Consider the following 53696-nt stretch of genomic DNA (forward strand, 5'->3'; position numbering starts at 1 on the left):
TGGGTGCTCTGGGCCAACATCGCTCTTTGTCTAAATCGTATTACCTAATCCCCAACACGCTCTTATACCTTCACCGTAAGCCTTAAGTGGGTGCTTTATTGCCGTCAGGTCTTTGGGGTAAGAGGAGAATAGACTCCAGAGAACAACTGAATCTGGAGGTGGGTCTGCGGCAGTGTAGTCATCCGTGATTGTATGAAAATGCCCGCGGCGCTGCTGAATTGGCAGCGCCGCGGGCAACACCAGGACAGCTACCGCTGCTTAAGGCTTCTTTTTCAGGGGCGCGTTTAGCAGCGGCTGCCGCCGGCCAAGGTACCAGACTACGCCCACGCGTCCTGCCCAGTAAAAATCGTTGTACTTACCCTGGACGACCTGATCCAGCTTATCGGAGAGGTAATAGTGGTTGTCGACGAGTAGCTGCACGCCCAGGCGGTCGGTGGGAAGGTATTCTACGCCGGCACCGGCCAGCACGTGCGGAAACACTTCTCCCCCACCCGCTACGCTGCGGCTGCGGCTGGTAATCCCGCCGCCCGCCAGTACGAAAGGCGTAAGCCGCTCCTGCGGAAACAGCCGCAGGTGCATAGCTGCTTCCGCGTAGTTAAACGTCTCACGGTAAAAATCGCCGGCGGCCAGGGTACTGCGGCCCAGGTTCACGGCGCCGGCCAGGCGGCCGTTGCCCCCGTAGCGCAGCGTCAGTTCGGCGCCGGGCTGCAGCTGCGGGTTACGAAAGTCGCCGCCGTAACGCAGGGCCGCCGCGCTCAGGCCCAGGCCAAAGTTGCTGCGTCGTTCACGCAGGGAGCGTCCTAGTACGTCAGTCGTGGCGTTTTCGTCTTTCTCCGCTAGGTACTGCACCACCGCCCGGCCTTTGCGGTCGGCAGGGTTGCGCGGTACCCACAGGCCGTCCATCATGCCTTCGATGATGAGGGCCTGCACCGATTTTTCGATGGCCTCCTTCACCGCCATTTCGGTGGGTTCATTGTAAGTAAACCCCGTCTCCGTTTCGAGCAGGCGCTTGAAGCTCACGAAGCGGAACAGGCTGGCATCTACCTGCTGCGACAGAATGGTTTTGGTGGTGTACACCGTCTTCAGGATCTGCCCGTTGCTGGTGCTGATGGCCCGCAGGTACACCGTTACCCGGTCTTGGCGGTACTGCCCAGAAGCACCCGCGCCGAAGTACCGCAACCCGGCCCCGCCGGTGAGCATGTTGGCATCGTAGGAAATGATGCCGCCTTCCAGAATCACGCCCGCAAACAGCAGCGGCGGCAGCGGCGGCTCTTTCTGGCCGCTGGCCTCGGAAAATTCGGCCCGGCTGCTGCGGATGATTTTCCGCTCGTTGAGCAGGTTGCCCAAGTTTTCACGCTCAATCGGCTCAAACCAGCGCGAGTCCTCCAAGGCCCGCAGCAGGATGCTGGTGGCGCCCTGGGTAATGGCCGTGGAGAAGCTAGAGCCGTTGGCCGTGGGCTTGTACTGCCCGGTCTGATCCCGAAACTTATACACGGCCACCACCACCGGCTCCTGGGGGGCGGGCAGGCTGCGCAGCGTTTCGCTGGCCCTTACTTCGGCCCCCAGGCGTGCACGCTCGGTGGTGAACGGTTGGTGAAAATACGGCGCACAGCCAGCCGCTGCGCCCAGCAGCAGCCAAGCCGCGGCGCGGGCAATGCAAACGATGATACGCATGGTGGAGAAACGCAAAACCCGACTGAGGAGCCGTGGCGGGCTCCTCAGTCGGGCACGAGGTTAGAAGAAGGGAATGACGATGGTCGTTTGATTGCCGGTGCCCGAGTCGGTGATTTGTACCGAAATGCCCGTGCCGGTAGGCGTCACGTTGAGCTGGTAGGCGCCGATGTTGTAAGTGCCTTCCTTGATGCCGCCTTCGCCGAACTGCGTACTGATGAGCTGCCGCGACAGCTGCCCGAGAATCTGCTGATTCAAGCTTTGCTCAAATTCCTTCAGCGGGTCGCGCTCGAAGCCCGTTTTGGCACCTTCGTCCTCGATGGTGTTCTGGGCCTGCGCCGAGCTCAGCAGCCAGGAATAGTTGAAGGTGTTGCCGCCTCCAAAAGATGGATTTTTGGGTTCGTACACAAGGTCCTGGGCTTTGCCCTGGTGCCGGGCGCCCAGCAGCAACAGGCCCAGCAGCAAGGCCACCCGAATGAGTAGACTGGATTTCATAATGCGTGGAGAAAAAAGGTGGAGAAGGCATCAAAACAGGCCGGTGCCGGACTGGTCCGCGCCGTCGAGCTGGTTTTTCACGGTCTGCGAGCGAATCAGGAAATCCTGCGCAACGGCTACCGCTTCCTGAGCAGCGGCTTCTACCACGTCGAACTTGGGCTGCAGAGGCATTTCCAGCAGTTCCGTATCGTTGACCTCCAGCGCCACCAGCGTGGCCGTACCGCGGGCGGGCCGCTCGCGCAGCACCACCGTGAAGTCAGAAGTGCCCGGCGGAGCTTCCCAGTGAGTGTAGAAGACGTCGTAGAAGTCGTGGCCCACTTTGGTAATGGTCTGGTCCACAATCAGGCCTTCGATTTCGGTCGGCCGCAGCTTGCGCGTTTGCACTGAATCGGGCCGCAAAACCCGCCGCAGAACTTCCTCCAGCTGCTTCGCCGACACGCGCTGCTCTTTGGGAGGGGCCGTTTCATACGACCGGGCCGGTGCAGGCTGAGAAGCCGCGGAGCCAGGTTTGCCAGGCGTTTGCGCCGCCGTATCGAGGTGCAGCAGGAGCAGCAGGAAACACCCGAGCGCAATCATCCAGGGCCGCCACCACAATACCGGTGGTGGCGGGGGAACAGGTTTGGCTGTCCGTCGCATAATGGTGGAAAAAAGGCGCGCGGAGGCTGTGGCGTTGGCTTGAACCGCACGCGTGGAAAGATTGATTCGCAGGGAGCAGCCGCCTAGTTGCCCGGAGCCCCTGTATCAACCAAATGTAATTATATGAAAGTATTATCCAATGAAAATGGAATAAAATATCACACTTCTTTTTAATTATATTGCTTATCCAATAATATTGACCGATGCAGAGTCTCTCACCACTCAGCTTAGCTGTTCAATCAAAACTTTAAGCGGAGCAATAGGCCGTTTCATAATGTCTCTACCAAGCATACCGGACCAAGACGGCCCCAAATCAACCTCTGCCCCTCCTCAGGCCATCTGCCTAGTAGCTATGCGGCCTGCAGCACCGCCCCTACCGGAGCCGGTCCAAGTCCGGCCCCGCACACCACCTAAAGCTTCACGGCACCGGACAGTCCAGCAGCTGAGGCGCTACTCCCAGAGTGGATAATGCTCGAGGTCGACCTCCTGGCCAAAAAAGAGCCGGGTGCTTTCTTCAAACGAGGGCGTAAAATCCGAGACGTAAAAGTGGTGCTGGGGCGCACGCTCCGCAACCGGGGCGGCCAGGCCGTGGGCGGCCAGCTGTTCCCGCAGCGCTTCGGCCACGATGTGCGACGGGTCGAGCACGTCAACCTGCCCCCTGTAATAATCCGCAATCTGCTCCCGGATCAGCGGATAATGGGTGCAGGCCAGTACCAACGCGTCGATGCCGGCCAATGCCGGGTCAGAGAGGTAGGTGTTGATGACGCTCTGGCTCACCTCACCGCGGACGAAGCCTTCTTCTACCATGGGTGCCAGCAAGGGCGTGGCCAGCGCGTGCAGGTTGATGCCGCGGTCCAGCGCGTCGAGCTTCTTGCGGTACACGTTGGAGCCTACTGTCTGCTTGGTGCCAATCAGGCCAACCTCGCGGCCGGCATAATGCTCGCCGACGTGCCGCACAATGGGGTCGATGACGTTGAGCACCCGCGCCTTGGACCCTACGTATTCGCGCACCAGCTCGTAGGCGGCGGCCGAAGCCGAATTGCAGGCAATGAGGATGACCTTGCAGTGCTGGCGCAACAACAGGTCGCAGATTTTCACGGAGTAAGCCTGAATAGCCGCCGTGCTCTTGTCGCCGTAAGGCAGGTGAGCCGTGTCGCCGAAGTACACCAGTCGCTCCTGGGGCAGCAGGTGGTTCACGGCACGGGCCACGGTGAGGCCACCAATACCGCTGTCGAATACGCCGATGGGGCGCGCGTCGGCGGAGGGAACGGGTGCGGATACGGACATGGGGCCGAAGGTACGGCAAGTGGCGAATACCGAATTCGAGCGGGTGGCCGGCCGCGTGCGGTGACGCTGCTCCCATTGCTGAAGCTACTACCCCGCGCCGGTGCCTGCCGGCCAAAAACGAGTGGGTCTGGCGGGCTCATCAATCCCCGCGCTACCGGATTTCGTCTTGATTTAGTAAGTTGCTAAGCCAACCACTTCCGCTGTCTATGCACCGAAGCGTCATTCTGGAAGAAATAGACCAGGCGCTGGCCCATTACGATTCCACCCACGGCCGGCCGGTCGCCATTGAGCTGGGCGAGCGGAAATACACCCAGCTCATCCTCGACGTAGCGGGCCTACACGCCGACGGCGGCGACCTGACCACCAACACCGGCCGGCCGCTGGCCTACCGCGGTCTGGAAATTCTGCGCGACGACGTGCACCGCGACCGGGTGCGGGTGATTTGAGTTCCTGCCTTTACAGGCTTGCCCTGCGGAGACTAAATAACGCTTTAAGTCTGGCCATTCGCTTAAAGTTTGTGAGTGCATAGTAGGGCGAAGGAAAGCCGCCTCGTGTCAGGGTAAACAGGTTGGCAAATAAACCATCCGGTATTATCAAAATGTACAGGCGGTTGCTCCTGGTGTCCGCGGAAATCCATAGCTCGTGCGTTTCCTGGTGCAGGGTCCAATGTGGAATTGCTCCCTGCGCCACAGTAGTAGCGCACGTTTGGTCATGGAATTACCTAGGCGCGTAAGCCGGTGCATTACACGTAAAGTTGCGGCCGCACCAAACCCCAAAGGCTCCCAGTGCTACCACCGTTGCCAGGAGGTTCAGTTTTAGATGCCCCATTGGGATGCGTAGCAGGATTAGGGCTGCCCCCGCAGAAGCAGGATTAGCACAACTGGATACCATAAGTATTCCAGTACCAACCCCAATGACCACCGGCGGAGCAGGGAACCTGGCTTAATGCTTTTGCCGAAATCTATTCGCATTAAGAACGCGGTGGTTCAGAGCCTACGGCTGCTAGTTACGTCAGCCGCTGTATTCTAGCTTTAGGCTGCCGTACCTTTGCAGCTATGAATCTGCTTTCTGGCGAAAATCTCTCTAAAAATTACGCGGACCGCTGGCTGTTCCGCGACCTGGCCTTTGGGCTACAACAAGGGCAGCTCGTGGCGCTGGTTGGTATCAACGGGGCCGGCAAAACTACCCTGCTGCGCATCCTGGCCGGCCTAGAGCAGCCTGATACGGGCCTGGTGAGCGTACGCAAGGGCATTCGGGTGGCTTTCCTGGGCCAGCAGCCGCAGTTCGACGAGGAGCTGACGGTGGAGCAAACCATCTTTGCCTCGCAAAACGACACCCTGGCCGCCATCCGCGACTACGAGCACGTGGTGAACGACCCCGACCACAAGTCCGCGGACTTGCAGCGGGTCATGGAGCAGATGGACGCGCTCAACGCCTGGGACTACGAGGCGCAGGTCAAGCAGATTCTGGGCCGCTTGGGCATTCTGGGGCCGCTGCTGGAGCGGCAGGTGCGGCACCTGTCGGGCGGGCAGCGCAAGCGCGTGGCCCTGGCGCGGGTGCTCATCGAGGAGCCCGAGGTGCTGATTCTGGACGAGCCCACCAACCACTTGGACCTGGACACCATTGAGTGGCTGGAAAACCGGCTGGCCTCCCCCACCCTCACGCTGCTGATGGTTACCCACGACCGGTACTTCCTCGACAAGGTGGCCAACGAAATCGTGGAACTGGACCAGGGCCGCGTGCACCGCTACCAGGGCAACTACTCCTACTTCGTGGAGAAAAAGGCCGAGCGGGAGCAGATGGAAGTGGCCGAAGTGGAAAAAGCCCGCAACCTGCTGCGCAAGGAGCTGGAGTGGATGCGCCGCCAGCCCCAAGCCCGCGGTACCAAGCAGAAGGCCCGCATCGACGCCTTCTACGAAACGCAGGAAAAGGCCAAAACCAAGATTGGTGGCCCGCAGCTGGAGCTATCGGTGAAAACCACCCGGCAGGGCGGCAAAATCATCGAGGTAGAGCACCTGCACAAGCAGTTCGGCGACAAGGTGGTGCTCGACGACTTCAGCTACGTGTTCAAGAAAAAGGACCGCATTGGCCTGATCGGGCCGAACGGGGCCGGCAAGTCCACCTTGCTGAACATGCTCACCGGCAAGCTGCAGCCCGACTCCGGCACCGTGGACGCGGGCCAGACCACCGTGTTCGGCTACTACACGCAGTCGGAGCTGGAGTTCGACGAGTCGCAGCGCGTCATCGACATTGTGAAGGAAGTGGCCGAAGTGGTGGAAATGGCCAACGGCGACGTGGTCACGGCCTCGCAGTTTCTGCAGCACTTCCAGTTTCCGCCGGCCCAGCAGTACACGCTGGTAAGCAAGCTCAGCGGGGGCGAAAAGCGCCGCCTGCAGCTGCTGCGCGTGCTCATCAAGAATCCGAACTTCCTGATCCTCGACGAGCCCACAAATGACCTGGACATCATCACGCTCAACATTCTGGAGGACTTCCTGCTGAATTTCTCCGGCTGCCTGCTCATCGTGTCGCACGACCGGTACTTCATGGATGCGCTGGTAGAGCACGTGTTCGTGCTGGAGCCGGGCGGACAGATCCGGCAGTTCCCCGGCAACTACACCGACTACCGCGAGTGGCAGAAGGAGCACGAATCGGAGGAGTACGCCCGCGAGCAGGCGCGCACGGCCAAAGCCGCGGCCGGCGTGGCCCCTTCGGCCGAAACCAAAGCCGCTCCGGCGGCCCCGGCCGCACCGAAGCGCAAACTCAGCTTCGCGGAGAAAAAGGAGTACGAAACGCTGGAAAAGGACATTGAGCGCCTCGAAGCCCAGAAGCAGCAGTTCATCGAAAAGCTGAATTCGGGCAACGGCTCGCACAAGGAGCTGGCCGATTGGGCCGCCGACCTCAAGCGCACCGACGCCGAGCTGGACAGCAAGAGCGAGCGGTGGCTGGAGCTGGCCGAGTTCATCTAATCTCCACGGCGACTTCGCCAGCGACATTTATGCAGCCCTCGGGCCTCGGTTAGCGTCCGCGCAGGCGAGGTTCGAGGGCTTTTTGCGGGGCAGCGGTGCCGTGACGGCGTGCGGAGCCGTATGGACCCGACCAGAGCTTCGGCAAGCGCAACAACTTGGCCGCAGAACGCTTTTACAGCGTGGAAATGAATCGGCGCATTTTCAGTTACGGAAGCCAGGAGCTCATGCAGCTCCTTTGCTTGGCCCGCGTCCATGGCTGAAGTTCGTGATTCCCTTACCTTTCGCTTGCCGCCTGCGGCATTTCCCAACCCCCTCTTCTTTTCCAAACCCCATGAAAAACACCCGCATCTTCCGTCTATTTCTCGCCCTGCTCGTCGGGGTGCTCTGGTCGGTAGCCAGCCAGGCCCAGGACGCCGCCAAGCCCAGCCCGGCCGCCACTGCCACCGGCAAGGCCGGCAAAGCCAACGTCACCGTGAAGTACAGCAGCCCCGCCGTGAAGGGCCGCAAGATCTGGGGCGAGCTGGTGCCCTACGGCCAAGTGTGGCGCGCCGGCGCCAACGAAGCCACCACGGTTACCTTCGACCAACCGGTGACAGTAGAGGGCAAGGCCCTGCCCGCCGGCACGTACGCGTTCTTCGTCATTCCCACGGAGCAGCAGTGGACGGTGGTATTCAACAAAACGCCCAACCAGTGGGGCGCTTACAAGTACGACGAGAAGCAGGACGCGCTGCGCGTAACGGCTACGCCGCGCAAAGCATCCTCGATGAACGAGCGGCTGACCTACGCCGTGACCAGCCCCGGCCTGGTGCTGCGCTGGGAAAACATGGAACTGCCCGTTGCCATTAAGTAAGGTTCTTGCCCGTATAAAAAAGGCCCGCTGGAATCATCCGGCGGGCCTTTTTTGTAGCGCAACAGCTGCAGTCAGCGGTGCCTAGGAGCCCTGCTTGACAGCTGCGACTTCCGTGCCGGCCGGTCCGGGCATTAGCGCGCAGGGCCGACGGTTTTGGTGGGCGCAGCGGTAGCGGTGGGCAGTTGGCGGCCATCCATGCGGAAGCGCTGCTGGGTAAACTCAGCGGCCAGCTCGCGGCCGGCCACGGGCGTTACCAGCCGCAGCCGCGTAGCTGAATCGGTGTAGCGGCGGAAGCGCACGCGGCCGCGCAGGGCATAGCCCGGATCGAGGGTGGTTTTGCGCAGCAGCTGCTCCTCCAGGGCCTGCGCCTGCTGGCGGGCCGAAACCGCCTGCACGGCGTGGGCAGTTCGCTCCTGCTCGTAGCGGGCCATTTCGGCCTTGTAGTTGGCTTCGCGGGCGTTGCGCTGCTCCTCGGTTTCCTTGCGCTTCTTGCTGCTGAGGTCATCCACCAGGTTGGAAAGCGACGACAGCACTTCCGTGGCCGGCAGGGCCGTGGATTTCTGCTCGTGGTACTGCACCTGCTGCTGCAGGCTCTGGATGTTCTGCTCGGGGTTTTCGGCCTGCACGCGCAAGGGCCCGGCTGCTACGGCTGCCCCGGGCTGCCCGCCGTAGGCATCGAGGTAAAAGGCTTCCGGCGCAACCAGCACCGGCCGGGAGCTGCGGTTGCGGACCGTCACGTCGAACTCCAGCCAGGGCCCGGACGTCGATACCACGCCCAGGCGCACGTCCAGGCTATCGGCCTGGCTGGACACGACTTCCAGCCCATCCTGCCAGCGCCCTTCGCCGCCGGCGGGCTTCACCAGCACGTAGTACGAGGTGGAACAGGCGCCGAGCAGCACCGCGCAGGCACTGGCGCTCAGCAGGCGGGCAACGGAACGAAGGGTAGAAAGCGGCATACGTGACGAAGCTAGGTGGACACGTAAGAAACGATGATTCTTGCCCGGAAACAAGTGCCAGCCAGCCCAGCCAGCTTCTTCTTTCTGCCCGGCGCCTGCCCCCGTCCGGCGGGCTTAGGGCGTGGGCTGCAACGCCGGCGGCAGCGCGAAAGTCCCGTCGGCAGCGGGGGTGAGCGGAAAGGTGCGCGGAATGGCCCGCAGCGGAATCGGCCCGAATACGTGGGCGAAGAACTGCTGCCGGCTGGCGGCCCACTCGCGCTTGACGGGCACCGCGGCGGCTTGCAGCGCCGGCTCGTCGAGCTCCAGCAGCAGCACGTCACGGCGGCCGAGGTAGTAGCGGTTGGCGGTTTCCACCAGTTGGTGCAGCTCGGAAGTATGAATGAAGCCTTCGGCTTGCAGGTCGGCACTGGCAAAAAAGCCGGTTTGTTGGGCCCGTTGCCAGTCGGCTTGCTCAGCTACGCGGTAAAGCATGGGAATAAATGGTTAAATGGCTGCATGGCCAAATGGGTGGTGGTTCTAACACGTCAGAACGACCAACCATTTGGCCATGCAGCCATTTGGCAATTCTCAACGACTTACGCCTTCCAGAGCTCGTGCTGCTGGCCTTTGCTGGTGTTCAGCACGAAGCGGACGGGGTTGGGCAGCAGCACCAGGCGCACTTTGCCCGGGTACTTCTCCGAATCCACCCACACGCCGTCTTCGGCTGTGGGCTGGGGGTTGGCGGGCAGGTAGGCCGTCGGCAGCAGCACGTCGGTATCGGAGCCCAAGTCGCCGTGTACCTTTTCCAGAGCAGCTTCCAGAAACTCGCCGTACTCCTCGTTGAAGTCGTCTTCGAGGTCGTGCAGCTCTTCTTCCACGTCGTCGTAGCGCGCATCACTGTAGGCGAGCTGGTGCAGTTCGTGTTTCTTGGTGAGGAGGGCCGTCAGGGCCTTGTTCAGGGCGTTGGTATCCATAGGAGTCAGTAAGGCGGCCGGGTTGGGGAAGGTGCGGCGTCCGGAGCAAATTTGGGAAAGAATCAAGAAAATGCCCACGGCGGGCACGAATTAGCCTGAAAGAGTATTTTTACGGCATCTTTCCCCGACAGGCCATTCTTCCACCCAAAACCCACCCACTGCGCATGGAAACCCTTACCCCGGCCGCTGCCGCTGCCTCGCAAACCGCCGATTTTCTGCCCCTGAACGGCACCGACCACCTCGAGTTTTACGTCGGCAACGCCAAGCAGTCGGCCTACTTCTACCAGGCCGCGTTCGGCTTTGAGCTGGTGGCCTACGCCGGTCCCGAAACCGGCGTGCGCGACCGGGCCAGCTACGTGCTGCAGCAAAACAAGATCCGCCTGGTGCTGACCACGTCGCTGCTGCCCGACTCGGAAATCACCCAGCACGTGGCCAAGCACGGCGACGGCGTGAAGGTGATGGCGCTGTGGGTGGACGACGCCCGCAAGAGCTTCGAGGAAACCACCAAGCGCGGCGCCAAGCCTGCCTTTGAGCCCTACACGATTTCGGACGCGCACGGCGAGGTAACCCTGGCCGGCATCTACACCTACGGCGAAACCATCCACACCTTCGTGGAGCGCTCCAAGTACTCGGGGCCCTTCCTGCCGGGCTTCGTGGCCAAGAGCAGCAACGTGCCGCAGGGCAACCCCGTGGGCCTGCACTACGTGGACCACTGCGTGGGCAACGTGGGCTGGGGCCAGATGAACCAGTGGGTAAAGTTCTACGAGGACGTGATGGGCTTTAAGCTGCTCATCACCTTCGACGACGACGACATTTCGACCGAGTACTCGGCCCTGATGTCGAAGGTGGTGTCGAACGGCAACGGCTTCGTGAAGTTTCCCATCAACGAGCCGGCCGAGGGCAAGAAAAAGTCGCAGATCGAGGAGTACCTCGACTTCTACCACGACGCGGGCGTGCAGCACATTGCCATCATCACCCACGACATCCGCTCGACGGTAGCCGAGCTGCGCCGCCGCGGCGTGGAGTTCCTCACCGTGCCCGCTACCTACTACGACGACTTGCTGGAACGCGTGGGCCGCATCGACGAGGAGCTGGAGAGCATCAAGGAGCTGAACCTGCTGGTGGACCGCGACGAGGAGGGCTACCTGCTGCAGATCTTCACCAAGCCGGTGGAGGACCGTCCCACGGTGTTCTTCGAAATCATTCAGCGCAAAGGTGCCAAGAGCTTCGGCAAGGGCAACTTCAAGGCCCTGTTCGAAGCCATCGAGCGGGAGCAGGCCCTGCGCGGCAACCTATAAGCCGCCTTCCGCTGCCCCGAACGGCAGCACCGTTTTCTCGCAACGCCCCGGCCGCCTGGCCGGGGCGTTTTCCGTTTGGGGCCCGGGGTAAGCCTCACACGATCATGTTATTGCTGCGGCGGTATTCGGGGCATTGCTTTGTAAGCTGGCTCCGGCATGCCCGCCGGGTCGTCAACGGGCCCTCAGGGAGCCGCCGGGCCAGCCATTCTTGCCCGATTGGATTCACCCTTATACCCCAGCCCGACATGACCCCATTTCTGCGCAAAGCCGGCCTGCTCGCCCTGTTGGGAACCGGCATCAGTTTCAGTAGCTACGCCCAGCGCGGCGGTAATTTCCTCGGCTTTACCACTGCCGAGAACGACCAGGTTTCGGTTAATCTGGCTGCCCCGACCGGGGCGTTTACGCTCGAAGCTTGGGTGTACTTCAACGGCACCGCGTTTGGCAACGCCGGCTCCTACAGCACCGTGCTGGAATTCGGCAACGACGCCGACTGGTTTGGCGTCAACAGCCTCGGCCAGCTGGAAGTGTACGGCGTACTCGAAGGCGGCACCGTACCGGTGCGCACCTGGACGCACGTGGCCTACACCTGGGACGGCACCACCAGCCGCCTTTACGTCAACGGCACGCAGGTGGCTTCGGCGGTGGATGCGCCCCGGCAGTCCGGCACCAGCCTGGGCATCGGCTACAACTCCGGCGACTCGGGCTGGCAGGGCTACATCGATGAGGTAGCCGTGTGGGCCACCGCCCGCGACGCAGCCGGCATTCAGGCCGACATGAACAACGGCCCCAATCCCGTGGCTTCGGGCCTGCGGGCGTACTACAAGTTTGAAAGCGTAACGAACCAGCAGGTGGCCAATTCGGTAGCGGGCGGGCCGGCCGGCGTGCTCGGCTCCACCCCGGCGGCGGAGACCAACGACCCGATCCTGACCAATCAGCTGGTCAACAGCAACCGCCAGGAACGCGCCGCCGCAGTGGCCCAGCTGCAGCCCAACTTCCCCAACCCCTTTGTCGACCACACGACCATTCCCTTCGTGCTGCTGCGCCCCGGTCACGTGCGTCTGAGCGTGCTGGATCTGACGGGCCGCGAAGTAGCCACGCTGCTCGACGAAACCCGGCCGGCCGGCTCCTACGCGGCGCCTTTCCGGGCCGTCCAACTCGCGGCCGGTGTGTACCTCTCGCAGCTCACCATCGACGGGCAGCGCGTGACGCGCCGCATGGTCGTGCAATAGCCCCCGCCAGCCTTCGCACAACAAAGCGCCCCGGCCACTTTAGCCGGGGCGCTTTGTTGTATCAGCCCAGAAGCTCGACACAGCAAGGCCTATTTCGAGCCGACGAGCACACCGCTGACGAAGTAGTTGCCGGTTTCGGTGCGCAGGTTATACACGATCGGGGCAGTGCCGGCGGCCTGCCGGTCGCCCAGGTGGGTGGTTTCCACCGTGGCTTCGGGCTGCAGCTGCAGCACGTCGTCGGAGGGACGCAGCTCGTCGGCCCGCAGCTGCTGGCCGTCGGTGGTTACGATGGGGTGGTTGGGCGTGAGCACCAGCTCGGAAGCCGCGCGGCGCGGCCGGGCCGGCGCGGCGTCGAGGCCGGCGTACACTTCCGGCGTACCGATGGTGAGCTGCACGAGCGGGTAGGCTTTTTCGTCGTGGATATCGAGGCGCACCACGCGGGTGGGCACCACCAGCCCGCGCGCGGCATCGTAGCCTAGCACCAGGTCGCCGGGACGCACTTGGCTGATGTGCACCTGCCGGCCGCCGGGCAGCGTCACGCGGGCGAAGGCGGGAAAGCACACAGCTTGCTCGCACTGGAAGGGCTGGTCGTAGAGTTTCTTCAGCTCGGTGTATTCCTGGTTCAGGTCGTAGATGGCGCTGGCCGCGCTGGCCAGCTGCTGCACCTGCCCAATCATCATCTGCTGCCCGTTGGCCAGCGCGGGCAGGAAATTTTTCTCTTCGGGCCGCTGGATGTCGTCGCCGTAATGGATTTTGGCCAGCTCCTTCTGGAAGGGCGTCACGCGGGCTATGGCCTGGGCTTTCTGAGCCGTCAGCGTGGCGTTGAGCTGGGGCAGGTACTTGCTCATCACGTCCAGGCGGCGCTTCAGGTACTGGCGGTCCAGGTCGTACTGCTGCTGCTGGCCGCGGCAGTCGCCCTCGCGGGCTTCAGGGCCGCGTTTGGCACGGTGCTCCGTGATGACGGCCTCCAGATCTTGCTGCATTTGCTGCTGCTGGCGCGCGAAAGCCGTGCTGCCCATCTCTGCCATCACCGTCTCCGCCAACTTTGAGCTGGCGTCCACCGCGGGCCCGGCCACCAGCGGGGCCAGCTTGGCCGGGGGCTGATTGCCGCCGATGGCCTTCATCTTGGCCTCGTTCAGGCCGTGCTTGCGCATGAGCTGGGCCATGTAGGCGTCCTGCTCCGCTTCCGACTTCTTTTCCCAGGCGGTGCGGAAGGCCGGGCTTTTCATCTGCTGCATGAAGTCGGCCTGCGCGGCCTGAAAGCTCGGGTCCGTGACCATGCGCTGCTGCGCCGAGCCGGCCGGGGCCATCTGCGCCTGCATGAGCTGCGCTTTCTCGGCGTCGCTCATCTTGGCCAGCTTGGCCTGGAAGGCGGGGTCCTGCATCTGCTGGGCCAGCTGCATGGCCTGCGGGTTGTAGCCGGGCATGCTGGCGCCGTGCTGCTGCATGTAAGCCATCTTTTGCTGGTCCGTCATCTTGTCGACGCCGGCGGCCGTGGCCTGTTTGCCGAAAGCTTCGTGGGCCTGCTGCTCGCGGGTTTGCTCAGCGGTACGGCCCGAGGCAATGCCTACGAGCAGCTGTTCCAGCTGCTTGTTCAGCTCGGCGAAGCCCGCCGGGCGCTTGAGGGTGCTGCTGAAGGCCGTGGGCGTGGCGGGCACTTTGTCGAAGTACGGGAGCACGTCGACCTTCACGGGCTTCTGCGCAAACGCCACCGCGAAGGGCAGCACCACGAGCAGGGCCACCAGCAGGAACATCAGCAGGCTGGTCAGGCGGTGAATTGTTTTCATAGCGGGGTAAGCGGAAAAAAGGGAACGGAACGGTGGCGGAGGTGCCTTAGCAGCTGCTTGTTAGGCCCCAACCGGGCCCGGCGCCACGCAGCCGCTAAGACGGCTGCAAGTGCGGAAAAATCCGGGCGCGGTTCAATCGCATGATAATGTGAGCCTTATCCTATTTCAGCTACACCGTGTCCAAACTTCCGTTTTCTTTGGCGTAGAAATACTCCACTCGACATTTCCTCCTGTATGGCTCTGAGCGCTGACGTTCAACAGAAAATCAATACCTGGCTTACCGGCAACTACGATGACGAAACCAAAGCGGAAATCGTCCGGCTGCAGGCCGACGGCGACGAAGAAAGCCTGAACGATGCCTTCTACCGCGACCTGGAATTTGGCACCGGCGGGCTGCGCGGCGTAATGGGCGTCGGCTCGAACCGCATGAACCGCTACACCCTGGGCATGGCCACCCAGGGCCTGTGCAACTACCTGCTGCAGAGCTTCCCCGGCCAGGAAATCAAGGTAGCCGTGGCCCACGATTCGCGCCTGAACTCGCGCGCCTTCGCCCAGACGGCCGCCGGTATCTTCTCGGCCAACGGCATCACCGTGTACCTGTTTGAGGACCTGCGCCCCACGCCCGAGCTGTCGTATACTATCCGCCACCTGGGCTGCCAGAGCGGGGTGGTCATCACCGCCTCGCACAACCCCAAGGAGTACAACGGCTACAAGGTGTACTGGAACGACGGCGCCCAGGTGGTGGCCCCGCACGACAAGAACATCATCCGCGAAGTCAACGCCATCCAGAGCGTGGACGCGGTGAAGTTTGCGGCCGACGAGTCCCGAATCAATATCATCGGCGCCGAGGTGGACGAGGCGTACCTGAGCCAGGTAGCCCAGCTCAGCATCAACCCCGCCGCCATTCAGCGCCAGCACGACCTCAAAATCGTGTACACGCCCATCCACGGCACGGGTATCACCACGGTGCCGCCCGCGCTGAAGCGCTTCGGCTTCACCAACATCCACATCGTGGAGGAGCAGGCCACGCCCGACGGCAACTTCCCCACCGTGAAGTCGCCGAACCCGGAGGAGAAAGTAGCTATGCAGATGGCCCTAGACAAGGCCAAGCAGCTCGACGCGGACATCGTCATTGCCACCGACCCGGACTCCGACCGCGTGGGCATCGGCGTGAAAAACACCCAGGGCGAGTGGGTGCTGGTCAACGGCAACCAGACGGCGGCGCTGCTGACGCACTACCTCGTCTCGGCCCGCCAGCAGGCCGGCAAGCTCAACCCCGAGAAGGACTACATCGTCTACACCATCGTGACCAGCGACGTGCTCGGCGACGTGGCCCGGCGCTACGGCATCCGCTCGTTCCAGACGCTGACGGGCTTCAAGTACATTGCCGGCGTCATCCGCGAGTTTGAGGCCCAGAACGACGGGCACTACTACATCGGCGGCGGCGAGGAAAGCTACGGCTACATGATCGGCGACTTCGTGCGCGACAAGGACGCCGTATCGGCCTGCTGCCTGATTGCCGAAATGGCCGCCGTGGCCAAGGACCAGGGCCGTACACTCTACGAGGAAATGGTGCAGATGTACCGCACCTACGGCCTCTACAAGGAAGACCTCATCTCGCTGACCAAAAAGGGCCAGCGCGGCGCCGAGGAAATCCAGGAAATGATGGCCGAGCTGCGCCAGAACCCGCCCGCCTCGCTCGGCGGCTCGCCCGTGGTGCAGCTGCTCGACTATCAGCAGCAAGTGGCCCGCGACCTGCGCACCGGCGAGCAGACCCCGCTGACGCTAGAGCGCTCCAACGTGCTGCAGTTCCTGACGGAGGACGGCTCCAAGGTATCGGCCCGCCCCTCAGGCACCGAGCCGAAGATCAAGTTCTACTTCAGCCTAAAAAACCCGGCCTTCGGCGCTAACGAGTCGTTCGAGGACGCGCAAGCCCAGCTGGATGGCCGCATCAAGCAGATCATTCAGGAGATGCAGCTGCAGTAAACTGGTTTATAATGCCATCCTGACAGGCTTATTTGGGATGGTAATAGCCTAATTTACTTCTCCATTGAAAGGCCGGGTTTCGCAGCCCGGCCTTCATATTTAGTACCCACTGCAGTTAAGCACGGCCGTTGACCTCCTGATGGAAATTACCACTTCTTCCCGACCAACCCCGTTGACCTGGGCGCAGACAGCAGTTTTTGTAGGCTTAGGCATATACCTCAGGCAACCCGTCCTGAGTGGCATTTGCCTGGTACTGGCCTTAATGCCCTTCGTGCTTTCCAAAGGGATTGAAGTAGATTTGCCCAACTTCCGGCTGCGACATTTCACCAAAATCGGCGGCTGGCGCATCGGCGGCTGGGAGGAGTTGCCGCCCGTCAGCCGGGTAGTGGTCAAATACTTTTCGCAGCTAGGCACCTCCGGCCGGCCCGGCCGCATGCGCACCGATCAAGAAGCCTTTTGGGTGGTAATGCTCTCCGTAACAGGTTCTGCCGAAGGCATTGTGGTGGAGCGCCTGGCCCTGCCTGCCAAAGCCGACGCGCTGCAACTGGCCGAAACCCTAGCCAAGCCCTTCGGAGTCCCGGTGGTATTCATACATCCCCAGGAAGCCCCGCAAGGTGTGATGGTCTGAACAGGCTCTGCCAGGCAGCCCCCTACAGCCGCACCCCAATGCCCGGCCCGAACATCAGAAACGCTTTTTTCTTGGTCAGCAGGTAGCCGCCGCCCAGGTACAGCGGGAAGGTGAGCTTGGCGTCGCGGCGGGTGGGGTACACCGAGCCCAGGATGACCACGCCCAGGTCGCGGTTGGTGTTGGCGTTGTTCAGGTTGAAGGCGTTCAGCGCCACGAAGCCGGCCCCGACCTTGTAGGGCCGCAGGCGGTTGATTTTTTCGGGGTGGTAGAAGCTGAACTGCGCCAGCGTGGCCAGCGAGATGCCGCCGAAATCGGTGTAGCTCGATTCGCCGGCGCGCTTGGTGAGCAGGCCGCCGGGGAAGCTCACGTCGATGTCGAACTTAAAGGTACGCTTGAGCACCAGCTCCACCACCTGCGTGGAGCCCGGCTCCTGGTACTGGCTGGCCTGGTGCTTCACCGTCACGATGATGCGGCTCCAGTCGTCCAGGTCGTAGGTTTTGCGGCCGAGCAGGCTGTTCAGGCTCAGCGGGTCGGTGCGGCACTGCTTGTCCTGGTAAAAGGCGGCGCGGGGCGAGTTGTCGCCGGGGCACACCACCACGTTTTCCACGTTGCGGATTTCCACCAGCTCACCCTTGCTGTTGAGCGTGCGAATCTCGAAGTTCAGAATCTGCTTGCCGTACAGCGCCTTGTCCGAGTCGATGGCGTTGGTGTTGAAGCTGAACACCACGTCGCGAATGGTGCGCGGGTAGAGCACCGGCCCGTTCAGCCGCGTTATCGGCCGCGCCGACTCGCCGTAGGCCACCGACACGAAGTCGAGCGGGTGCGGGCGCTGGAACTCGCGCACGTTCAGGCTGAAGCCCGTGGGCTGCCCGGCGTTCAGGATGGCGCTTTTGCGCTTGTCGAAGGTGATGGGCACCTGCACGCGCAGCACCACCCGCGCGTCGGAGCGCACGGAGGAGTCGGACGGAATGACGGGCAAATCCTCAAAGTGGAAACGGGCCTTCTGCAGCCCCTCCCCTTCCAGGCGCACGTCCACGGTTTCGCCGGGGCTCACGTTGAGCGAGGACGTCCAGTCGCCGCCGCGGTGGAGCACCTGCACGCTGGTGATGGTGGTTTTGGGCGTGATATCCAGGTTGGTGACGTACAGCGCCTGGTCGTTCTGCTTCAGGTAGAGGTAGCCTTCGGTCTGGCGGTGCGTGTTGTAGGGGCGCAGGTAGCAGAGCACCCGGTCGTTGGAGAGGTACTGGCGCGTAAACAGCTCGGCGATGAGCGCTCCGCCGGGCTCTTCCTGATCTTCGAGGCGATAGGTGCGGCGCAGATCAAAGGAGCGGCCGTTGTCGAGGATCAGCTCCACCCCGCGGCGCCGGGCCACGTCATCGAGCGTGACGGTGCGCTTGTCGGGCGACAGAAAGCGCAGCCGCGAGGCTTTCACGGTAAACTCCTGCTTGAGGGCGGGCAACTGGTAGTTTAGGCGGCCGCCGCTGTGCAGCGTGGGCCGCTCGCTCTGCAGCTTCACCGTGAGCGTACGGCGCCCTAGCTGCTTGGGCAGCACGTGCAGGCGCAGGCTCCCGTTGGCCTCGCGCAGCACGCGGTAGTCGAAGTCGTCGGTGCGCACCCACTCGCCGGTGGCGCGCACGTTGCGCGGGTTGGAGCTGTTCAGCTCCAGCACCTTCTCCTCGCCCACGTACAGCTCGTCGTCGGAGGCGCGCAGGCCCACGGAGGTGTAGGCCACGGGCAGCAGCGGCACCACGTCGCGCAGGGTTTCGTCGGCGGTAGCGCCGGGCTGCTCCACCACTAAGCGGATAAATTGGCTGCTGGTCAGGTCCTGAAACTTGATGCGGGTGCGCCAGGCACCGTCCGGCTCGCGCGTAAGCGAGTCGAGCTGCTGAAAATCAGCGGCCTTGCGCAGGCGCAGCGGCTTGTCGCCGGCGATGCGCTCGGGGTACAGGCGCAGCTCTACGGTTTCGTCGTCGCGCCGAAACCAGAAGAACAGGGTCGGCTCGCCCTGCACGATAACCGTGTGCCGGCTGAGTTGGTAGGTGGCCGTGTCGGTGCGCAACGCTACGTCGCGCAGCAAGGGGGCCTGGGCCCGTGAAACGGCAGCAGAAAGCAGCAGAACGCACAACGCGCCCAGCATTCGGTAAGCAACAGAAAATCCCACAGTGCAAAAATAGCCGACGGACGGGGACAGATTTGCCGGCGTGGTTGGTTTTTGTGGGCAACGCCTGAGCGGCGGCCCGCCGTGGTGGCGCCGCCACGACGGGCCGCCCCTCACCTGCTCAGTCATGACGAGTAGCTGGGCCGCCCTGCTACTGCCTTTCCTTTCGCACCGTCAGGATGAACAGCACCAACAGCCAGAAGCCGGTGATGCCCAGCCCCCACCACGTAATGGCGGGTAGGCCGCGGTAGTAGGGCATCTGCGCGGCCGGGTAGCTGCCCAGCAGGCTCAGGCCCGAAAACAGCAAAAACGCCACCGCCAGCAGCGTGATGATGCCGCGCGATACCAGCCGCTCGGCCGTGTTGAGCAGCGGCAGGTAACCGCTGAGCTGGGCCTGCACGCGCAGGTCGCCCTTGGATAGCTTGCGCACGATCTGGCGCATATCCGTGGGCAGCGTGTACATCAGGGCCAGCAGCTGCTGCCCCGTGTACTGCAGCTCGGTGGTCACGTTCGAAACGGAGTACTGCTCCAGCACCAGCCGACGGCCGTAAGGGCGCACGAACTCGAAGGTGTTGAAAGCCGGGTGCAGCACCTTACCGATGCCCTCCAGAATCACCAGGGCCCGCAGTATCAGGAACACCGAGCCGGGCACCTGCAGCTTGTAGCGGTAGATGACATTCTGCAGGCGCTCGGCCAGGGCGCTCATGCTCATTTCCTTCACGTCGAGGCCCGCAAAGTCGTCGATGAGTTGCTGCAGGTCGGCCTCGAAGCTGCGCATGTCGCGGATGTCTGCCGTGAGGGCCAACCGGCGGAAGTTCAGGGCCATGCCGCGCGCGTCCTGCTGGCCCATGCTGATGAACACGCCCGCAAAGGCGTATTTCTGCTGCTTGGTTAGCCGTCCCACCATGCCGAAGTCAATGAGCACGATGGTACCGTCGGGGCGCACGAGCACGTTGCCGGGGTGCGGGTCGGCGTGGAAGACCCCGAACTCGAAGATCTGCGTCAGGTAAATGTCCATGCCCGTTTCGGCCACCGTGGCCGGGTCCAGGCGCCAGCGCAGCAGCTGCTCCTTGTCGGTAATCTTGCACCCGCTGATGTACTCGATGACCAGCACCCGCGCCGTGCTCAGCTCGCGGTAGGGCTTGGGCACGTAAAACGTCTGGTAGTCAGCGTAGAGCTTGCGAAATTGCTCCATGGCCCGCCCCTCGGAGGTGTAGTCCAGCTCCTGCATCATGCTCCGCTCGAAGGCTTCCACGATGTCCTGCGGGTTGCTCAGCCCCTGCTTGCGCAGGTAGCCGCCGGTCAGGCGCACCAGCTCGCGCAGCAGGCTCAGATCGGTGGTGATTTTGTCGCGGGCGTCGGGGCGCTGCACCTTCACCACCACTTCGGTGCCGTCGAGCAACCGGGCCTTGTGCACCTGCCCGATGGAGGCCGACCCGAGCGGCACGTCCTCAAAATCCGTGAACACCTCTCCCAGCGGGCGGCCGAGTTCGGCCTCAATGATGCGCTTGGCCTCCGCCGTGGCAAAAGGCGGCACCGAGCTCTGCAGCTTGGCAAACTCGTCGACCAGCTCCTGCGGCAGCAGGTCGGCGCGGTTGCTGAGCACCTGGGCCAGCTTCACGAACGTCGGCCCGAGCTCCTCGATGACCATGCGCACCCGCTCCCAGCGCGACATCTCAAACACGGGCTTGCCCTCCCCGTGCTGCCAGGTGCGGCGGCGCTGGCGCGGCACCAGCCGCCGCAGCGCCGTGCTCGTCACCGCGTCCTCAAAGCCGTAGCGCAGCAGCACCTCCGCCACTTGGCGGATGCGCCCCAGGTTGGTCATCGTGTTTTTGAACATTGCCGCCAAAGTCGGAAAAAATCAGGCGTGAAGGTCGGGCTTCGCGCGTGCCCACCCGGATTCGGTGCAATAGAAAACCCCGCTGACAACCTGCCAGCGGGGTTCCTGCCCAAGGCAGCTGCCCTGTTAGGCGTTGCTGCCACCCTCCGAGCCGCTGGCCGCAGTGCCCGAGGATTTCTTGGCCGTAGTGGCGCCCTTGCTGCCCGCGGCCGATTTCTTGGCGGCCGTGGAAGCCGCGCCGGCTGCCTTGGTAGCCGTTTTGGCTGCGCCCGAAGCGTTGGAAGCCGCCGTCGTGCTGGCTTTCTTGCTCCCGCTGGCCGAAGCTGCGCCCGAGGCCTTGCTGCTGCCCGAGCCCTTCACGGTACGCTTAAGCTCTTCCACATCGGCGCTGGATGCCACGCCCATGCCCTTCATCACGCGCTTGGCGATGCTGTTGATCTGCGTTTCGAACTCCTTGCGCTTGGTGTCGGTGTTTTTCTGCAGGGCCTGCATGATCTTCTCGCCCTCCGTCTGGGAGAGTTTGTTTTCCTGCACCAGCTGATTGATGGTGTCCTGCACCCGGTCGTTGGTGCGCGAAACGAACCCAACACCGGCGTAAATGAACTTTTTGAACAGATCTTCCATGGCGGGAGAAAGTTGAGAGTGGTGAAAACCGACGCGGCGGGCTTGCAGGCCCAAAGTAGTATGCATGCCGACTACCTGACGCAAACCTACGAAAAGCTAAATATTTCCGAGAGGCTTGACTGCCAATTTTTTGCTGAAAAAAATCATAGCCGGCTGTTTCAGGTTCAAAAGCTTCTAGGCAGCGGGCCGCAGGTGCCGGCGCGCGGGTTTGGGCGCGCGCAGCACCCGGGCCTGCAATGCCGCGGCCGCGAGCTGCGCATCGGCCTGGGCCTGCCAGATGCCCCGCACAAACTCGGCGGCGCGCTGCAGGGCGGTGCGGGCTTCGGGCACGGTCCGCCAGAATAGGTGCCACCAGTGCACCAGCCCGGCAAAGCTTTGGAGCGTGACGGGTACGCCCGCCGCCCGGGCGCGGGCGGCTAGCGCCAGCGTGTCGGGGTACAGCAGCTCGCCATCCGATACCTGCAACAAAAGCGGCGGTAAGCCGTGTAGGGCGGCGTGCAGCGGCGAGAGCAGCGGGTGCGTGAGCGGCGTGGTGCCGGCGTACTGCTGCCCCCAGGCCCGAATTTCCAGGGCCTCGACCAACTTCAGCTCGTCGTGGGGACGCGCAGCGGCCGGTAGGGCCAGGTCGGTCCAGGGCGAGAGGCCCAGGGCCGCGGCGGGCAGCGGTTGGCCGGCGTCGCGCAGGTACAGCAGCAGGGCCAGGGCCAGGCCGCCCCCGGCCGAGTCGCCGGCCACCACGATGTCCTCGGGCCGGTAGCCCTGGGTGAGCAGCCACTGCCAGGCCGTTACGGCATCTTCCAGCGCCGCCGGAAACGGATGCTCCGGTGCTTTGCGGTAGTCGGCCGAGAGGGCGCGCAGGCCGCAGCGCTGGGCCAGCGCCCCGATAAAGCCGCGGTGCGTGTTCAATGACCCCATCACGTAGGCCCCGCCGTGCAGGTACAGCAGCACCCGCTGCGCATCGGCGCCCTCGGGCTCTATCCACTCCGCCACCAGGCCTTCTTCGGCCGGCACGCGCCGAAAATGCACGTTCCAGGGCATAAACTGCAGCAGCGTGCCCAGCTCCAGCCCCAGCCGCATGCGGTGGATGGACGGCCGGCGGCGGGCAATGGGTCCGGCGGCGGCCGCGAGCAGGCGCTTCACGATTTGGTGCTGAAAAGAAGGCATGGGTGGGAGGCGGACAAGAAAGCCAGTGCCGGCAGAAGTAGGGCACAGGCCGGGAGCGAGTGAGGGGTTTCTTCTGTAACGAAGGCCCGCGTCAAAGAGTTGAAATATAGGAGGCCAGCGGGTTGGTTGTATCAGCTCAACCGTACATCCGGGAGCAATACAAGCAGGCCGTGCTGAAGTACTAGCCGACAGCCGCTTGGCCCCCCTTGGGAAGTAACTGAGGTAGCTAGCGGAGCGTGGCAGCGACACGCGGAGCCAACGCTCGCGCCGTTTGCCGCGGCCCCAGCACCTCTTACTGCTGACCGGGCAGCTTCTCCCCGATGCGGTGCTTGCGGTATCCGCGGATGGCAATCGGAATCAGGCCGAGCACCGGAATGAAGAAACTGATGACAAAGGGATTGCGCCACAACAAACGCAGGGTGGTGCCAAAGCCGCTGAGCCGCAGCTTGTATTTCGGGCCGTACTTGGTGTAGCCGCGCTCAAACTCGTGGAAGAGCAGCGGCCAGAACGGCGGCAGGTAGAAGGGGAAGTGGCGCCAGTTCTGCTTCATGCGCTGCCACAGCTCGCCCCAGCGAAAAGGGGCCTGGCCGTATTTGGCCACGGCGGCGTCGAGCTCCCGCTGCATGTGCCCGTGCACGCGCTCGGCCAGGGCCACAAAATCGTCGCGGGTCAGGTCTTCGAAGGGCCGATCCACCCAGTCGGCCGGGCGCAGGCGGCTGCCGAGCACGAAGGTGAGCTTGGCCGGAAAAGCCATGTAGAACACCCAGGGCTGCAGGATGATGCCGATCAGCAGCCAGGTGATGGGCAAAAACGGGATGCCGATTTTGCGCACCCACTTGTTGATCCACTCGAAGCTGTAGGCGCCGGGGTTCAGGTACTCCCCGTTGACGGTGGCGAAGAGCATCAGGTCGGTTTTGTGCTGAATGCTCAGGCGCACGACGCTGCTGGCCAGTCGCTGCAGCTGATACTTGCGGTTGAACCCCTTCCCGATGCCCGGCACGCCTTCCGGGTACAGCATCAGGTTGTGGTCGTTGTAGTACATCATCGTCTCGAAGTTCAGCGTGGTGGCGTCCACGCAGCCGCAGCGCTTCCAGAAGTCGCGCAGCAGAAACGGGTTCATCAGGGCTGACTGCGAGAGCAGCGGCGCCGACAGCGGCCGCGGCATGTCGGAGAGGCAGGGCACCGAACGGAAGAGGTCGGACAGGGCCACGATGGCGTCCCAGGGGAAGGCCATGCCCGAGTGATTGGAGCAGAAAATGAGCGGCCGATCTGGGTTGTTGCGCTGCGGGTAGTTTTCCAGAAAGCCTACCAGCTCAGAGCGAAACCACACGCGGTCGAGCAACTGCAGCACGTTTTCGTCGAGGGCCCGCACAAAGTCCTTGTCATAATAGTCGCTGTAGATGTGCTGATTGGCCAGAATCGCATCCGAGGGCGGCTGAGGCGGCGGGGCGGCGTGGGCAGAAGCCAGGGACATGGCAGGTAAGGCGGCGAGGCAGGAGGAAAATCGACCGGGAAAGCCATTGGGGGCGGTTTCCAAGATACAGGTTTGGCAACTAGCCGCGGCGCACCCGCCCGCTTTGCTTTTGCACTTGCGCGCTGCACTCGGATTGTGCATGGACGAGCTGAGTAATTTAGTCATATTATTTATAATAATTTTTACATATTGCCAGCACTCCACCACTATTGCTCTCCTCACACGCTATGCTTTTCTATGAAGCTGCTGTACCCCTGGGGTCTACTGTTGGTGCTGAGTTCTGCCGTGGCGCAGCAGCGCCCGGCCCCAACCCTGTGGCGCACCGCCCCCACCTCCCATGCCCTGCCAGCCAGCCTCCGGCAAGCCCGGACGCTCCGCGTGGATGCCGCGCAGCTGCAGGACCTGCTGGCTACCGCCCCCAATGAAAGTCGTGCCGCGGCGGGCCCGGTATTGCCCGTGCCGCTGCCCGACGGCGGCACGGAGCTGTTTCGGGTGTGGGAAACGCCCGTGCTGCACCCGGCGCTGGCGGCCGCCCACCCCGGCATTCGTACCTACGCCGGGCAAAGCCTGAGCAACCCCTCCGTCACGGCCCGCTTCGACCTGACGCCGCTGGGTTTTCATGCGCAGGTGCTCGACGCGGCTCGCGGCCGGTTCTTTATCGACCCGGTGCCCGGCGCAACGGACCACTACCGCAGCTTTGCCGCAGCTGACCGGGCTTTCGCAGCGCCCTGGCGCTGCCGCGTGGCCGATGCCGCGCCGGGCACTGGGGCGGCTGGCAAACTCGCCGGCCGCCCCGCCGCGGCTCCTTACGGCACGCAGCTGCGCACCTACCGACTGGCCCTGGCCTGCACCGGGCAGTACGCCGAGGCCGTGACCAGCGCCGCCGGCGCCTCACTAAACAAAACCAACGTGCTGAGTGCCATGGCCACGGCCGTAAACCGGGTGACGGGCATCTACGAACAGGAACTGGCCATCCGGCTGCAGCTCGTTGCGAACAACGCATCAATTATCTACCTCGATGGTGCCTCCGACCCGTACTCCAACAACGACGGCAATGCCATGCTGGATGAAAACCGGGACGTGGTGGGCGCCGAAATCGGATCCGCTAACTACGACATCGGCCACGTATTCAGTACCGGCGGCGGGGGCATAGCGGGTGTGGGCGTGGTGTGCCGCAACAACACAGGCAATGCGGCCAGCCGCAACCAGAAGGCCCGGGGCGTGACGGGGCTCACCAGTCCGCTCGGCGACGCGTTTTACGTGGACTACGTGGCGCACGAGATGGGGCACCAGTTCGGGGCCAATCACACCTTTAACAGCGTAACCGGGCTGTGCGGCGGCAACCGCCACGGCCCCACGGCCGTGGAAGCCGGCTCGGGCAGCTCCATCATGGCCTACGCCGGCCTCTGCGAAAGCGACAACCTGCAGGCGCAATCCGAGGCGTTCTTTCACGCCATCAGCCAGGATGAAATTCAGACCTACCTGAGCGGGAACGGCAGCTGCGCCAGCGCTGCCCCTACCGGCAACGCCGTGCCGACGGCCAACGCGGGCCCCGACCTGATCATACCAAAGGGTACCCCGTTCACGCTTACCGGCTCGGGAACCGATGCCGATCCGGGCACGGTGCTTACCTATAGCTGGGAGCAGCTCGACGCCGGTAGCGCCGGCTCCCCGGGCTCTACCGTCATCCTCACCAGCCCCACGGCGGCCCAGTTCCGCTCGTTTGCACCCGGTACCAGTCCCACCCGTACCCTACCGAAAATGGCTACCATTCTGGGTGGCACGGACATTGGCGAGGATTTGCCGCAGATAACGCGTACCCTGAACTTCCGCCTGACCGTGCGCGACAACCGCCCCGGCGGCGGCGGCGTGAGCTCCGACAACTTGGTCGTGAACGTCAGCAACCTCGGCCCCTTCTTCATCACCAATTTCAACACCCCAGTTACGCTGACGCCGGGAGCCACCGCCACGGTTGAGTGGGCCGTCAATGGCACCACGGCTGCCCCGCTCAACGTCTCCACCGTCGACATTCTCTTTTCCCAGGACGGGGGGCAGACGTTTACCGTGCTGCTGAGCAATACGCTCAACGACGGCTCGCAGGCCGTGCAGCTCCCCAATGTGCAAACCACCACCGGCCGGTTCATGGTGCGGGCCAACGGCAACGTCTTCTTCGATGTGAACGACGCCATGATTCGGCTGACCGTCCCGCTCCCGATTTCGCTGGTGGCGTTTGACGCGCGGCGCAAGGCCACGGGGGTGCAGCTGACGTGGACGACGGCCCAGGAGCAAAACAACCGCGGCTTCGAGGTGCAGGCCCAGGGGCCCGGCGACTCCGCATTCCGCACCCTGGCCTTTGTGGAAGGCGCCGGGCAGAGCAACGCCGCGCGCCGTTATTCCCACCACCTGAGCGGCCTTAAGCCCGGCCGCTGGCACCTTCGCCTGCACCAGCTGGACTTCGACGGCAGCAGCTCCGACAGCGACGTGCGGACGGTGGACCTGCAAGTAGAAAAAGCCGCAGCCTCGCTTTATCCGAACCCGGCCGCGGACCTCGCCGTGGCAGCCCTTGGGCTGCCCGAAGCGGCGACGGCCTCCCTGCTGCTCTGCGACGCGCTGGGCTGCCCGGCCCTAACCCTGCCGCCGCAGGAGCTGCCCGCCGGCTGGCACCAACTTTCCCTGGACGTGCGCCAGCTGCCGGCGGGCCTTTACACCTGGCAGCTACGGTTGAGCAACGAGCAGGTACTACGGGGCAAGCTGCAGGTACTGCACTAACCCGCAGGCAGGTTCAACCGCCCACCATGCCTGGCAATGTCGTTCTGCGCGCGTTGCCAGGCGTGGTGCTGCGCGATGCACCGGAGCAACTCGTCCTCTGTTCAGAGACGGCTTGCCAGGCTTACCCAAAACCCGGAAGCAAAATCCGCTGGAGCCACAATCCATCCGCATTCTTTTCGGGCCGCTGCACTCCGCAGTTCAGGCCGAAACGGCTGGGCCGCGCGAAGCCGGCGTTAAAGCTGCCGCTTCAGGGTAAGGCGGGTGACGAACAGCTCCCCGTCGGCGCGGCGCACAAACATGAGCAACTGGCGGCCGTCGGCGGAGTGCAGCAGCCGCGTGATTTGGGTCAGCGACATGTTGTTCACGGGCTGCAGATTGATGGACAGCAGCTCGTCCTGCGGCAGGAGCTTGGCCACGTCGGCCGGGGAGCCGGGCTCCACGCGCCGCACAGTGTAGCGCCGGTAGTTGGGGCCGCCCGCCAGCAGCTCGATACCGCACATGTCGTGCTCAAACGGGTCGCGAAAAAGCTTGTTGGGACGCAGCCACAGCCGGTTGTGCGGGTAATCAATGACGGTCGAAAAGCGCTTCAGCAGCTCGAAGCCCAGGTTGCCGTTGCGCGGTACTTCCACGCGGGCCCGCACGGCTTCCTCGTCCGGAAACGACGTCACCAGCGACTTGACGTAGTAACGCCCCAGCCGCAGGCCCTTCACCCGACCTAGGTAGCCGTGCACATCGCCGCTGAGGCCCCGCCCGAGGTAGGTGCGCAGGCGCTTGGGCGGCAGGCTTAGCCGCCGGTCCGAACCGGTTTCGATAGAAAGAGCGTGACCGGCCCCCGTATCCAGAATCAGGCGCAAGGGCAGCGCCAAGGAATCGTTTAGCGCCACCTCTGTTCGCACGTAGGGCTTCCCGCCTTCAATTTCCATCGGCAGCCCCGCCCAGCGCCGCCCTCGCGGCGCCCGAAAGCGCTCCGGCCGGTGGAAGGTCAAGATTTGGTCTTCGGCGTGCACCTCCACCACGAAGCTGCGGAATACATCGGCCCCCAGAATGCCGTGAATGGGGCGGCCCACGTAGGTAGAAAGGTCGAAAATGTCATCCGACAGCAGCAGCAGCGTGAGGCAGGCCGCCGTAGCGCTGGGCCGGCCGGCGTCGCCCAGCTCCACCCGCACGCTGTCGGTCTGAAAAGCCACCAGCGGTGCCTCCTCCCCCACGCCCGCCACCAGGTAGCGCTGCCCGAGGCGCAGGTTCAGGGAATCGCGCAGGCGCGAGTCGGTGATGAGCGAAGTGCCCACCCCGGTATCGAGCATGAAGTAATACGGGCCGCGGCCGTTCAGCTGCACCGGCACCACGATCAGGTTGCGCTGCAGCTCAAAGGAGAGGCGCGCCTGCTTGGCTTTGGGGTGCCGCAGCTGAAAAGGTCCCTGCGTCTGGGCGGCGGCTCCCACGGCTAACCACATCCATAGCCCAAGCAACAGCCCTGCACGGCCGCACAATGAACGTCGAAAGGGACAGGGCGCAGCCATGGGCGGCGGGCAGAAAGAGCGAAGGGGAGCGGATTGGCGGAATAAGATACTAAATGTTTCGCCTGTTCGCCAGCTAGGTTACCCAGGCAGCTCCCAGGTACCGCGCGGGTCGTAGTGCAGCTGCCCGCCGCGCACCAGCAGCGGCGCAGCTAAGTTGTTGTGATACAGCTGCCCCGTACCGAGACCCTGCGCCATATCGCCCACCGCGTACCCGGCCGTGTACTGGCTGATGGCGTTCAGCCCCACGTTGGACTCCAGCGCGGACGTCATCCACCAGCCGATGCCCAGCTCGGTCGCCAGCGTAATCCAGTGCCCGGCGGCGGCCAGCCCGCCGACCAGCGTGGGCTTGAGCACCACGTAGGCGGGCCGCACCGTCTCCAGCAGGGCGCGCTGCCGGGCCGGGTCCGACACCCCGATCAGCTCCTCGTCGAGGGCAATGGGCACGGGCGAGGTGCGGCAGAGCGCCGCCAGCGCCTCCCCCTGCCCCGCCCGGATGGGCTGCTCGATGCTGTGCAGGCTGAATGCGGCCAGTTGGGCCAGCTTGGTGGGGGCATCGGCCGGCGTGAAGGCCCCGTTGGCATCCACGCGCAACACCAGCTCGGCAGGGCTGGCCACTTCGCGGATGTTGCGCAGCAGGCTCAGCTCGGTGGCGAAGTCGATGCCGCCGATTTTCAGCTTGAGGCAGCGGAACCCCTCGTCAAGTTTCTTGCGGATCTGCGCGCGCATGAAGTCCGCGTCGCCCATCCACACCAGCCCGTTGATGGGCAGGCCGGCCTCGCCCCGGCTGAACGCGTTGTCGAACAGCTGCCGGTGGCCGCCGCCTTGCCAGTCGAGGACGGCGGTTTCCAGGGCGAAGCGCAGGGCCGGCCACTCGGGCTCCACCAGCTCGGCAGCCTCCGCCGGGCTCAGGGAGGCGTAGGCGCGGGCATTGAACTCGGCGCAAAGCCGCTGCAGGCGCGCTTCAAAGTCGGGGCGATAATCCGGGCTGAGACCGGCCAGCGGCGCGGCTTCGCCCAGGCCCTGCTGCCCGGGCTGCCCGTCCTGCGTCAGGTGCAGGTACCAGGCTACGTGTTCGGTCAGGGCACCGCGGGAGGTGCGGGCCGTAAAGTTGAAGCGCAGCGCGCGGCGCGAGTGATGCAGGCGCAAAGCCATGGGCAGGGTGGGTAAGGGCCGTAAAAGTAAGCGCCGCGCCCCGGCAGCCAAAGCTGGCCAGGAGCGCGGCGCTTGCCGAAATGTACAAGGCCGAGGCCCTAGTCTTGCACCGGGCCGGTGCTGGCTTCGGGCGAGCGGCCGATGGGCGAGCCGGGCTCGGAGCTGTCGCCCAACGTTTCTTCCGAAACGTCCAACGGCTCGCCGCGGCGTTGCTTTTCGCGTTCGTGGGCTTCCACCAGCGCATCGTCGAGCTGGTCGCTCATGCCGCTGCTGCTCTGGCTGCCGGGCTTGTTCTGGGCGTTGATTTCAGCGTCGGGCCGCGGCTGGTCGGCGTTGGGTTGGGACGTATTCATGGCGGTGCGGGTGTAAGAGGGTGAGAACGTATCGGAACCTGGACCGCATACGCCAAACGACGGGTCGGCGGTTGCCGGCCCCGGCGGCGCTATTCGCCCTGGTCTTTGCGGCTGCTGGTGCGGCTGTTGCCGTCCTTTTCGCTGCGGGCGGTGCCGTAGTTGCCGGGCGCGCCTTGGTTTTCGCCCGGACGGTTCTGGCCCATGCCGCTGCTCATGGTGGTGTTCACCTGGTCTTCGAGGTCGTCGGCGCGGTCGGCGCCCACGTGCATCTGGCTCGGAATGCCCGATACGCCGCTCTGGATGGAGCGGTTTTCCTCGGTAGAGCCCATGTGCCGGGCCTGTTCCGATGACTGGTTGCTGTCTTTATGGCCCTGGTTGTGGGCGGCGTTCGGGTCGTTCTGCCCGCGTTTTCCTTGTTGATTAGCCATGATTGAAAGTAGGTGTTTGGGTTGATGGGAAAGATGCCGCGCAGCTACCGGGGGTGGCTGCCAACGGCCGGTTGGTGCTGGATTTTACGCCCGGCCGAGGCGGCGGTTCGGGTTTGGCCCCGATTTTTCCGCAACCCCAATGCTATACCTATCTATTGATCAACAAATATTTAGTCCGATTTTTCCGATGGCCTGCCGGCCAAACAAGCCCATCGACGGTTTATTCTCGTACCAACCAGCACTTGCCGCTTTACTTATGTCGACCTCGCTCACCCTGGCCGCTGCTCCGGCCCTTGCCCTTGCTTCCGCCGCCGACCGCTACGCGGCGGTGCGGGCCCACACCGAAGCCCTGTGCCGGCCGCTGCTCCCGGAAGACACCGTCGTGCAGCCCGTCATCGATGTGAGCCCGCCTAAATGGCACCTGGCCCACACCACCTGGTTTTTCGAAACCTTCCTGCTGCAGCCGCACCTGCCCGGCTACCAGCTGTTTCACCCGCAGTACGCCTTTCTGTTCAATTCCTACTACAACTCGCTCGGCTCGCGCGTGAACCGCGCCGACCGCGGCACCCTCTCGCGCCCGGCCCTGGCCGACGTGTACGCCTACCGGGCGCACGTCGACGAGCACATGCAGCGGCTGCTGGCGGCCGGGGTGGCCACGGCCTTTGCCGACGTGCTGGAGCTGGGCCTGCAGCACGAACAGCAGCACCAGGAGTTGCTCGTCACCGACATCAAATACGTCCTGAGCACCAACCCGCTGGCTCCGGCCTACTGGCCCGCTGGACGGCCCGCGCCCGCCCCGCAGCCAGCCCTGCCGCCGGCCAGCTGGCTGGCCGTGCCCGGCGGCCTGGGCACCATCGGCTTCCAGCCCGAGGCCGGCGACGCGCCCGGCTTCTGCTTCGACAACGAGCTGAACGCGCACCCGGTGTACGTCGCGCCCTTTGAGCTGCAAAACCGCCTCGTCACCAACGCCGAGTACCTGGCCTTTGTGGAGGCGGGCGGTTACCAGGATTTCCGCTACTGGCTGGGCGAGGGCTGGGATTTGGTGCAGACCGAGGGCTGGCAGGCCCCACTGTACTGGGTGCGCCCCGAAGCCGCCGGCGGCGCCTGGCAGCGTTTCACCCACCACGGCCTGCAGCCCCTCGATCCGGCCGCGCCCGTTACCCACATCAGCTTCTACGAGGCCGACGCCTACGCTCACTGGGCCGGTGCCCGCCTGCCTTCGGAGGCCGAGTGGGAGCTGGCCGCCCGGCACTTCGGGACCGACGCCGGGGCCAGCAACTTCGTGGAAAGCCAGCGGTACGACCCCGCGCCGCTGCCTGCCGATGCCCCTGCCGACCAATGCCACCAGCTGCTCGGCGACTGTTGGGAATGGACTTACTCCGCCTACCACCCCTACCCCGGCTACCAGAAAGCGGCCGGCGCCCTGGGCGAATACAACGGAAAGTTTATGATCAATCAGCTGGTGCTGCGCGGCGGCTCCTGCGCCACGCCCCGCAGCCACATCCGCGTGAGCTACCGCAACTTCTTCCACGCCGACAAGCGCTGGCAGTTCACCGGCATCCGGCTTGCCCGCTGACCTTTCGGCCCGTTGGCTGTTACCACCGCGCGGGTCGGCTTCGGGCCGCCCGCTGCTCCTCATTGCCGCATTGCTCCCATGCCTTATTCCGACACCTCTTCCCTTGCCTCGCCTGCGCCGGTTGCCGCCGGCGCTTCCCTCTCGCCGCTGGCCCGCCACGTGCTGGAAGGCCTGAGCCGGCCGCCGCGCGCCCTCTCGTCGATGTACTTCTACGACGAAGTGGGCAGCGAGCTATTCCGGCAGATCATGGAGCTGCCCGAGTACTACCCCACCCGCACCGAGTTTGAGCTGCTGTCGCGGCACCGCCAGGCCATCAGCCGGGCCTTGGCGCCGGTCGACGGGCGGCCGTTTCACCTGCTGGAACTGGGCGCCGGCGACGGTCTTAAAACCAAGATCCTGCTGCGCGAGCTGCTCGCCACTGGCACAGCCTTTACCTACGCCCCGGTGGATATTTCGCCTACCGCCCTCGATGGCTTGGCCGCCAGCCTGCGCGCCGAGCTGCCCGAGCTGCGCGTGGAGCCACTCACGGCCGAGTACACCACGGCGCTGACCGCACTGCGCAGCCAAAGCGGCCGCAAAGCCGTGTTGTTTCTGGGCTCCAACATCGGCAACTTCCTGCCCGAGGCGCGGCAGCAGTTTCTGGCCGCCCTGGCCGCCCAGCTCGGCCCCGACGACCGCCTGCTCATCGGCTTCGATCTGCGCAAGGCCCCGCGGCAGATCCGCGCCGCCTACGACGACAGCCAGGGCGTAACGGCGGCCTTCAACCTGAACCTGCTGCGGCGGCTCAACCAGGAGCTGGCCGCCGATTTCGACCTTACGGCCTGGGAACATTTCGCCGACTACGACCCGCTTACCGGCGCCATGCGCTCCTACCTGATCAGCCGCCGCGCCCAGCAGGTGCACGTGGGCGCGCTCGGGCGCAGCTTCGCCTTCGAAGCTTGGGAAGCCATTCACACCGAAAACTCCTACAAGTTCACGCTGCCCCAGATCGAAGAGCTGGCGGCCGCGGCCGGACTGCGCGTGGAACAGACCTTCTGCGACGAGCAGCAGTGGTTTGCCGACGTGCTGCTGGCGCCGGCACCGTAGCGGCCTGACGCAACGTCGGGGGCCTTTGGCGAAGCCGGAGATGCCCCGGCTGCAGGCACCCTCGGCTTGCCGCCCGGCACGCGGGGCCATACTGCCGGCGGAGGGCAGCCGGCTTTCGGGCGCCCGATCAGCTTCCACTCTCAACCCCATTAGCCCTGTCAGCCGATAAGGGCCGTATCTTTGCGGCCTTTTCCGCATTGCTTATGGCCCTGGCCGACCTCCGTCCGCATTTTCGCCCTACTGTTCTGCTGGCCTACCCCGTGGTGCTGAGCCAGCTCGGCCACGTGCTCGTCAATGTGGTGGACAGCGTGGTGGTGGGCCACACCGGCAAGGTGCCGCTGGCCGCCGTGTCCTTGTCGGTAGACGTGGTGAGCGTGTTCATGATGATGGGCCTGGGCCTTTCCATGGGCATCACCCCCCTCGTTGCCGCCGCCGATGGCCAGCGCGACGTGCGCCGCAGCGGCCAGTTGCTGGTCAGCGGCGTGACGGTGTGCACCCTGGCCGGGCTGGTGCTGGCCGCCGCGGGCTGGGCCGCCCTGCCCCTGCTGAGCTACCTGCGGCAGGACCCGGCCGTAGTGGCCCTGGCCGCCCCCTGGATGCGGGTGATGTTTCTCTCGCTCATCCCGCTCATGGTGTTTCAGGGCTTCCGTCAGTTTGCCGAGGGCCTGGGCCTCACGCGCCAGGCCATGCAGCTTTCCATCCTGGCCAACCTGGTGAACGGCCTGCTCTGCTACGCTTTCGTGTTCGGCAAGCTGGGTGCGCCCAACCTGGGCATGATGGGCGCGGCCTGGGCTACGCTGCTGGCCCGCGCCCTGATGGCGGTGCTCATGGCGGCCTACGTGCTGCGCGCCCCGCGCCTGCGGCCTTACCGCGAAGCCGTGGGCAGCTGGCACCCCGACTGGGATTCGCAGCGCCGCCTGCTCGGGTTTGGCCTGCCCATCGCGGCGCATTTGGTCTTTGAAGTGGGCGCTTTCAGCGTGGCGGGCATCATGGCTGGCTGGCTGGGGCCCACGGTGCAAGCCGCGCACCGCATTGCCCTGAACGTGGCCTCGGTGACGTTCATGGCCGTCAGCGGCATTGCCACGGCCGTAACCATTCGCGTCGGCAATCTGCGCGGCGTGGGCAACCTAGCCGAAGCGCGCCGGGCGGGCTTCGCCGGCTACGCCCTCACCTTCACCTTCATGGCGGGCTGCGGGCTGCTGCTGGTGCTGCTGCGCCACCACATTCCCACGCTCTACAACTCCGACCCGGCCGTGGTAGCGCAGGCCGGCACCCTGCTGCTCATCGCGGCGCTGTTTCAGGTATCCGACGGCCTGCAGGTACTGGGCCTGGGCGCGCTGCGGGGGCTGGAAGACGTGAAAGTACCTTCCCTGGTGGCCTTGCTGGCGTACTGGGTGCTGACGCTGCCGCTCAGCTACTTCCTGGGCTTTGTGTTAAATTGGGGAGCCTTGGGCGTGTGGATCGGGCTGCTGACCGGACTTTCGATTGTGGCGCTGCTACTGCTGTGGCGGTTTCAGCGCGAAACGGTCAGCGCCGGCGTCCCCGCCCGGTAGTGAACGAAAGGGCCCGGCTGCGTCGTTAGGGCAGCAGGCTACGTAGCTTACCTCCACTTGGTTGCGCCCCTTATGCTCGATTTGCTCTTCCTCCCGCTGCTGCTGCGCGTGTTGCTGCCCTTTCAAGGTACTCCGGCCAAGCCGGCGCCCCGTCCCGCCGCCCAACAACAGGCGCCTGCGGCCAAGCCCGAGCTGCTGGCGTGGTCGGCGACCCGGCCGCTGACCTGGGCCGACTTCAAGGCCCGCCCCAACACCGCCGATCCACTGCACGCGCTGACCACGGCCAGCATCGGGGCGCAGATCGGGTGCCAGGACTACGTGTTTTCGGCCAACGTACAGGCCACCTTCACCCCTACCGAATCGTGGGTGAAGACGCCGCACACCGCCTCCGAAGCCCTGCTGCACCACGAGCAGGTGCACTTCGACCTGACGGAAGTGCACGCCCGGCAGCTGCGCCAGAAGCTCAAGACGCTCAAGTTCGACTGTGAGCACCTGCAGCCGGCGTTCAACAACGTGATGAAAGTGGCCATTGCCAACTGGCAGCGCGAGCAGCAGCGCTACGACGTGGAAACCAACCACGGCCTGAACCTCGTCAAGCAGAAAAGCTGGGACGAGCAGGTGGTGCGCCGCCTCGGGGAGTTGCAGGCGTACGCGGCCCCGGCTACGGCCGGCACGGCTTCCACCGGGCAGTAGCGCGGCATGGGACTGGGCTGTACCTTGCGGCCCATGTCTGAATTTCCCGCCCCCATCACCTGGGCCGATTTTGAGCGCGTGGATATGCGCGTGGGCACCATCGTGGAGGCTCAGCCCTTTCCCGAAGCCCGCAAGCCCGCCATTCGGCTGCTCATCGACCTGGGCCCTGAATTGGGCCTGAAGAAGTCCAGCGCCCAGATTACAGCCCTCTACACGCCCGAAACGCTGGTCGGCCGGCAGGTGCTGTGCGTGGTCAACTTCCCGCCCCGGCAGATCGGGCCCATGCGCTCCGAGGTGCTCGTAACGGGTGCTGCCGATGCGGAAGGCCGCATCGTGCTGGCGTCCTTCGCCGGGCCGGTGCCCAACGGCAGCCGGTTGATGTAGCGCGGCTCAGCGCAGGGTCGCGCGGCGGCAGGCCTTGCCGTCAAACGCTTTCTACGTATGCCGCCGCTGAGTTAGCAGCCGGGCCTTACGGGGCGGGCTGAATCTTGGCCTGCCGCATGGAAATGCTGTCGACCACCGTGCCGTAGATTTCTTCCAGATCCTTGCCGTGGATGGCGTAGTAGCGCATGCTTTCCTTGAAGGTTTCTTCGTCGGTACCGTGGCGCCAGTACAGCGCTTTGGCCTCCTGCCGGTAAAGGACGCGAGCCGAATCCTGCTGCAGGCGGGCGGCTTCTACCCGCGCCTCGGTAATGTGCATGTCCACCAGCAGGCCGACGAGCTGCTCGCGCGGCAGGAGCTTGGCGGGCGGCACGGGTTCTTCGGGCCGGTCGCACTGGCTCAGCAGCAGGGAGGCAGTCAGCAAAAGGGCGGTACGCAGGGAATTCTTCACCAGGCAAAAATAGTACTTGCGCGCCGTACCGTTATTTTAGCCGCCCGGCCCATGACCACTCCCGCTCCCGACACCTCGCTCCAGGCCATTCTGCGCCGCTTGCGCCAGCTCGAAATCCGCATCCGCAAGGTGGTGGACGCCCAGCTGCAGGGCGACTTTCACTCCGTATTCAAGGGCACCGGGCTGGAGTTCGACGACGTGCGCCAGTACCAATACGGCGACGAGGTGCGGGCCATCGACTGGGCCGTGTCAGCCAAGGGCCACGGCACCTTCGTCAAAACCTACAAGGAAGAGCGGGAGCAATCGGTGCTGCTGCTGCTGGACGTGAGCCGCTCGCAGCAGGTAGGCGCCGAAGGCCGCCGCAAGCTCGACGTGGCCCGCGAAATCTGCGGCATCCTGGCGCTGTCGGCCGCCCGGCAGGACGCTCAGTTGGGCGTGCTGGCGTTTTCCGATCAGAAGGAGCTGTACCTACCGCCGGGCAAGGGCCTGCGCCACGCTTACGCGCTCATCAAGTCGGTGTTTGGCCTGCAGCCGCAGAGCGCCGGCACCAACGTGGCCGCCGGCATCCGGCAGGCCCTGGGCCTGCTCAAGCGCCGCAGCCTGGTGCTGCTGCTCTCCGATTTCATCGATACCGACTACGAGCGGGAGCTGACCATGCTGGCCCGCAAGCACGACCTGATCGTGGTGCAGCTGCTGGACCGGCGGGAGCAGGAGTTCCCGCCGCTGGGCATCGTGCCGCTGCGCGACCAGGAAACCGGGCGCACAGTGTGGGTAAATACTTCATCCAAGGCCTGGCGGGCGCGCTACCGCGCCACCTACGAGCAGACGCGCGAGCAGATCGGGCAGATCTGCCGGCGGCACCGCACCTCGTTTCTGAGCATCGCCACCGACGTAGATTACGTGCCGCAACTGGTGAGCCTGTTTCGCTTGCGCAACCGCCGCGGCGCCCAACCCCAAGCTTCCGCCTCGTGAAGGCAGCACGAGCTTGGGCCCGACGGGCTGCCTGGGCAGCGGCCGTGCTGGGGCTGAACGGCAACCTGACCCTGGCCCAACCGGCCGCGCAGCCCGACTCGGTGCCGGTAGGGCGCTTCGTGCAGCCGAGCGTGCAGGTGGGCGAGCTGGTGGAGTACGAGCTGACATTTCGGCACGCGCCGGGCCTGAACGTGGTGTTTCCCGATTCCACGGCCGAGTACCAGCCCTTCGAGTACGTGCGTCGGCGCTACTGGCCCACCCGCACCCGGCAGGGGCTGAGCTACGACCGGTGCCGCTACGTGCTGCGCACGTTCGCCCTCGACTCGGTGCTCCAGTTGCGCCTGCCCGTCACGCTGCTGCGCGGCCGCGACACGGTGCTGCTCTACGCCCGGCCGACTGCCATCCGCCTGCGGCACACGGCTCCCATCCTCGCGCCCGACGCGCCGCTGCCGCCCCTGCGCCAGAGCACCGCACTACAGCCGCTAGCCGAGCGCTTCAACTACCCCTACTGGCTGGCCGCCGCTGCCGCTGTGCTGGTGCTGGCCGGCGTGGTGTGGTGGACGTTTGGCCGCAACCTGCGCCGCCGCTACCAGCGCTACCGCATGGCCCGCAACCACGTGTACTTTCTGGCCCAGTACGCCCGCCACCTGGAGCGCTTCCAGCTCAGCCGCTCCCTGGCCAACATGGAGCGCGCCATTACGCTCTGGAAAAACTACCTCGCTCGCCTCGAGGGAAACTCCCTGAACACGCTGACTACCAAGGAAATCGTAGCGCACTACCAGGGCGACGCCGACGTGGCCACCGCCCTGCGCCTCTCCGACCGCATCATCTACGGCAACCAGCAGCCCGACGAAGCCGCCGAGCAAACCGACCACGCCCTGGACTCGCTGCGCCGCTTCGCCGACCGCCGCTACGCCCTGGTGCGCGCAGCCCAGCGGCGGGCCTAGGCCCCGGCATTTGCTCAGGCGCCAAGCAGCAATTCGGGTAAGCTTGCCGCGCGGCCTTCCCCACCCTTCTGCGTACCTTTCGGCTCGCATGGATCAATTCTGGCAGCAATTCCTGGCGCCGCTGTTCGACGGGCTGCGCTACTCCACGCTTACCGGCTATACCTGGGCGCACCCGCGCCTGTTGCTGCTGCTGCCGGCCGTCGTGCTGCTGTTTCTGGTGCGCGAGGCGCTGGCCCAGCGCCGCCGCAGCAAGCTCGGAGTGGCTTTCGTGCGTGGGCAGGCCCGCGCCCACTGGAGCGCCCTGCTGCGCTTCGTGCCCGACGTGGTGCTGGGCCTGAGCCTGATGATGGGCATCCTGGCCCTGGCCCGCCCGCAGCGCACCGACGAGCGGGTGGAGCAGACCGGCCGCGGCATCGACATCCTACTGGCCGTCGACGTGTCGGCTTCCATGGAACTGCAGGACCTGCAGCCCAACCGGCTGGAAGCTGCCAAGCGCGTGGCGCAGGCCTTTGTGCAGGGCCGGCGCGGCGACCGAATCGGGCTGGTCGCCTTTGCCGGCGAGGCCTACTCCGTGCTGCCGCTGACGACGGATTATGAGCTGCTGCGCGAGGAGCTGCAGAACCTGCGCCTGGGCATGATTCCGACCGACGGTACGGCCATCGGGACGGCCCTGGGCGTGGCCACCAACCGCCTGCGCACGGCCCCCGGCCGCTCCCGCGTGTGCATTCTGCTCTCCGACGGGGAGAATACGGCCGGCGCCCTCGACCCGCTCACGGCCGCCCAGCTGGCCCACCGCTTCGGGCTGAAGCTCTACACCATCGGCTTGGGCAAGGACGGGCGCGTGGCCTACGGGCAGGACGAGCTGGGCCGCCCGCGCTACGTGGAGGCCCGCCTCGACGAAACGACCATGCGCCAGATTGCCGCGGCCGGCGAGGGGCAGTTCTTCCGCGCCACCGACAACTCGGCCCTGCAGCGCATCTTCGCCCGCATCAACCGCCTGGAGCAGTCGGAAATCAAGCTCACCCGCTACCGCAACACCCACGACTACTACCGCTACTACCTCTACTGGTGCCTGGGGCTGTGGCTGCTGTGGTTGGCGCTGAAAAACACCTTTCTAACCAACGCGCTGGAAGATTGAGCAAGCCGGACGGCTGGAAGATTGTTTCTCACCGTCGGCGTGGTGGCCAACGGCGGTGCTTACGCCGTTTCGCCTGTCTTTCTCGCTCTTACTTCGCTTTTCATTACCCCTTATGTCCATTGCCTCCGCCCTTCACCAATTTCAGCAGGAGCTCAGCGGCAGCGGCTGCCGGCTGGTAGCTGTGTCGAAAACCCACCCCGTCGAGCTGATTCAGGAGGCTTACGACGCGGGGCAGCGCCTGTTCGGCGAAAACCGCGTGCAGGAGCTCACCGCCAAGCAGCCCGCGCTGCCGGCCGACATCGAGTGGCACCTGATCGGGCACCTGCAGACCAACAAGGTCAAGTACATTGCGCCCTTCGTGCACACGGTGCAGAGCATCGACAGCTTGAAGCTGCTGCTGGAACTGGAGCGGCAGGCTGCCCGCCACGACCGGATGATTCACGGCCTGCTGCAGTTCCACATTGCCGACGAGGAGACCAAGTTCGGCCTGTCGCTGCCCGAAGCCGAAGCGCTGCTGCAGGACGAAGCCGCCGGCCAGCTGCGCCACGTGCGGCTGGCCGGCGTGATGGGCATTGCCACCAACACCAACGACGAAGCCCAACTGCGGCGCGAGTTCAGCACCTTGCGCGGCTACTTTGCGCACCTGAAAGCCACCTACTTTTCGCAGGATGAAGCCTTCCGCGAAATTTCCATGGGCATGAGCGGCGACTACCGCCTGGCCATCGATGAGGGCAGCACGCTCATCCGCGTGGGCAGCGCCATTTTCGGCCACCGCGCTTACCCGGCCACGGAAGAATAATTTCAGCTCCAGCCGCCGGCGCAGCCCCTGCGCCGGCCACACTCCGCACTTCACCTGTTCACCACCTTTGTTATGACTGCCCGCCTTATTCTGCTCACGGCCGCCGTACTCGGCGCCTTGGGCGTGGCGCTTGGGGCCTTCGGGGCCCACGCCTTCAAAGCGCACCTGGAAGCCACCCAGCGCCTCGACACGTTTGAAACGGCCGTGCGCTACCTGTTTTACCACACCTTGGCCCTGCTGGCGGTGGGCGTGTTGCGCGCGCTGCGGCCCGAGCTGACCAGTCTGGGCACGGTGGCCTGGCTGTGGCTCGGCGGCATCGTTGTCTTCAGCGGCTCGCTGTTCGTGCTGTGTTTCACCGGGGTGCGCTGGCTGGGCGCCATCACGCCCATCGGCGGCGTGCTGTTCATCATCGGCTGGATTATGCTCGCCGTGGCGGCCCTGCGCCTGCCCTAATATTCCGGCCCTTAGCACGCACAACGGCCCGGCCAGCGTACTGCTGGCCGGGCCGTTGTGCGTGCTAAGGGGATGGTCGAATTACGACTTCTTGCCTTTGGATTTCACTTTCACGTCGCCGTCTTTGGCTTTGATCTTGGTCTCGGCGGCAGCTTCCTGCGGAGCCGGAGCCGCGGCCGGGTCGAGCACCTCGCCCACCAGCGACACCATGGCGCTGCCGGCAGCGGCGTTCGATTCCACGGTCAGCACCTTGTTCTGCATGCCCATTTTGCCAGTCGAGTTGAACTTGGCCGTGATGGTGCCCGTCTTGCCCGGTGCGATGGGGTCCTTGGTCCAGTCCGGGGTGGTGCAGCCGCAGCTCGTGCCGATGTTGGAGATGATCAGCGGCGCGTTGCCCGTGTTCTTGAACTTGAACGTGTGCTCAACCACGTCGCCCTGCTTGATTTTGCCGAAATCAAACTTCATTTCGGTGAAGGTGATGGCCGGGCCAGCTACCTTTTCTTTCGCGTTGGCAGGCTGAACGGAAGCCGACTGGGCCTGAGCGGCAAATCCAGCCAGGGTGAGCGACAGCGCCAGGACAAGTGCTTTTTTCATGGTGCGGGTATACTGTGAAGAGGTGGTCAACAAATTTAATCTTTTCGCGCGGCCGGCCAAGAATCGGGCCAAGCCAGTGAAGATCAGATGAGCAAAGCTACCAGATGCGCACCAGCTTCCGGCGGTGCTTGCGGGAGTAGCGCTGCGGGCTGGGGCAGTTCTCGTAAGCCCGTCGGTCCTGCCGCGACAGCGGCGGCGCCACAGCCGTGGCAGGCGGCTGGTTGCGCCACGCCGAAGGACCGGCCCCGCGCGGGGGCCGCCCGGGCTTGCCGGGGGTCGTCTGGGCCGTGGCGGCCACCGTCAGCAGGCAGAGGCTGCCGGCCAGCAACACCCGTAACAGCGGCATACAGTTCAGGTTATCAAGGCGAAACACTCGTTGGACCAACACCAACGCCGACAGAATCATTCCGCGTCGGTGTCCACCAGCTTGGCGTTGAAATTCAGCAGAAACAGCTTGTCCGAAGCGCGGGTGACGGCCGTGTACAGCCAGCGCGTAAACTCGGCGTTGATCATGTCCTCCTTCAGGTAGCCGTGGTCGACGAACACGGCCGGCCACTGCCCGCCCTGGGCTTTGTGGCAGGTCAGGGCGTAGGCAAATTTCACCTGCAGCGCGTTCAGGTAGGGGTCGGCGCGCAGGGCCGCTGCCTGCTCCTTTTTGGTAGTAAGGTGGGCGTAATCGGCCTTCACGGCCTCGTAGAGGGCCTTGTTGCGGTCGGCGGGGAAGGCCGGGCTTTCGGTGTGCAGGGTATCGAGCAAGAGGCGCGCCTCCAGCTCCGGCTCGTCGGGGTAGTCCACGAGGCGCAGGCGGGCATCGGCGAAGCGGCAGCCGAACTCCTCGATGCGGCGCACGATTTTGGTGACTTCCACGAAGTCGCCGTTGGCCAGAAAGCCCGCTTCCGACTCGGCCGGCAGCCAGGTGTAGTTGTTGCGCACCACCATGAGGTAGTCGCCGGCCTCGATTTCTTCTTCTGCATCGAACAAGGTGCGCCGGATCAGCTGGTTGTATTGGTTGGCGTTCTTGTTGGAGCGGCAGATGATGGTGGTGTTTTCGTGGCCGTAGTGACGGTAGGCCCAGCGCAAGCCGTCTTCGAGCTTGTCGCCACCCATCTTGTAAAGGTCGGGGTAGCCCTTGGTCACGAAGTTGATGCGCGGATTGGCGTCGGCCGAGCCAGGGGTGGCGTCCTGGGCGTGGCGCAGCTCTTCGCGCAGCACGGTGGCGTTCATCAGAATGCCCGACGACTCGGCCTGGCGCATCACCTGGCGCAGCTCCGCGTCGTCGACGCGGCAGCGGTAGGACGAGGCCAGCACGCCCGCGTCCAGCGCCGGGCTGAGGCTCTGGCCCACCGGCGGCAGCTGGGCCGTATCACCGATGAGCAGCAAGCGGTTGGTGGTCTTTTCGAACACGTAGCCGAGCAAGTCGTCCAGCAGCGCGCTTTCGCCGAAGGACTTCTCGTTGGAAATCATCGAGGCTTCGTCGACGATGAACAGCGTTTCGCCCGAGCGGTTGGGCTGGCGCGTGAAGGCCATGTTGTCGGAGCCGCCCGACTTACGGTAAATGCGCTTGTGAATGGTGCTGGCAGGCACCCCCGCGTATTGGGCCATTACCTTGGCGGCCCGGCCGGTGGGAGCCATCAGCACGTACTTGCGGCCCATTTTGTCGAGCCACTTCACCAGGGCGCTGACCACGGTGGTTTTGCCAGTACCGGCGTAGCCGCGCAGCAAAAACACCTTGCGGCCCGGCAGCTGGTCTTTCAAAAAGCCGTCGAGCTGCCCGAACAGGGTAGACTGGTCTTCGGTGGGGTCGAAGGGGAAGTAGTTGCGAACGGAAGGTATGCGGGTTGTTATCATTCGGGGCGCTGAACTCAGCTCTTAGAACAGCAAATTAGGCAGCCGGATTCGGTGCTGGGTAAACATATTTCGCCCAGAGCCGGAAACCCTGCCGTAGCACGCGGCGCAGGGTGTTGCGCTCCTCTTTGCGCCAGTGCCGGTCTTGCCGGGCCTCCGCGGGTGAAATGCGCCAGAAGCCCGAACAGTCGTACAGCTTGTCGAACACCCGGTTGCGCACTGGGCCCCGGCGCCAGCCGAGAAACTCGGCTCTAACTCCATTGGCCAGATCATCAAACAGATTCCAGGCCGTCAGGCATGCAGCACAAGGAACTTCTTGGTGAGGGGCAGCTATCCAAGCCCAGGCGCGGTCTAGATCCTGACAAAGCGGCTCTTCTTCCTGCAAAGCCACTCTCAGCTGCCGGGCCAGCTGCCTCACTCCATTGGAGCTGCCCAAAACGGGCACCCGACCATTTTCGTCGGCCCACAGCGCGTCTTCGTTTTCCGCCGTGCACCACAGTACATACTGGTCGCGCTGGTGCAGGCGCACCCAGGCGACGTAATATTTCCACTCGGAGGCCGACGGATTGCTCATGATTGTATCGGCTCTACCACCGCCATCGTCGCCGAAGCCTTGGCAATGAGCAGCCCCTCGGCCGGGTTCTGGCCGCCGAAGGCCCGCACTTCGGCTTCGCAGAAGTGCAGCCGGCGGCCGGGCTTGAGCACCCAGCCGGTGGCCACCAGCCGGTCGCCCAGGCCCGGGTACAGGTAGCTGATTTTCAGATCGGAAGTCACCATGCCGTGGTCGTCGGGGATGAGCGTGACGGCGGCAAAGCCGGCCACCAGGTCGCAGAGCGTGGCCACGAGGCCGCCGTGGGCAAAGCCGCGCTGCTGCTGGTGTTGCTGCTCCAGGGCCAGCTCGGCCTGCACGCGGCCTGGCTCGATGGTGGTCAGGTCGGCGCCGATCAGGTGCATGAAGTGCTGGCGCTGCAGCTTGCGGCGGATGCGGACGGTCAGGTCGTCGTCGGTGGTGGTAGCGGAGGCAGAATAAGCAGACATCAGCGCAAAGGTACCCCACGTCGGGCGAAGCGGGTTTCCGCCGGTTGCCAGCCTGATCCGGCTCGGTGCAACCTGGGGTGGTGGCCTTGGCAGTTCCCGCGCGGCTTTTCGTATACTGGTGAGCGTAGCCATTCTCTTCTTTGCTTCGGCCATGAATCCCTCCGATTACCTCCTGTCCGGCGCCCTCGGGCTGGCCCTGGCCGCGTGCAGCGGCTTCCGCGTGTTCGTGCCGCTGCTGGCAGCCAGCATTGCCTACCGCACCGGCTACTTGGCCCCGTCGCCGGGCTTTGCGTGGCTGGGCTCGTGGCCGGCGCTGGGGGTGCTGGCTACCGCCACCCTGGCCGAAATGCTGGGCTACTACCTGCCCGTGGTCGATAATTTCCTGGACACGCTCACCACGCCCGCGTCCTTCGTGGCCGGCACGTTGCTGATGACCTCGGCCCTGCCCGAGCTGAACCCGGTGCTGCGCTGGGGCCTGGGCGTGCTGGTGGGCGGCGGGGCGGCCGGGGTGGTGCAGTCGGGCACGGCGCTGCTGCGGGCGGGCTCCACGGTGGCTACCGGCGGCCTGGGCAACCCTTTTTTCGCCACCATCGAGAACGTGCTGGCCGTGGTGGGCGCCGCCCTGGCCCTGCTGCTGCCGCTCTTGGTGGCGGGCCTGGCGGTGGGCTTTATCATCTTCGTGGTAAGCCGCTTGCGCCGCTGGCGGGCCCAGCGGCGCCAGCAGGCCGGCGGAATTTCGGCCAACCTCAACGGGCCAGATCGGGTTTAGCGCCGTACACTTGCAACCCCGACCGCTCCGCTTTACCTACCCGCACCTATGCCCGCCACGCCTACCTTGCCTCCTGATCCGCTGCTGCACGCCTACACCGACCGCGCCCGGGTGCGCGTCTGCGGGCTGCTCGTCCACGAGGGCGCGCTGCTGCTCACCGCCCACCGCGGCTTACTGCCCGCCGAGCAACCGTTCTGGTCGCCGCCCGGCGGGGGCTGGCACTTCGGCGAGACGCTGCGCGAGGGCGTGGCCCGCGAGTTTCGTGAGGAAACCGGCCTGGAAGTTACCGTCGGCCGTTTCCTGCACCTGCACGAGTACCACGGCGACCGGCTGCAGGCCCTGGAAATGTTCTTTGAGGTGCGCCCCACCGATGCGGCTGCCCTGCCCAGCCTCGGCCACGACCCCGAACACGCCCCCGACCAGCAGCTGCTCACGGCCCTGGCCTGGCGCACCCCGCAGGAGCTGGTGCGCTTGCCGCCGCAGCAGGTGCACCCCATCCTGCGCGACCTGATCAGCACCGACGACGCGTACATTCCGCAGCTGCGCCTGCGCTGAAGGATCCTTCACGGGAAAGTACCATCACCACACACGCGCCACCGGGTACCTGCCCGGCGGCGCGTTGGTAATTGGAGTTGTTAAGCCGCTGACGGATTCTCGCTGGTTCGCCTTGCTAGAACCCAAGCTTGCGGATGTCTTTGCCATTCAGGTTTGTGGTTTCCAGGCTGGCGGTAAGCATCATGTACGCGCTATTGGGCTGCCCGTCGACGCGCAGCATCAGCAGGCGCTGCCCGTCGGGCGAGGCACTCACCATGGAAAACGTACGGGTACCGCCCGGGCAGACGGCGCGGATGAGCCGGGTTTCGCGGCTGGTCGTGCTCGTGAGGGATACGCCCTGATGGATATCGGCCCACACGATGTCGCGGCCGTTGGGCAGCCAGCGGATACTGCTCACCCCCAGGTGGGGCGTGGGCGCGGCCAGCTCCTCGATGTGGCCCGTGGCCAGCTCGTAGGTGCTGATCATCTGCCGGCCGCTGCCGGCGTACAGCCCCGCGATGCGCTACCCGTCCGGCGACCAGGCCAGCGGGTGAAACACCGTCCGCTGCGTGGTAGAGATGAAGCGCACCGGCGTGCCATCGGCCCGGTGAATGGCCAGCCCGCTGTTGGTGTTGCTGGTCAGTTGCCGGGAGCAGGCAAACTCCGTCCCGGCCGGGTTCCAGGAGGGGCTGTAGTGATAACCCTGGCTCGTGAGCTGGGTCAGGCTGTCGCCGTTGCTTTTGACTTTCCAGACCTGGCCGCCCGAGCGCACCAGCAGCAGCCAGCCCCGGCGGCTCCAGTCGGGGCCGCTTACCACGTCGTTGACCAGGCGCCGTCCGCGGCCGGTGCGCAGGTCGTGCGTCCACAGGTTGCGCAGGCGCGGGCCGGGGCCGGGCAGGCTCACCGTATCCATGAGGTAGGCTATTTCGTGGGCGTCGCGTGGGTTGTACACCGACGATCAGCGGTACGGGTATACCTCCTGCGGCGTGTAGCCAAACTGCGGCGGCGGCGGGCACGCCTCTTCGGGTTCATCCTGGGGCTGGGGCAGCTCCCGGGGCTTGGACTGGCAGCCCGCCAGCAACAGCGCGGCCAGCAAGGCCGGGGGTAGTAGTGGCTTCATGTCAGTCGGCTTTGGTGAAGCGGCCCTGGAATACGCTGGTTGGCGTGAGCACGTAAAAGAGGTAAAGGCCGGCAACAAGGTAATTTAAGGAAAGGTGTTTCCCATAGCGGCCGGCGGGTGCGGCCGATGGGCGGCCTCTGCGTACCTTTAGACCTCCTATTCGCCTCTGAAGTGCCGCCCGTGTCTTCCCTCGTAGCTTCCGCCGATTCTGCCCTGGCCCCGCCCACGGCCCTGCACCGTCTGCGCGACGAAACCCTGGACCCGACCAACCTGGCCGGCTACAATCTCTACCTCACGGCCGGGGCCCACGGCCTGCGCGTGGGCGTGGCCGATGTGCGTCGCAACCGCTTCGTGGCCCTGGAAGACTACGCCGCCCTGCCGGCTACCTCGCTGGCCGGGCAGCTGCAGGCCCTGGCCGCCCAGCACGATTTGGTAGGCCAGCCCGGCTGGAACCGCGTGCGCCTGGCCGTGCAGCACCGTCATTTCACGCTGCTGCCGGCCCCGCTGTTCCGCGACGGCGACGAGGCCACCTACCTGCGCCTGCACCACACCCTCGATCCGCAGCACGAAGTGGTGCGCCGCTACCGCCACCCCGGCCAGGAAGTGGTGAGCATCTTCGCCGCCGAAAAACCGCTGGCCGAGTGGTTTGAGCGCACGTACCCCCAGCAGAAGCTGCTGCACCAGACCAGCGCCCTGCTCGAAGGCGTGGTGCACCAGAGCGAGCGGCAGGGCGCCCCGCGCCTGTTCCTGAGCGTGGGGCCGCAGGAACTGACCGTGGTGGTGGTGCGCGACAAGCGGCCGGAATTCTGCAACGTATTCACGTTCAGCACCGCCGAAGACTTTATCTACTACGTCATCCTGGTGATGCAGGAGCTGAGCCTCAACCCCGACGAAGACCCGGTGGTGGTGTACGGCGACCTGATGCACGATTCGGAGCTGTTCTCCGTGCTTCGCAAGTACATTCGGCACGTGCGCTTCGGCAACCGCCCCTACGATTTGGGCTACAGCTACCGCCTCAACGACGTGTTCGAATACCGTTACTTCGAACTCTACAGCCTGCACCTCTGCGAGTAATTATCAAATGGCTGAATGGCGAAATGGCTGGCCGTGCCAACAACCCCAGAACGACCAACTATTCAGCCATTTAACAATTCAACCATGAGAATAGCCCTCTTTCCCGGCTCCTTCGACCCCTTCACCAACGGCCACCTCGACGTCGTGCGGCGCGGCACCGCGCTGTTCGACCACATCATCATTGCCATCGGCAACAACAGCAGCAAGCAGCGCTACCTGCCCGTCGAACAGATGGTGGCCACTATTGAAGCGGTTTTTCAGGGTGAACCGCGGGTGTCGGTGCAAGCCTACAAAGGGTTGACGGCCGATTTTGCCCGGGAGACGGGGGCGCGTTTTCTGCTGCGCGGGCTGCGCAACACTACCGACTTCGAGTACGAAAACACCATCGCGCAGGCCAATCGCCACGTCAACCCCGAACTAGAAACGGTGTTTCTGATTACCTCTCCGGCCTTGGCCGCCATCAGCAGCACCATCATCCGCGAGATTCACCGCTTTGGCGGCAACGTGGACGACTTCGTGCCGTTCCAGATGCCTGCCATGAGGAATGAGGAATGAGGAATGAGGAATGAGGAATGAGGAATGAGGAATGAGGAATGAGGAATGAGGCTACATTCCTGCTCCTCACAGGGTTGCGCGCCAATCGTCTTTTCTCCTTCTTAATTCTTCCTTCCCCCTACCGGGGCAGCACGCGCACCCCCATGATTTTAGTGGGCGCTGCGGGGTCGGGCACCGGTAGCACCAGGTACCGGTCGTCGACCAGTTCCAGGCCGGCGCGGCGCACCAGCTCGTCCTCGTTGGTCCCGAGCAGCACCAGGTCGCGCACCTGCCGGGTGCGTGCGTTGAACGTCACGACGATGGTCGTACCGTCCTGCTCAAAAGTGTTGATCCAGTCTTCGCCCTTGGTGTCCTGCAGCTGCTGCCGCGTGGGCTCCAGCCCGATGGCCTGGGTGCGCGTCTCGCGGGGCGGGCCGAGCTGCCGGCGCACCTGATCGATGTTGCGGCCTACCAGGGCCGGAGCGTTGAGGCGCCGCCCCGTACCTCCCGGCCGCGGCCGGCCCGGAGTGGGGTTTTCTACCGTGGAGGTACTGCGCGTGCACGCCGCGCCACCGCACAGCAGCAACAGCCCCAGCAGCAGGCAAGCGCGACTTGTTCGCATAAAAGCCAAAGGCCCCGGCTTAGTGGCTGATGGGCTCGGCCGCGTTGGAGTGGCCGGCCACCTCGCTCAGGTAGTGGCGCACCACCAGCGCGATGGAAGCGTACGACTCGTCCAGGGCCTGCAGCGCCTCCTTGGGCTCCATCCAGCGCACCTCCTCGATGTACTCCTCGGCCTGGGGCTTCATGAGCGAATCGTCGAGGCACTGCATGATGTACCAGTTGGTCTTCTTCAGGATCTTGTTGCCGTTGTAGGCGTAGGAGTGCCAGGTGCTGGGCAGCTTGTCGCCCAGGGCCACCTTGATGTTGCACTCCTCCTCCACTTCGCGCAGCGAGCCTTCGGCGGGGTCTTCGTCCTTCTTGAGCTTGCCCTTGGGCAAATCCCACTTGCCGAGGCGGTAGATCATCAGGATCATGCCGTCTTTCACCACCAGGCCGCCGGCGGCTTTGGCAATGCGGAACTGGTCTTTCAAGTGCAGGATCAATGCCTTTTTCTTGCGGGCCAGCAGGGTCAGGGAAGTCAGCTTCTTCAGCTTCTTCACTTCCATGAGGCGCAGCATGCGGTCGATGAAGGCAGGCGTCACGTCGCGCACCAGCACGTCGCCCACCAGGTCCTTCGAGATGAACTCATCTTCGGGCCCCAGAATCAGGTCGTAGCGGTGCTTGTAGACCTTGTCAGAGGTCTTTTTGATGATAATCGGGATGTCGTTGATGAAAACGTTCATCGCGGCAAGTCAGAAGGAGAAAGGATGCGGTTGATCGTCCGGCAAGCTGCAAAACACAGCATTAATTTCGGGATACGAAAGCTGTGGTCCAAGCCTGGCAAGGCGGGCCGGGTGTGGCGGCCAGTCAGGCCAGATACGGCTGCGAGCAGGAAAGGTAACACGCCTCCGGAAATTAGCCGGCCAATCCATGCCGCCAGCGCGCGGGCCGTACCTTGCGGCCGGTTATTTGCCCCTTTCCATGCTCGTAGGCCTGCTTTCCGATACCCACAGTTATTTCGATGAGCGCATCGCGCACCACCTGCGCGACTGCACGGAAATCTGGCACGCCGGCGACGTAGGCGCCGAGCAGGTGCTCGACCAACTGCAGGCCATAGCGCCACTCCGGGCGGTGTTTGGCAACATCGACGACCGAACGGTGCGCCTGCGCTGCCCCGAAACACTGGTGTTTGAGGTGGCCGGGCTCAAGGTGCTCATCACGCACATCGGCGGCTACCCGGGCCGCTACGCGCCCGGTGCGCGGGCGCTGCTGCAGCGCGAGCGGCCCGGCCTCTTCATCTGCGGGCATTCGCACATTCTGCGCGTCATGCCCGACCGGGCGCTGGGCCTGCTGCACCTGAACCCCGGGGCCGCCGGGCGCCACGGCTTTCACAAGGTGCGCACGCTGCTCAAGTTCCGGGTAGAAGCGGGCCGCGTGCTGGATCTGCAGGCCGTTGAGCTGGGCCCGCGGGTGTAGCACCGGAACCGTTTAGGCGCCAGCGCGCCTCCTTCGGGCGTACTTCGTTTTGCGCTCAAGGTGCAAGAGGACAACTCTAGGCACATAAAAAAGCGCCTTCCGTGGCCACGGAAGGCGCTTTTTTATGGGTACCAGCCGACCGGCCGGACTTGCCGCCGCGAACTTCCTAAACGGAAGCGGCGGCTTGAAAACTAGGCAGCAGCCTCGTTTTTCTTGAAGCTGGCTTTCAGCTCTTCGATGTCCACGTTCTTCAGAACGGGGGTACGGAGCAGGTCCTTAATTTCCTGCACCTTGTTGTTGGCGCGGGCGATGTTCTTGCGGTGCTTACGCTTGAGACGAGTAACGGTCATGACGCGGTCGGTTTGAGTCTATTCTGCAGAATGAGGGGGCAAAGGTAAGCAAAAGTTTGGCAGCTTGGCTACTGCCGGCCGAATCAGATTCCGTAAACTGCCGGCGATTCTCCGGCGGGCAGCCCGTAGTTTTGCCCTTCCCGAGCCCACCGGCCCGTTTTGACGCGGCCCGGGTTTCTTTTGCTTCTTCCTGGCTTTGCTCATGATTGACCTTCGCTCCGATACCGTTACCCGGCCCACTGCGGCCATGCTCGATGCCATGTTCCGTGCCCAGGTGGGCGACGATGTGTACGAAGAAGACCCCACCGTGCGGGAGCTGGAGCACGAGGCGGCCCGCCGCTTCGGGCTGGAGGCCGGCCTGTTCTGCCCCTCGGGCACGATGACCAACCAGATTGCCATCAAGGCGCACACCGAGCCGATGTCCGAAGTGGTGTGCGAGCAGACCTCGCACATTTACCTCTGGGAAGTCGGGGGCATTGCCTTTCACTCAGGAGCCTCGGTGGCGCTGCTGCCCGGCGACCGGGGCCGGCTGACGGCGGCGCAGGTGGCCGCGGCCATCCGCTCCGACAACGTGCATTACCCCAATACCAGCCTCATCAGCCTCGAAAACACCCACAACCGCGGCGGCGGCAGCTGCTACGAGTGGGCGGCACTGGAAGAAATTGCCGAATTAGCCCGGCGGCACCGCATTCCGCTCCACCTCGACGGGGCCCGCATTTTCAACGCGCTGGTGGCCACCGGGCAGAGTAGCCAGGAATACGGCCGGCTGTTCGACACGATTTCCATCTGCCTGAGCAAGGGCCTAGGGACGCCCGTCGGCTCGGTGCTGGTAGGCAGCGCGGCTTTTATCAAGAAGTGCAAGCGCATCCGCAAGGTGATGGGCGGCGGCTGGCGGCAAGCCGGCTACCTGGCCGCGGCGGGCCTGCACGCGCTGGAACACCACGTGGAGCGCCTCGCCGATGACCACCGCCGCGCCCGGCAGCTGGCCGAGGCCCTGGAGGCGGCCCCGTACGTCGATTACGTGCTGCCGGCCCAGACCAACCTGGTCATCTTCCGCCTCCGCGACGGCCTGACGGAGGACCAGTTCCTGGCGCACTTGGCCGACCACGGCATCAAAGCCTCCGCTTTTGGCCCGCAGATGGTGCGGTTCGTCACGCACCTCGACGTGGACGATGCGGCCATCGGTCAGGTGCTGAAAGCCCTGCAAACGGTGCCTCAGTAGGGCGCACGGGCCGGGGCGTAGTCCAGTGGCTCGCGTCCCGGCCCGTGCTATTCCTCCACTTCCCCCTGTTCGGTCAGGCGCCCCGGCGCCAGAATGAGCGCGCCGACAATGCCCGCCAGGGCCGAGCCCAGCAGCACGGCCAGCTTGGCCACGTCGATGGCAGCCGGATCGGCAAACGAGAGCGTGGCGATGAAAATGGCCATGGTAAACCCGATGCCCGCCGTGAAGCCCAACCCAATAAACCGGCGCCAGTTGACGCCCGGCGGCAGTTGGCCCAGGCCCAGGCGCACCAGCAGCCACGTGGCCCCCACGATGCCGACGGGCTTGCCCAACAGCAGCCCCAGCCCTACTCCCAGCGCGAGGCCGGACGTGAGCTGCGGCAGCACGTCGGCGGCCAGGATAATGGCCGTGTTGCAGAGCGCAAACAGCGGCAGCACAACGTAGTTGATGGGGCGCTGCAAGGCGTGTTCCAGGTCCTCGATGCGGTCGGCGGGCACGGTGAGAGCCAGCAGCACGCCGGCAATGGTGGCGTGAATCCCCGACTCCAGCACGCAAAACCACAAGCCCAGCCCCAGGGTGAGGTATACCCAGAGCGGCCGCACCCGCAGCCGGTTCAGGCCCAGCAGCAAACCAAACAACCCGGCAGCGCCGAGCAGATAGCCCAGGTGCAGTCCGCCGGTGTAGAAGGCCGCGATGATGAGCACGGCCAGCAGGTCGTCGATGATGGCCAGGGCCGTCAGAAACACGCGCAGGGCGAAGGGTACCCGGTCGCCGAGCAGGGAAAGGATGCCGAGGGAAAAGGCAATGTCGGTGGCGGTGGGAATGGCCCAGCCGGCTGCGGCGGGCGTGCCGCGGGTGAGGGCCAGGTGCACCAGGGCCGGCACCACCACCCCGCCCACGGCGGCCAAAGCCGGCAGCATGGCCTGCCGCGGCTCGGCCAGCTCGCCGTAGAGCACTTCGCGGCGGATTTCGAGCCCGACCATGAAGAAGAACACCGCCATCAACCCGTCGTTGACCCAGTGCGTGACCGACTTATCGAGCATTCCATAGCCGAAGTGCTGCTCCCAGAAGGCGAGGTACTGCGGCCCGAAGCCGGAGTTGCTCAGCAGCAGCGAAGCGGCGGTGGCCAGCAGCAGCAGCACGCCCGCCAGCTGGCCGCGTTCGGATAGTTCGCGAATGGGATGCATGAGGCGGCGGATGGGCATATGCAGAAGTAGTTGGTCGCGCCGGGCGGCTTGGTTTCGGGCAAAAGTGTGGAATTTTAGGCGCTTGCCTTTCGCCGCCTACGCGCACGTGCCCCCGATGAACCCCTTGTCCCTACGCATCCGCCCCTACGCTGCCGCCGACGAAACGGCCGTCATACAGCTGTTTACCAGCAACCTCGCGCCCTACTTCGTGCCCGAGGAAGAAGCCGAGCTGCGCGCGTTTCTGCGGGGCCCGGTGCTCACGCAGGGCCTCCCCTACTTCGTGGGCGAGCTGCCCGACTGGCCGGGGCTGGCCGCGGCCGGCGGCTACGCCCTGAACGACCCCTACGCCGTGCTCACCTGGGGCATGGTGGAGCGCCGCCTGCACGGGCGGGGCGTGGGCCGGGCCTTCAGCGCGTACCGCGTGGCGGCGTGCCGCCGCGCGCACCCGGGCGTCGCCATCGAAATCAAGACGTCGCAGCATACCGAAGGCTTTTACGCCAAGCTGGGCTTTCGCACGCTGCAGGTGGCGCCGGACAAGTTCGCGCCGGGGCTGCACGAGGTGCACATGCTGCTCGACGCGTGAGCTTCCAGCATTCAGCCTCCTGCTACCAGCGCCCCTGGCTGCCGTTTCGGCCGTGGTTCGGACCCAAGCGGTGGACTTCGCTTGCCGAAGCCGCGCGCCACGCCGGCCGGGTACGGGAACTGGAATTGAGTTTTGATTTTGACCTGGCCCCGCACGCCGCCGACTTCGCTCGCCTCACCCACCTGCGCTACCTCTTCCTGCGGAGCTGGGGCGGTCCGCCCTTCACCGGCGAGCCTGCGTTTGCCCTGCCCGATGCCATCGGCCAGCTAACCGAGCTGCGCGAATTGCTCCTGCTTAATTTGGCCATCAGCGCCGTACCGCCGTGGCTGTCGAACCTGACGCAACTGCGCTACCTCATGGTTCGTGGAACCGATATAACGGAGCTGCCCGCCGACTTCGGTCGCCTGAAAACCTGCGGTTGCTGCGCCTTGAAAACTGCCTGCTTCCGCTCCGTACGCTGCCGCCTTCGTTTCGGGAACTGACGGCGCTGCGGCACC

At 64.7% G+C, this 53696-nt stretch carries 56 protein-coding genes and 1 pseudogene; 27 read left to right on the forward strand and 30 right to left on the reverse strand.

Annotated elements, in window-relative coordinates:
* Positions 1-258 precede the first annotated feature (258 nt).
* The 4 genes from ACYVKQ_RS05170 to murI form a co-directional block, all read right to left on the reverse strand.
* Positions 259-1674, reverse strand: coding sequence for a CsgG/HfaB family protein (locus ACYVKQ_RS05170; RefSeq protein ID WP_460576325.1), 1416 nt, complete (start codon positions 1672-1674; stop codon positions 259-261).
* Positions 1675-1734: 60 nt separating this feature from the next.
* Positions 1735-2166, reverse strand: a complete 432-nt coding sequence (locus ACYVKQ_RS05175; protein WP_460576327.1) for a curli production assembly/transport component CsgF — start codon at positions 2164-2166, stop codon at positions 1735-1737.
* Between the two features lie 30 nt (positions 2167-2196).
* On the reverse strand, positions 2197-2550 hold the full coding sequence (locus ACYVKQ_RS05180) for a CsgE family curli-type amyloid fiber assembly protein (protein ID WP_460576329.1): 354 nt from the start codon (positions 2548-2550) through the stop codon (positions 2197-2199).
* A gap of 702 nt (positions 2551-3252) precedes the next feature.
* The gene (gene murI / locus ACYVKQ_RS05185) at positions 3253-4089 is read right to left on the reverse strand and encodes a glutamate racemase (protein ID WP_460576331.1); all 837 of its coding nucleotides are present in this window, start codon (positions 4087-4089) and stop codon (positions 3253-3255) included.
* Positions 4090-4295: 206 nt separating this feature from the next.
* Here murI and ACYVKQ_RS05190 point away from each other — a divergent pair, with 206 nt between their 5' ends.
* From ACYVKQ_RS05190 to ACYVKQ_RS05205, 4 genes and pseudogenes are all read left to right on the forward strand, one after another.
* Positions 4296-4535 (forward strand): hypothetical protein, encoded by a 240-nt coding sequence (locus tag ACYVKQ_RS05190; protein WP_460576335.1) that lies wholly within the window; start codon positions 4296-4298, stop codon positions 4533-4535.
* 609 nt (positions 4536-5144) lie between these two features.
* Positions 5145-5681, forward strand: a pseudogene (locus ACYVKQ_RS05195) (ATP-binding cassette domain-containing protein); the annotation flags it as partial.
* Between the two features lie 78 nt (positions 5682-5759).
* The gene (locus tag ACYVKQ_RS05200) at positions 5760-7055 is read left to right on the forward strand and encodes an ABC-F family ATP-binding cassette domain-containing protein (RefSeq protein WP_460576488.1); all 1296 of its coding nucleotides are present in this window, start codon (positions 5760-5762) and stop codon (positions 7053-7055) included.
* A 331-nt stretch (positions 7056-7386) separates the two neighbouring features.
* Positions 7387-7905, forward strand: a complete 519-nt coding sequence (locus tag ACYVKQ_RS05205) for a DUF2911 domain-containing protein (protein ID WP_460576337.1) — start codon at positions 7387-7389, stop codon at positions 7903-7905.
* A gap of 131 nt (positions 7906-8036) precedes the next feature.
* On the opposite strand, the gene ACYVKQ_RS05210 is transcribed toward ACYVKQ_RS05205, so the two are convergent.
* The 3 genes from ACYVKQ_RS05210 to ACYVKQ_RS05220 form a co-directional block, all read right to left on the reverse strand.
* Entirely contained in the window at positions 8037-8861 is an 825-nt protein-coding gene (locus ACYVKQ_RS05210) for a hypothetical protein (protein ID WP_460576339.1), read from the reverse strand.
* A 114-nt stretch (positions 8862-8975) separates the two neighbouring features.
* On the reverse strand, positions 8976-9332 hold the full coding sequence (locus ACYVKQ_RS05215; RefSeq protein WP_460576341.1) for a DUF952 domain-containing protein: 357 nt from the start codon (positions 9330-9332) through the stop codon (positions 8976-8978).
* Between the two features lie 104 nt (positions 9333-9436).
* Positions 9437-9814: a hypothetical protein gene (locus ACYVKQ_RS05220; RefSeq protein ID WP_460576345.1), complete on the reverse strand. Its 378-nt coding sequence runs from the start codon at positions 9812-9814 to the stop codon at positions 9437-9439.
* A 164-nt stretch (positions 9815-9978) separates the two neighbouring features.
* Between ACYVKQ_RS05220 and hppD the strand changes: the two genes are divergently transcribed.
* On the forward strand, positions 9979-11112 hold the full coding sequence (hppD, locus tag ACYVKQ_RS05225) for a 4-hydroxyphenylpyruvate dioxygenase family protein (RefSeq protein ID WP_460576347.1): 1134 nt from the start codon (positions 9979-9981) through the stop codon (positions 11110-11112).
* A 245-nt stretch (positions 11113-11357) separates the two neighbouring features.
* Positions 11358-12341: a LamG-like jellyroll fold domain-containing protein gene (locus ACYVKQ_RS05230; RefSeq protein WP_460576349.1), complete on the forward strand. Its 984-nt coding sequence runs from the start codon at positions 11358-11360 to the stop codon at positions 12339-12341.
* A gap of 89 nt (positions 12342-12430) precedes the next feature.
* Here the strand turns inward: ACYVKQ_RS05230 and ACYVKQ_RS05235 are convergent, their stop codons facing one another.
* The gene (locus ACYVKQ_RS05235) at positions 12431-14128 is read right to left on the reverse strand and encodes a Hint domain-containing protein (RefSeq protein ID WP_460576351.1); all 1698 of its coding nucleotides are present in this window, start codon (positions 14126-14128) and stop codon (positions 12431-12433) included.
* 234 nt (positions 14129-14362) lie between these two features.
* Between ACYVKQ_RS05235 and ACYVKQ_RS05240 the strand changes: the two genes are divergently transcribed.
* On the forward strand, positions 14363-16114 hold the full coding sequence (locus tag ACYVKQ_RS05240) for a phospho-sugar mutase (protein WP_460576353.1): 1752 nt from the start codon (positions 14363-14365) through the stop codon (positions 16112-16114).
* 262 nt (positions 16115-16376) lie between these two features.
* The gene (locus ACYVKQ_RS05245; RefSeq protein ID WP_460576355.1) at positions 16377-16742 is read left to right on the forward strand and encodes a hypothetical protein; all 366 of its coding nucleotides are present in this window, start codon (positions 16377-16379) and stop codon (positions 16740-16742) included.
* 22 nt (positions 16743-16764) lie between these two features.
* On the opposite strand, the gene ACYVKQ_RS05250 is transcribed toward ACYVKQ_RS05245, so the two are convergent.
* The 5 genes from ACYVKQ_RS05250 to ACYVKQ_RS05270 form a co-directional block, all read right to left on the reverse strand.
* The gene (locus ACYVKQ_RS05250) at positions 16765-18819 is read right to left on the reverse strand and encodes a hypothetical protein (protein WP_460576357.1); all 2055 of its coding nucleotides are present in this window, start codon (positions 18817-18819) and stop codon (positions 16765-16767) included.
* A gap of 232 nt (positions 18820-19051) precedes the next feature.
* Positions 19052-20740, reverse strand: a complete 1689-nt coding sequence (locus ACYVKQ_RS05255; RefSeq protein ID WP_460576359.1) for an ABC1 kinase family protein — start codon at positions 20738-20740, stop codon at positions 19052-19054.
* A 126-nt stretch (positions 20741-20866) separates the two neighbouring features.
* A complete protein-coding gene (locus ACYVKQ_RS05260; protein WP_460576361.1) occupies positions 20867-21364 on the reverse strand; it encodes a phasin family protein in 498 nt (165 codons plus the stop codon).
* Positions 21365-21538: 174 nt separating this feature from the next.
* Positions 21539-22528 (reverse strand): alpha/beta hydrolase, encoded by a 990-nt coding sequence (locus ACYVKQ_RS05265; RefSeq protein ID WP_460576363.1) that lies wholly within the window; start codon positions 22526-22528, stop codon positions 21539-21541.
* Between the two features lie 292 nt (positions 22529-22820).
* Complete coding sequence (locus ACYVKQ_RS05270) at positions 22821-24002, reverse strand: lysophospholipid acyltransferase family protein (protein WP_460576365.1); 1182 nt, start codon at positions 24000-24002, stop codon at positions 22821-22823.
* A 237-nt stretch (positions 24003-24239) separates the two neighbouring features.
* Between ACYVKQ_RS05270 and ACYVKQ_RS05275 the strand changes: the two genes are divergently transcribed.
* Positions 24240-26771: a zinc-dependent metalloprotease family protein gene (locus ACYVKQ_RS05275; protein ID WP_460576367.1), complete on the forward strand. Its 2532-nt coding sequence runs from the start codon at positions 24240-24242 to the stop codon at positions 26769-26771.
* 233 nt (positions 26772-27004) lie between these two features.
* On the opposite strand, the gene ACYVKQ_RS05280 is transcribed toward ACYVKQ_RS05275, so the two are convergent.
* From ACYVKQ_RS05280 to ACYVKQ_RS05295, 4 genes are all read right to left on the reverse strand, one after another.
* The gene (locus tag ACYVKQ_RS05280; RefSeq protein WP_460576369.1) at positions 27005-28225 is read right to left on the reverse strand and encodes an aspartyl protease family protein; all 1221 of its coding nucleotides are present in this window, start codon (positions 28223-28225) and stop codon (positions 27005-27007) included.
* A gap of 144 nt (positions 28226-28369) precedes the next feature.
* Positions 28370-29443, reverse strand: coding sequence for an o-succinylbenzoate synthase (locus ACYVKQ_RS05285; RefSeq protein WP_460576371.1), 1074 nt, complete (start codon positions 29441-29443; stop codon positions 28370-28372).
* Between the two features lie 98 nt (positions 29444-29541).
* The gene (locus ACYVKQ_RS05290) at positions 29542-29796 is read right to left on the reverse strand and encodes a hypothetical protein (RefSeq protein WP_460576373.1); all 255 of its coding nucleotides are present in this window, start codon (positions 29794-29796) and stop codon (positions 29542-29544) included.
* An 89-nt stretch (positions 29797-29885) separates the two neighbouring features.
* Positions 29886-30224 (reverse strand): hypothetical protein, encoded by a 339-nt coding sequence (locus ACYVKQ_RS05295; RefSeq protein WP_460576375.1) that lies wholly within the window; start codon positions 30222-30224, stop codon positions 29886-29888.
* A 256-nt stretch (positions 30225-30480) separates the two neighbouring features.
* Between ACYVKQ_RS05295 and egtB the strand changes: the two genes are divergently transcribed.
* The 5 genes from egtB (at position 30481) to ACYVKQ_RS05320 (ending at position 35516) form a co-directional block, all read left to right on the forward strand.
* A complete protein-coding gene (egtB, locus tag ACYVKQ_RS05300) occupies positions 30481-31800 on the forward strand; it encodes an ergothioneine biosynthesis protein EgtB (RefSeq protein ID WP_460576377.1) in 1320 nt (439 codons plus the stop codon).
* A gap of 78 nt (positions 31801-31878) precedes the next feature.
* Complete coding sequence (gene egtD, locus ACYVKQ_RS05305) at positions 31879-32886, forward strand: L-histidine N(alpha)-methyltransferase (protein WP_460576379.1); 1008 nt, start codon at positions 31879-31881, stop codon at positions 32884-32886.
* Between the two features lie 203 nt (positions 32887-33089).
* Entirely contained in the window at positions 33090-34439 is a 1350-nt protein-coding gene (locus ACYVKQ_RS05310) for an MATE family efflux transporter (protein ID WP_460576381.1), read from the forward strand.
* A 72-nt stretch (positions 34440-34511) separates the two neighbouring features.
* Positions 34512-35132 (forward strand): DUF922 domain-containing protein, encoded by a 621-nt coding sequence (locus ACYVKQ_RS05315; RefSeq protein ID WP_460576383.1) that lies wholly within the window; start codon positions 34512-34514, stop codon positions 35130-35132.
* A gap of 33 nt (positions 35133-35165) precedes the next feature.
* Complete coding sequence (locus tag ACYVKQ_RS05320; RefSeq protein ID WP_460576385.1) at positions 35166-35516, forward strand: tRNA-binding protein; 351 nt, start codon at positions 35166-35168, stop codon at positions 35514-35516.
* A gap of 85 nt (positions 35517-35601) precedes the next feature.
* On the opposite strand, the gene ACYVKQ_RS05325 is transcribed toward ACYVKQ_RS05320, so the two are convergent.
* Positions 35602-35937, reverse strand: a complete 336-nt coding sequence (locus ACYVKQ_RS05325; RefSeq protein WP_460576387.1) for a DUF4296 domain-containing protein — start codon at positions 35935-35937, stop codon at positions 35602-35604.
* A 78-nt stretch (positions 35938-36015) separates the two neighbouring features.
* Here ACYVKQ_RS05325 and ACYVKQ_RS05330 point away from each other — a divergent pair, with 78 nt between their 5' ends.
* From ACYVKQ_RS05330 to ACYVKQ_RS05350, 5 genes are all read left to right on the forward strand, one after another.
* Complete coding sequence (locus tag ACYVKQ_RS05330; protein ID WP_460576389.1) at positions 36016-36936, forward strand: DUF58 domain-containing protein; 921 nt, start codon at positions 36016-36018, stop codon at positions 36934-36936.
* Positions 36933-37883, forward strand: a complete 951-nt coding sequence (locus tag ACYVKQ_RS05335; protein ID WP_460576391.1) for a hypothetical protein — start codon at positions 36933-36935, stop codon at positions 37881-37883. The genes ACYVKQ_RS05330 and ACYVKQ_RS05335 overlap by 4 nt, the downstream gene beginning before the upstream one ends.
* An 88-nt stretch (positions 37884-37971) precedes the next feature.
* Positions 37972-39021, forward strand: coding sequence for a vWA domain-containing protein (locus tag ACYVKQ_RS05340; RefSeq protein WP_460576393.1), 1050 nt, complete (start codon positions 37972-37974; stop codon positions 39019-39021).
* Between the two features lie 112 nt (positions 39022-39133).
* Complete coding sequence (locus ACYVKQ_RS05345) at positions 39134-39820, forward strand: YggS family pyridoxal phosphate enzyme (protein ID WP_460576395.1); 687 nt, start codon at positions 39134-39136, stop codon at positions 39818-39820.
* Positions 39821-39892: 72 nt separating this feature from the next.
* Positions 39893-40273 carry a DUF423 domain-containing protein gene (locus ACYVKQ_RS05350; protein ID WP_460576397.1) on the forward strand — a complete coding sequence of 127 codons (381 nt, stop codon included), beginning with the start codon at positions 39893-39895 and terminating at the stop codon, positions 40271-40273.
* 81 nt (positions 40274-40354) lie between these two features.
* Here the strand turns inward: ACYVKQ_RS05350 and ACYVKQ_RS05355 are convergent, their stop codons facing one another.
* From ACYVKQ_RS05355 to ACYVKQ_RS05375, 5 genes are all read right to left on the reverse strand, one after another.
* Positions 40355-40867, reverse strand: a complete 513-nt coding sequence (locus ACYVKQ_RS05355; RefSeq protein ID WP_460576399.1) for a DUF1573 domain-containing protein — start codon at positions 40865-40867, stop codon at positions 40355-40357.
* Between the two features lie 97 nt (positions 40868-40964).
* On the reverse strand, positions 40965-41213 hold the full coding sequence (locus ACYVKQ_RS05360) for a hypothetical protein (RefSeq protein WP_460576401.1): 249 nt from the start codon (positions 41211-41213) through the stop codon (positions 40965-40967).
* Between the two features lie 56 nt (positions 41214-41269).
* Positions 41270-42715 carry an ATP-dependent DNA helicase gene (locus tag ACYVKQ_RS05365; RefSeq protein WP_460576403.1) on the reverse strand — a complete coding sequence of 482 codons (1446 nt, stop codon included), beginning with the start codon at positions 42713-42715 and terminating at the stop codon, positions 41270-41272.
* Between the two features lie 34 nt (positions 42716-42749).
* On the reverse strand, positions 42750-43286 hold the full coding sequence (locus ACYVKQ_RS05370) for a hypothetical protein (protein WP_460576405.1): 537 nt from the start codon (positions 43284-43286) through the stop codon (positions 42750-42752).
* Positions 43283-43750, reverse strand: coding sequence for a PaaI family thioesterase (locus ACYVKQ_RS05375; protein WP_460576407.1), 468 nt, complete (start codon positions 43748-43750; stop codon positions 43283-43285). Before ACYVKQ_RS05375 ends, ACYVKQ_RS05370 begins: the two co-directional genes overlap by 4 nt.
* Before the next feature lie 151 nt (positions 43751-43901).
* Here ACYVKQ_RS05375 and ACYVKQ_RS05380 point away from each other — a divergent pair, with 151 nt between their 5' ends.
* A complete protein-coding gene (locus ACYVKQ_RS05380; protein ID WP_460576409.1) occupies positions 43902-44519 on the forward strand; it encodes a DUF4126 domain-containing protein in 618 nt (205 codons plus the stop codon).
* A gap of 48 nt (positions 44520-44567) precedes the next feature.
* Positions 44568-45074, forward strand: coding sequence for an NUDIX hydrolase (locus ACYVKQ_RS05385; protein ID WP_460576411.1), 507 nt, complete (start codon positions 44568-44570; stop codon positions 45072-45074).
* A gap of 115 nt (positions 45075-45189) precedes the next feature.
* On the opposite strand, the gene ACYVKQ_RS05390 is transcribed toward ACYVKQ_RS05385, so the two are convergent.
* The 3 genes from ACYVKQ_RS05390 to ACYVKQ_RS05400 are packed head-to-tail and all read right to left on the reverse strand — an operon-like array spanning position 45190 to position 46173.
* Positions 45190-45540: a TolB-like translocation protein gene (locus tag ACYVKQ_RS05390; RefSeq protein WP_460576413.1), complete on the reverse strand. Its 351-nt coding sequence runs from the start codon at positions 45538-45540 to the stop codon at positions 45190-45192.
* Between the two features lie 36 nt (positions 45541-45576).
* Complete coding sequence (locus ACYVKQ_RS05395; protein WP_460576415.1) at positions 45577-46005, reverse strand: TolB family protein; 429 nt, start codon at positions 46003-46005, stop codon at positions 45577-45579.
* 6 nt (positions 46006-46011) lie between these two features.
* Positions 46012-46173: a hypothetical protein gene (locus ACYVKQ_RS05400; RefSeq protein ID WP_460576417.1), complete on the reverse strand. Its 162-nt coding sequence runs from the start codon at positions 46171-46173 to the stop codon at positions 46012-46014.
* Between the two features lie 180 nt (positions 46174-46353).
* On the opposite strand from ACYVKQ_RS05400, the gene ACYVKQ_RS05405 reads away from it, so the two are divergent.
* Together ACYVKQ_RS05405 and coaD are read left to right on the forward strand one after the other, a co-directional pair.
* A complete protein-coding gene (locus tag ACYVKQ_RS05405) occupies positions 46354-47247 on the forward strand; it encodes a DUF3822 family protein (protein ID WP_460576419.1) in 894 nt (297 codons plus the stop codon).
* A gap of 84 nt (positions 47248-47331) precedes the next feature.
* A complete protein-coding gene (gene coaD / locus ACYVKQ_RS05410) occupies positions 47332-47802 on the forward strand; it encodes a pantetheine-phosphate adenylyltransferase (protein ID WP_460576421.1) in 471 nt (156 codons plus the stop codon).
* Positions 47803-47920: 118 nt separating this feature from the next.
* Here coaD and ACYVKQ_RS05415 read toward each other — a convergent pair whose 3' ends face one another.
* Together ACYVKQ_RS05415 and ACYVKQ_RS05420 are read right to left on the reverse strand one after the other, a co-directional pair.
* Positions 47921-48403 (reverse strand): hypothetical protein, encoded by a 483-nt coding sequence (locus ACYVKQ_RS05415; RefSeq protein ID WP_460576423.1) that lies wholly within the window; start codon positions 48401-48403, stop codon positions 47921-47923.
* A gap of 19 nt (positions 48404-48422) precedes the next feature.
* Complete coding sequence (locus tag ACYVKQ_RS05420; protein WP_460576425.1) at positions 48423-49124, reverse strand: NUDIX hydrolase; 702 nt, start codon at positions 49122-49124, stop codon at positions 48423-48425.
* 238 nt (positions 49125-49362) lie between these two features.
* Between ACYVKQ_RS05420 and ACYVKQ_RS05425 the strand changes: the two genes are divergently transcribed.
* Positions 49363-49857, forward strand: a complete 495-nt coding sequence (locus tag ACYVKQ_RS05425) for a metallophosphoesterase family protein (protein WP_460576427.1) — start codon at positions 49363-49365, stop codon at positions 49855-49857.
* 191 nt (positions 49858-50048) lie between these two features.
* Here the strand turns inward: ACYVKQ_RS05425 and ACYVKQ_RS05430 are convergent, their stop codons facing one another.
* A complete protein-coding gene (locus ACYVKQ_RS05430) occupies positions 50049-50207 on the reverse strand; it encodes a hypothetical protein (protein ID WP_173664832.1) in 159 nt (52 codons plus the stop codon).
* 202 nt (positions 50208-50409) lie between these two features.
* Between ACYVKQ_RS05430 and ACYVKQ_RS05435 the strand changes: the two genes are divergently transcribed.
* Positions 50410-51429, forward strand: a complete 1020-nt coding sequence (locus tag ACYVKQ_RS05435) for a threonine aldolase family protein (RefSeq protein ID WP_460576430.1) — start codon at positions 50410-50412, stop codon at positions 51427-51429.
* 47 nt (positions 51430-51476) lie between these two features.
* On the opposite strand, the gene nhaA is transcribed toward ACYVKQ_RS05435, so the two are convergent.
* On the reverse strand, positions 51477-52634 hold the full coding sequence (nhaA, locus tag ACYVKQ_RS05440) for a Na+/H+ antiporter NhaA (RefSeq protein ID WP_460576432.1): 1158 nt from the start codon (positions 52632-52634) through the stop codon (positions 51477-51479).
* A gap of 97 nt (positions 52635-52731) precedes the next feature.
* Here nhaA and ACYVKQ_RS05445 point away from each other — a divergent pair, with 97 nt between their 5' ends.
* Entirely contained in the window at positions 52732-53199 is a 468-nt protein-coding gene (locus ACYVKQ_RS05445; RefSeq protein WP_460576434.1) for a GNAT family N-acetyltransferase, read from the forward strand.
* Positions 53196-53681 carry a hypothetical protein gene (locus ACYVKQ_RS05450; RefSeq protein WP_460576436.1) on the forward strand — a complete coding sequence of 162 codons (486 nt, stop codon included), beginning with the start codon at positions 53196-53198 and terminating at the stop codon, positions 53679-53681. Before ACYVKQ_RS05445 ends, ACYVKQ_RS05450 begins: the two co-directional genes overlap by 4 nt.
* Positions 53682-53696 lie beyond the last annotated feature (15 nt).

Source organism: Hymenobacter coalescens (assembly GCF_054783195.1).

Coding starts and splice junctions, on each gene's coding strand:
- ACYVKQ_RS05340 (WP_460576393.1), top strand. CDS start 37,972: ATGGATCAATTCTGGCAGCAATTCCTGGCGCCGCTGTTCGACGGGCTG.
- ACYVKQ_RS05270 (WP_460576365.1), bottom strand. CDS start 24,002: ATGTCCCTGGCTTCTGCCCACGCCGCCCCGCCGCCTCAGCCGCCCTCG.
- ACYVKQ_RS05205 (WP_460576337.1), top strand. CDS start 7,387: ATGAAAAACACCCGCATCTTCCGTCTATTTCTCGCCCTGCTCGTCGGG.
- ACYVKQ_RS05200 (WP_460576488.1), top strand. CDS start 5,760: ATGGTTACCCACGACCGGTACTTCCTCGACAAGGTGGCCAACGAAATC.
- ACYVKQ_RS05420 (WP_460576425.1), bottom strand. CDS start 49,124: ATGAACGTTTTCATCAACGACATCCCGATTATCATCAAAAAGACCTCT.
- ACYVKQ_RS05255 (WP_460576359.1), bottom strand. CDS start 20,740: ATGTTCAAAAACACGATGACCAACCTGGGGCGCATCCGCCAAGTGGCG.
- ACYVKQ_RS05345 (WP_460576395.1), top strand. CDS start 39,134: ATGTCCATTGCCTCCGCCCTTCACCAATTTCAGCAGGAGCTCAGCGGC.
- ACYVKQ_RS05355 (WP_460576399.1), bottom strand. CDS start 40,867: ATGAAAAAAGCACTTGTCCTGGCGCTGTCGCTCACCCTGGCTGGATTT.
- ACYVKQ_RS05210 (WP_460576339.1), bottom strand. CDS start 8,861: ATGCCGCTTTCTACCCTTCGTTCCGTTGCCCGCCTGCTGAGCGCCAGT.
- ACYVKQ_RS05360 (WP_460576401.1), bottom strand. CDS start 41,213: ATGCCGCTGTTACGGGTGTTGCTGGCCGGCAGCCTCTGCCTGCTGACG.
- ACYVKQ_RS05435 (WP_460576430.1), top strand. CDS start 50,410: ATGATTGACCTTCGCTCCGATACCGTTACCCGGCCCACTGCGGCCATG.
- ACYVKQ_RS05275 (WP_460576367.1), top strand. CDS start 24,240: ATGAAGCTGCTGTACCCCTGGGGTCTACTGTTGGTGCTGAGTTCTGCC.
- ACYVKQ_RS05350 (WP_460576397.1), top strand. CDS start 39,893: ATGACTGCCCGCCTTATTCTGCTCACGGCCGCCGTACTCGGCGCCTTG.
- egtB (WP_460576377.1), top strand. CDS start 30,481: ATGTCGACCTCGCTCACCCTGGCCGCTGCTCCGGCCCTTGCCCTTGCT.
- ACYVKQ_RS05400 (WP_460576417.1), bottom strand. CDS start 46,173: ATGAAGCCACTACTACCCCCGGCCTTGCTGGCCGCGCTGTTGCTGGCG.
- ACYVKQ_RS05265 (WP_460576363.1), bottom strand. CDS start 22,528: ATGCCTTCTTTTCAGCACCAAATCGTGAAGCGCCTGCTCGCGGCCGCC.
- ACYVKQ_RS05285 (WP_460576371.1), bottom strand. CDS start 29,443: ATGGCTTTGCGCCTGCATCACTCGCGCCGCGCGCTGCGCTTCAACTTT.
- ACYVKQ_RS05220 (WP_460576345.1), bottom strand. CDS start 9,814: ATGGATACCAACGCCCTGAACAAGGCCCTGACGGCCCTCCTCACCAAG.
- ACYVKQ_RS05280 (WP_460576369.1), bottom strand. CDS start 28,225: ATGTGGTTAGCCGTGGGAGCCGCCGCCCAGACGCAGGGACCTTTTCAG.
- ACYVKQ_RS05385 (WP_460576411.1), top strand. CDS start 44,568: ATGCCCGCCACGCCTACCTTGCCTCCTGATCCGCTGCTGCACGCCTAC.
- ACYVKQ_RS05230 (WP_460576349.1), top strand. CDS start 11,358: ATGACCCCATTTCTGCGCAAAGCCGGCCTGCTCGCCCTGTTGGGAACC.
- ACYVKQ_RS05375 (WP_460576407.1), bottom strand. CDS start 43,750: ATGTCTGCTTATTCTGCCTCCGCTACCACCACCGACGACGACCTGACC.
- ACYVKQ_RS05190 (WP_460576335.1), top strand. CDS start 4,296: ATGCACCGAAGCGTCATTCTGGAAGAAATAGACCAGGCGCTGGCCCAT.
- ACYVKQ_RS05175 (WP_460576327.1), bottom strand. CDS start 2,166: ATGAAATCCAGTCTACTCATTCGGGTGGCCTTGCTGCTGGGCCTGTTG.
- ACYVKQ_RS05330 (WP_460576389.1), top strand. CDS start 36,016: ATGACCACTCCCGCTCCCGACACCTCGCTCCAGGCCATTCTGCGCCGC.
- ACYVKQ_RS05310 (WP_460576381.1), top strand. CDS start 33,090: ATGGCCCTGGCCGACCTCCGTCCGCATTTTCGCCCTACTGTTCTGCTG.
- ACYVKQ_RS05260 (WP_460576361.1), bottom strand. CDS start 21,364: ATGGAAGATCTGTTCAAAAAGTTCATTTACGCCGGTGTTGGGTTCGTT.
- ACYVKQ_RS05245 (WP_460576355.1), top strand. CDS start 16,377: ATGCCCTTCGTGCTTTCCAAAGGGATTGAAGTAGATTTGCCCAACTTC.
- egtD (WP_460576379.1), top strand. CDS start 31,879: ATGCCTTATTCCGACACCTCTTCCCTTGCCTCGCCTGCGCCGGTTGCC.
- ACYVKQ_RS05240 (WP_460576353.1), top strand. CDS start 14,363: ATGGCTCTGAGCGCTGACGTTCAACAGAAAATCAATACCTGGCTTACC.
- hppD (WP_460576347.1), top strand. CDS start 9,979: ATGGAAACCCTTACCCCGGCCGCTGCCGCTGCCTCGCAAACCGCCGAT.
- ACYVKQ_RS05295 (WP_460576375.1), bottom strand. CDS start 30,224: ATGGCTAATCAACAAGGAAAACGCGGGCAGAACGACCCGAACGCCGCC.
- ACYVKQ_RS05170 (WP_460576325.1), bottom strand. CDS start 1,674: ATGCGTATCATCGTTTGCATTGCCCGCGCCGCGGCTTGGCTGCTGCTG.
- ACYVKQ_RS05370 (WP_460576405.1), bottom strand. CDS start 43,286: ATGAGCAATCCGTCGGCCTCCGAGTGGAAATATTACGTCGCCTGGGTG.
- ACYVKQ_RS05415 (WP_460576423.1), bottom strand. CDS start 48,403: ATGCGAACAAGTCGCGCTTGCCTGCTGCTGGGGCTGTTGCTGCTGTGC.
- ACYVKQ_RS05215 (WP_460576341.1), bottom strand. CDS start 9,332: ATGCTTTACCGCGTAGCTGAGCAAGCCGACTGGCAACGGGCCCAACAA.
- ACYVKQ_RS05445 (WP_460576434.1), top strand. CDS start 52,732: ATGAACCCCTTGTCCCTACGCATCCGCCCCTACGCTGCCGCCGACGAA.
- ACYVKQ_RS05380 (WP_460576409.1), top strand. CDS start 43,902: ATGAATCCCTCCGATTACCTCCTGTCCGGCGCCCTCGGGCTGGCCCTG.
- ACYVKQ_RS05430 (WP_173664832.1), bottom strand. CDS start 50,207: ATGACCGTTACTCGTCTCAAGCGTAAGCACCGCAAGAACATCGCCCGC.
- ACYVKQ_RS05390 (WP_460576413.1), bottom strand. CDS start 45,540: ATGATCAGCACCTACGAGCTGGCCACGGGCCACATCGAGGAGCTGGCC.
- ACYVKQ_RS05315 (WP_460576383.1), top strand. CDS start 34,512: ATGCTCGATTTGCTCTTCCTCCCGCTGCTGCTGCGCGTGTTGCTGCCC.
- ACYVKQ_RS05235 (WP_460576351.1), bottom strand. CDS start 14,128: ATGAAAACAATTCACCGCCTGACCAGCCTGCTGATGTTCCTGCTGGTG.
- ACYVKQ_RS05425 (WP_460576427.1), top strand. CDS start 49,363: ATGCTCGTAGGCCTGCTTTCCGATACCCACAGTTATTTCGATGAGCGC.
- ACYVKQ_RS05365 (WP_460576403.1), bottom strand. CDS start 42,715: ATGATAACAACCCGCATACCTTCCGTTCGCAACTACTTCCCCTTCGAC.
- nhaA (WP_460576432.1), bottom strand. CDS start 52,634: ATGCCCATCCGCCGCCTCATGCATCCCATTCGCGAACTATCCGAACGC.
- ACYVKQ_RS05320 (WP_460576385.1), top strand. CDS start 35,166: ATGTCTGAATTTCCCGCCCCCATCACCTGGGCCGATTTTGAGCGCGTG.
- murI (WP_460576331.1), bottom strand. CDS start 4,089: ATGTCCGTATCCGCACCCGTTCCCTCCGCCGACGCGCGCCCCATCGGC.
- coaD (WP_460576421.1), top strand. CDS start 47,332: ATGAGAATAGCCCTCTTTCCCGGCTCCTTCGACCCCTTCACCAACGGC.
- ACYVKQ_RS05290 (WP_460576373.1), bottom strand. CDS start 29,796: ATGAATACGTCCCAACCCAACGCCGACCAGCCGCGGCCCGACGCTGAA.